This is a genomic window from Snodgrassella sp. M0110 (genome assembly GCF_016101465.1).
In the GTDB taxonomy this organism is placed as follows: domain Bacteria; phylum Pseudomonadota; class Gammaproteobacteria; order Burkholderiales; family Neisseriaceae; genus Snodgrassella; species Snodgrassella alvi.
The window spans coordinates 1-41,044 of record NZ_JACFQM010000013.1; the positions used below are offsets into that span (position 1 = coordinate 1).

At 42.9% G+C, this 41,044-nt stretch carries 41 protein-coding genes and 1 pseudogene; 24 read left to right on the plus strand and 18 right to left on the minus strand.

The features are described from left to right. Positions 1-139: 139 nt before the first annotated feature. Entirely contained in the window at positions 140-1,033 is an 894-nt protein-coding gene (locus tag H3T84_RS11250) for a Rossmann-like and DUF2520 domain-containing protein (protein ID WP_084552557.1), read from the minus strand. Positions 1,034-1,168: 135 nt separating this feature from the next. Here H3T84_RS11250 and minC point away from each other — a divergent pair, with 135 nt between their 5' ends. The 5 genes from minC to dtd all read left to right on the plus strand — a co-directional run bounded on the left by minC (position 1,169) and on the right by dtd (position 4,508). Continuing rightward, complete coding sequence (minC, locus tag H3T84_RS11255) at positions 1,169-1,900, plus strand: septum site-determining protein MinC (RefSeq protein WP_084552558.1); 732 nt, start codon at positions 1,169-1,171, stop codon at positions 1,898-1,900. 62 nt (positions 1,901-1,962) lie between these two features. Next, positions 1,963-2,778: a septum site-determining protein MinD gene (minD, locus tag H3T84_RS11260; RefSeq protein WP_100116785.1), complete on the plus strand. Its 816-nt coding sequence runs from the start codon at positions 1,963-1,965 to the stop codon at positions 2,776-2,778. Positions 2,779-2,781: 3 nt separating this feature from the next. Then, positions 2,782-3,048 (plus strand): cell division topological specificity factor MinE, encoded by a 267-nt coding sequence (gene minE / locus H3T84_RS11265; RefSeq protein WP_025329959.1) that lies wholly within the window; start codon positions 2,782-2,784, stop codon positions 3,046-3,048. Next, positions 3,048-3,974, plus strand: coding sequence for a hydrogen peroxide-inducible genes activator (locus tag H3T84_RS11270; protein WP_198219162.1), 927 nt, complete (start codon positions 3,048-3,050; stop codon positions 3,972-3,974). Before minE ends, H3T84_RS11270 begins: the two co-directional genes overlap by 1 nt. A 99-nt stretch (positions 3,975-4,073) precedes the next feature. Further along, complete coding sequence (gene dtd / locus H3T84_RS11275) at positions 4,074-4,508, plus strand: D-aminoacyl-tRNA deacylase (protein WP_198219164.1); 435 nt, start codon at positions 4,074-4,076, stop codon at positions 4,506-4,508. A 37-nt stretch (positions 4,509-4,545) separates the two neighbouring features. Here the strand turns inward: dtd and H3T84_RS11280 are convergent, their stop codons facing one another. Next, positions 4,546-5,130, minus strand: coding sequence for a hypothetical protein (locus H3T84_RS11280; RefSeq protein ID WP_143555257.1), 585 nt, complete (start codon positions 5,128-5,130; stop codon positions 4,546-4,548). Between the two features lie 574 nt (positions 5,131-5,704). Between H3T84_RS11280 and H3T84_RS11285 the strand changes: the two genes are divergently transcribed. Further along, on the plus strand, positions 5,705-6,109 hold the full coding sequence (locus H3T84_RS11285; protein ID WP_370524145.1) for a CHAP domain-containing protein: 405 nt from the start codon (positions 5,705-5,707) through the stop codon (positions 6,107-6,109). Between the two features lie 39 nt (positions 6,110-6,148). Here the strand turns inward: H3T84_RS11285 and H3T84_RS11290 are convergent, their stop codons facing one another. The 3 genes from H3T84_RS11290 to H3T84_RS11300 form a co-directional block, all read right to left on the minus strand. Further along, on the minus strand, positions 6,149-6,712 hold the full coding sequence (locus H3T84_RS11290; RefSeq protein WP_198219166.1) for a DNA-3-methyladenine glycosylase I: 564 nt from the start codon (positions 6,710-6,712) through the stop codon (positions 6,149-6,151). A gap of 52 nt (positions 6,713-6,764) precedes the next feature. After that, complete coding sequence (locus H3T84_RS11295; protein ID WP_198219200.1) at positions 6,765-7,331, minus strand: TMEM165/GDT1 family protein; 567 nt, start codon at positions 7,329-7,331, stop codon at positions 6,765-6,767. A 320-nt stretch (positions 7,332-7,651) separates the two neighbouring features. Continuing rightward, entirely contained in the window at positions 7,652-9,106 is a 1,455-nt protein-coding gene (locus H3T84_RS11300) for an anion permease (protein WP_025329952.1), read from the minus strand. A 398-nt stretch (positions 9,107-9,504) separates the two neighbouring features. On the opposite strand from H3T84_RS11300, the gene dnaK reads away from it, so the two are divergent. The 4 genes from dnaK (at position 9,505) to H3T84_RS11320 (ending at position 15,686) form a co-directional block, all read left to right on the plus strand. Further along, positions 9,505-11,439, plus strand: a complete 1,935-nt coding sequence (dnaK, locus tag H3T84_RS11305) for a molecular chaperone DnaK (RefSeq protein ID WP_025329951.1) — start codon at positions 9,505-9,507, stop codon at positions 11,437-11,439. 280 nt (positions 11,440-11,719) lie between these two features. Then, positions 11,720-11,887 (plus strand): hypothetical protein, encoded by a 168-nt coding sequence (locus H3T84_RS11310; protein ID WP_172349970.1) that lies wholly within the window; start codon positions 11,720-11,722, stop codon positions 11,885-11,887. Positions 11,888-12,058: 171 nt separating this feature from the next. Further along, on the plus strand, positions 12,059-13,228 hold the full coding sequence (locus tag H3T84_RS11315) for an alpha-hydroxy acid oxidase (RefSeq protein WP_037393198.1): 1,170 nt from the start codon (positions 12,059-12,061) through the stop codon (positions 13,226-13,228). Between the two features lie 178 nt (positions 13,229-13,406). Next, complete coding sequence (locus H3T84_RS11320; RefSeq protein ID WP_198219168.1) at positions 13,407-15,686, plus strand: Tex family protein; 2,280 nt, start codon at positions 13,407-13,409, stop codon at positions 15,684-15,686. 63 nt (positions 15,687-15,749) lie between these two features. Here H3T84_RS11320 and H3T84_RS11325 read toward each other — a convergent pair whose 3' ends face one another. The 3 genes from H3T84_RS11325 to H3T84_RS11335 all read right to left on the minus strand — a co-directional run bounded on the left by H3T84_RS11325 (position 15,750) and on the right by H3T84_RS11335 (position 17,360). Then, complete coding sequence (locus H3T84_RS11325) at positions 15,750-16,187, minus strand: hypothetical protein (protein ID WP_198219170.1); 438 nt, start codon at positions 16,185-16,187, stop codon at positions 15,750-15,752. 112 nt (positions 16,188-16,299) lie between these two features. Further along, a complete protein-coding gene (budA, locus tag H3T84_RS11330; RefSeq protein WP_100125453.1) occupies positions 16,300-17,001 on the minus strand; it encodes an acetolactate decarboxylase in 702 nt (233 codons plus the stop codon). A 167-nt stretch (positions 17,002-17,168) separates the two neighbouring features. Further along, positions 17,169-17,360 carry a hypothetical protein gene (locus H3T84_RS11335; protein WP_084552565.1) on the minus strand — a complete coding sequence of 64 codons (192 nt, stop codon included), beginning with the start codon at positions 17,358-17,360 and terminating at the stop codon, positions 17,169-17,171. Here H3T84_RS11335 and H3T84_RS11340 point away from each other — a divergent pair. The 5 genes from H3T84_RS11340 (at position 17,359) to H3T84_RS11360 (ending at position 20,456) form a co-directional block, all read left to right on the plus strand. Next, a complete protein-coding gene (locus tag H3T84_RS11340; RefSeq protein WP_025329946.1) occupies positions 17,359-17,682 on the plus strand; it encodes a YnfA family protein in 324 nt (107 codons plus the stop codon). The two genes, H3T84_RS11335 and H3T84_RS11340, sit on opposite strands and share 2 nt — an antisense overlap. Before the next feature lie 111 nt (positions 17,683-17,793). Further along, on the plus strand, positions 17,794-18,954 hold the full coding sequence (locus H3T84_RS11345; RefSeq protein WP_198208068.1) for an MFS transporter: 1,161 nt from the start codon (positions 17,794-17,796) through the stop codon (positions 18,952-18,954). A 17-nt stretch (positions 18,955-18,971) separates the two neighbouring features. Continuing rightward, entirely contained in the window at positions 18,972-19,178 is a 207-nt protein-coding gene (locus H3T84_RS11350) for a hypothetical protein (RefSeq protein ID WP_025329944.1), read from the plus strand. A 27-nt stretch (positions 19,179-19,205) separates the two neighbouring features. Continuing rightward, complete coding sequence (locus H3T84_RS11355; protein ID WP_198219172.1) at positions 19,206-19,799, plus strand: uracil-DNA glycosylase family protein; 594 nt, start codon at positions 19,206-19,208, stop codon at positions 19,797-19,799. A 27-nt stretch (positions 19,800-19,826) separates the two neighbouring features. After that, entirely contained in the window at positions 19,827-20,456 is a 630-nt protein-coding gene (locus H3T84_RS11360) for an NAD(P)-dependent oxidoreductase (RefSeq protein ID WP_084550346.1), read from the plus strand. A 60-nt stretch (positions 20,457-20,516) separates the two neighbouring features. Here H3T84_RS11360 and H3T84_RS11365 read toward each other — a convergent pair whose 3' ends face one another. The 6 genes from H3T84_RS11365 to metK all read right to left on the minus strand — a co-directional run bounded on the left by H3T84_RS11365 (position 20,517) and on the right by metK (position 28,493). Further along, positions 20,517-21,401, minus strand: a complete 885-nt coding sequence (locus H3T84_RS11365; protein ID WP_037393236.1) for a lipid A biosynthesis lauroyl acyltransferase — start codon at positions 21,399-21,401, stop codon at positions 20,517-20,519. A gap of 206 nt (positions 21,402-21,607) precedes the next feature. After that, the gene (locus tag H3T84_RS11370) at positions 21,608-23,137 is read right to left on the minus strand and encodes a DHA2 family efflux MFS transporter permease subunit (protein WP_025329940.1); all 1,530 of its coding nucleotides are present in this window, start codon (positions 23,135-23,137) and stop codon (positions 21,608-21,610) included. Between the two features lie 208 nt (positions 23,138-23,345). Further along, the gene (locus H3T84_RS11375) at positions 23,346-24,542 is read right to left on the minus strand and encodes an efflux RND transporter periplasmic adaptor subunit (RefSeq protein ID WP_025329939.1); all 1,197 of its coding nucleotides are present in this window, start codon (positions 24,540-24,542) and stop codon (positions 23,346-23,348) included. A gap of 38 nt (positions 24,543-24,580) precedes the next feature. After that, the gene (locus H3T84_RS11380; protein ID WP_198219174.1) at positions 24,581-26,026 is read right to left on the minus strand and encodes an efflux transporter outer membrane subunit; all 1,446 of its coding nucleotides are present in this window, start codon (positions 26,024-26,026) and stop codon (positions 24,581-24,583) included. 18 nt (positions 26,027-26,044) lie between these two features. After that, positions 26,045-26,539 carry a MarR family transcriptional regulator gene (locus H3T84_RS11385; RefSeq protein ID WP_037393212.1) on the minus strand — a complete coding sequence of 165 codons (495 nt, stop codon included), beginning with the start codon at positions 26,537-26,539 and terminating at the stop codon, positions 26,045-26,047. Between the two features lie 784 nt (positions 26,540-27,323). Then, positions 27,324-28,493 (minus strand): methionine adenosyltransferase, encoded by a 1,170-nt coding sequence (metK, locus tag H3T84_RS11390; RefSeq protein WP_198219176.1) that lies wholly within the window; start codon positions 28,491-28,493, stop codon positions 27,324-27,326. A gap of 103 nt (positions 28,494-28,596) precedes the next feature. Here metK and H3T84_RS11395 point away from each other — a divergent pair, with 103 nt between their 5' ends. Beyond that, a complete protein-coding gene (locus tag H3T84_RS11395; protein WP_198219178.1) occupies positions 28,597-29,469 on the plus strand; it encodes a lysophospholipid acyltransferase family protein in 873 nt (290 codons plus the stop codon). 381 nt (positions 29,470-29,850) lie between these two features. Here the strand turns inward: H3T84_RS11395 and H3T84_RS11400 are convergent. From H3T84_RS11400 to dinG, 4 genes and pseudogenes are all read right to left on the minus strand, one after another. After that, positions 29,851-30,083: pseudogene (locus H3T84_RS11400) on the minus strand (tRNA-dihydrouridine synthase); the annotation flags it as partial. Between the two features lie 145 nt (positions 30,084-30,228). Continuing rightward, positions 30,229-30,621 carry a 30S ribosomal protein S9 gene (gene rpsI / locus H3T84_RS11405; RefSeq protein ID WP_025329932.1) on the minus strand — a complete coding sequence of 131 codons (393 nt, stop codon included), beginning with the start codon at positions 30,619-30,621 and terminating at the stop codon, positions 30,229-30,231. Between the two features lie 9 nt (positions 30,622-30,630). Continuing rightward, complete coding sequence (gene rplM, locus H3T84_RS11410; RefSeq protein WP_025329931.1) at positions 30,631-31,059, minus strand: 50S ribosomal protein L13; 429 nt, start codon at positions 31,057-31,059, stop codon at positions 30,631-30,633. A gap of 144 nt (positions 31,060-31,203) precedes the next feature. Further along, positions 31,204-33,336 carry an ATP-dependent DNA helicase DinG gene (gene dinG / locus H3T84_RS11415; protein ID WP_198219180.1) on the minus strand — a complete coding sequence of 711 codons (2,133 nt, stop codon included), beginning with the start codon at positions 33,334-33,336 and terminating at the stop codon, positions 31,204-31,206. Between the two features lie 133 nt (positions 33,337-33,469). On the opposite strand from dinG, the gene H3T84_RS11420 reads away from it, so the two are divergent. The 8 genes from H3T84_RS11420 (at position 33,470) to trmL (ending at position 40,850) form a co-directional block, all read left to right on the plus strand. Beyond that, complete coding sequence (locus H3T84_RS11420) at positions 33,470-34,300, plus strand: MetQ/NlpA family ABC transporter substrate-binding protein (RefSeq protein WP_198219182.1); 831 nt, start codon at positions 33,470-33,472, stop codon at positions 34,298-34,300. Positions 34,301-34,584: 284 nt separating this feature from the next. Beyond that, on the plus strand, positions 34,585-35,184 hold the full coding sequence (locus H3T84_RS11425) for a CDP-alcohol phosphatidyltransferase family protein (protein ID WP_198219184.1): 600 nt from the start codon (positions 34,585-34,587) through the stop codon (positions 35,182-35,184). Position 35,185: 1 nt separating this feature from the next. After that, positions 35,186-36,100 (plus strand): phosphatidate cytidylyltransferase, encoded by a 915-nt coding sequence (locus H3T84_RS11430; RefSeq protein ID WP_198219186.1) that lies wholly within the window; start codon positions 35,186-35,188, stop codon positions 36,098-36,100. A 57-nt stretch (positions 36,101-36,157) separates the two neighbouring features. Next, the gene (locus H3T84_RS11435; protein WP_198219188.1) at positions 36,158-36,748 is read left to right on the plus strand and encodes a 1-acyl-sn-glycerol-3-phosphate acyltransferase; all 591 of its coding nucleotides are present in this window, start codon (positions 36,158-36,160) and stop codon (positions 36,746-36,748) included. Then, positions 36,741-38,501, plus strand: coding sequence for a bifunctional alpha/beta hydrolase/class I SAM-dependent methyltransferase (locus H3T84_RS11440; RefSeq protein WP_198219190.1), 1,761 nt, complete (start codon positions 36,741-36,743; stop codon positions 38,499-38,501). Before H3T84_RS11435 ends, H3T84_RS11440 begins: the two co-directional genes overlap by 8 nt. Further along, on the plus strand, positions 38,498-39,820 hold the full coding sequence (locus H3T84_RS11445) for a phosphatase PAP2/dual specificity phosphatase family protein (protein WP_198219192.1): 1,323 nt from the start codon (positions 38,498-38,500) through the stop codon (positions 39,818-39,820). The genes H3T84_RS11440 and H3T84_RS11445 overlap by 4 nt, the downstream gene beginning before the upstream one ends. Continuing rightward, positions 39,766-40,173 (plus strand): hypothetical protein, encoded by a 408-nt coding sequence (locus H3T84_RS11450; protein ID WP_198219194.1) that lies wholly within the window; start codon positions 39,766-39,768, stop codon positions 40,171-40,173. The genes H3T84_RS11445 and H3T84_RS11450 overlap by 55 nt, the downstream gene beginning before the upstream one ends. A gap of 194 nt (positions 40,174-40,367) precedes the next feature. Then, the gene (gene trmL / locus H3T84_RS11455; protein ID WP_198219196.1) at positions 40,368-40,850 is read left to right on the plus strand and encodes a tRNA (uridine(34)/cytosine(34)/5-carboxymethylaminomethyluridine(34)-2'-O)-methyltransferase TrmL; all 483 of its coding nucleotides are present in this window, start codon (positions 40,368-40,370) and stop codon (positions 40,848-40,850) included. Positions 40,851-41,044: the final 194 nt, after the last annotated feature.

Here is a 41,044-nt window from a genome sequence, read left to right on the forward strand (position 1 = left end):
GCCTCCACTAATCCCCTGTCAACTCCTGCTTGCATTTATTTTTGACTTCCTCCTCATTCAACTGTTTTTACTAAGTTTATTTTTGATCCATTATTTTTGATTACATCAAATTTGTATTCTTTAGCTGTGTATGTACTTTCTAATTTTCTTGCGAATTGATTATTTGCAAAATCTGTTGCTGTTTTTCTGCACTCAATGTGGTTAAGTGTAAGGTTTGCTCTGCCAATGCTTTATATAGTGTTTGTTCTGATTGTTTTAATGATTGCCAGTGGCGGGCAATGGTATTGCTGTCACCACGTTTAATGGGGCCGGTTAAGGCTTTGTCTGGAGACATCATCTGTAATTGATTGAGATTTTGCTGCATTAGTTGATTTACTAGAGTTTCTGCCAATTCTTGCGACAAAGACAGTGAAGCTAATATATTTCTTGCGAAAGCATTTAATGTTACTAAAAAATTTGCACTGATGGAGAGAGCGGCGTGATAACGGCTTTTCTGAGCAGAATCAATATTAAAGTAGGATAAGTTTGCTGCCTGTGCCAACTTATATAATAAAGATAATGCTTCTTCATCACCTTCTATTGCACATGGATGCCCCGGTAAAGTATTGATGGCCGTTTCTATCGAAGCAAAGGCAAATACCGGATGTAATGAACCTACTAATAATTTCTGTTGCTTATGTGGTACTAATATATTGCTATTTAATGCACCACTGAAATGAAGTATCAATGTGTCAGCCTTTAGCCAGTCAATTTGATGTATTTTCCAACCAATTTCTTCGATGAACTGATCGCTAACACCTATGACTATAATATCCGCTGGTGGTAAAGTTTCCAGTTGTTTGTGTACTTGGATGTGCGGTATGTGATTTTTGAGATACTCTGCAGCTGAAAAATTGCGATTCCAGACAGCCTGAATATTAATCAGTTTACTTTGATGCCAGATTATGGCTAATGTTGAGGCAACCTTACCTGCACCAACAATATTTACGCTTGGTCTGCGTGCTTTTTTCAGGCAAATGGAGCTAGTTGTCATTATTAATTTTTCTAAATTAAAAGACGATTATTTTACCTGAGACTATGTGTTGCAATTGAAGCCTCTTAACCAAAACGGTACACTTCAATACTTACTCTATTATTCTAACCATAATTTACTTGGGCAAACACGTTAATGAATGCTGCTTTTAATGTGAAATCTGCGCGTCTGGATACGCTGTCAGTACAATTACTGACAGATGATCTGACTTTGATTAACCAGGAACTAAAGCAACGGGCAGAACGTTTTGGTAATTTACGCAATATGCCTTTTACTCTGGATCTGCAAAATCTTTCCAATCAGGCAAATGTGAATTTAGCGAAGCTGATTGCGCTGTTTGCACGATATAATTTGCGCATTATTGCTATCCGCCATACCGATTTATCTTGGTCCAATCTGGCTAAACAGCATAATATTGCTTTTAGCATTCTTCCAGAGGAACAGGCCAGTGCACGCGTCAAAGCTGTGACTGAGGCGCAAATACCACAAATTACTGAAAAAGAAAAAATCACTTCATCTGCTTCTGCCTTACCGACGCTGGTGATAGATCGCACTATTCGTACCGGTCAGCAGGTTTATGCGGAAAAATCTGATTTAATTGTTCTGGGACTGGTAAGTGAAGGAGCGGAAATTATTGCAGATGGCAATATTCATATTTATGGTCCTTTACGCGGCCGGGCATTGGCTGGTGCTGCCGGAAACAAGGATACGCGTATTTTTGCACAGTCTATGCAGGCTGAACTGGTATCTGTAGCAGGAATTTATCGCATTTTTGATCAACAATTACCAGCACATCTGTATCGTCACCCTGTACAGATTTTTCTGCAGAATGACCGGCTGGTGCTTAGTGCGATTCAGGCGCATTAATTTTATGACTGATTTTTGAATGTATTGACAGATTCATTTATATAACAAAAAGGATTTTGATTGTGGCAAAGATTATTGTGGTGACGTCAGGTAAAGGTGGTGTTGGTAAGACCACAACCAGTGCCAGTATTTCAACAGGTCTGGCTTTAGCCGGTCATAAAACTGCGGTAATTGATTTTGATGTGGGCTTACGTAATCTGGATTTGATTATGGGTTGCGAACGCCGTGTAGTTTATGATCTGATTAATGTTATTCAGGATGAAGCTACTCTGAATCAGGCATTAATTAAAGATAAACACTGCGAAAATCTTTATGTGTTACCGGCTTCTCAGACTCGGGATAAAGATGCGCTTACCCGCGACGGTGTAGAAAAGGTTTTAAAAGATCTGACCGTGAAAATGGGCTTTGAATATGTAGTTTGCGATTCACCGGCTGGTATTGAGCAAGGCGCATTGATGGCTTTGTATTTTGCCGATGAAGCCATTGTCACTACCAACCCGGAAATATCCAGTGTACGTGACTCTGACCGTATTCTGGGTATTTTATCCAGCAAATCACGTCGTGCTGAAACCAACAGTGCACCAGTGAAAGAACACTTACTGATTACCCGCTATTCACCTGAACGTGTTGAAAAAGGCGAAATGCTGTCCGTGCAGGATATTCAGGATATTTTGCGTATTCCATTAATTGGTGTTATTCCGGAATCACAAAATGTATTACAGGCATCTAATTCAGGCACACCGGTTATTTTGCAGGAAAATTCTATTGTTGCGGATGCTTATAAAGATGTTGTCGCTCGCCTGCTGGGTGAGGATCGTCCAATCCGTTTTCTAGATACTGAGAAAAAAGGTTTTCTCAAGCGACTGTTTGGAGGATAAGACATGTCTATAATAGATTTTCTTTTTGGCAAAAAGCAACAATCCGCAAAAACGGCTCGCGATCGTTTACAAATTATTATTGCGCAGGAGCGAGCTACTCATACACCGGACTATTTACCTACACTACAAAAAGAGTTACTGGAAGTGTTATCAAAATATGTTCATGTTTCTTTAAATGATATTCACATTTCTCAGGAAAAGAAAAACGGTATGGATGTATTGGCACTGAATATTACTTTACCTGAAACAGGAAAGAAAAAGGCCAGTTAATGACGCTGACTGAATTGCGCTATATTGTGGCTGTAGCTCAGGAAAAACATTTTGGACGTGCTGCCCAGCGATGTTTTGTAAGCCAGCCTACTTTATCCATTGCAATCAAGAAGCTGGAAGAGGAGCTCGGACTGGCATTATTTGATCGCAGCAGTAATGAGGTAATGACAACTGAGGCTGGTCAGCGAATTGTGGTACAGGCTCGCCGTGTTCTTGAAGAAGCTGATCGCATTAAGCTGATGGCGAATCAGGAACAGAGTGAACTGGAAGGAATATTTAAACTCGGTCTGATTTTTACCATTGCACCATATCTGCTGCCAAAGCTGATTTTATCTTTGCGAGAGATGGCCCCAGGAATGCCATTACAGCTGGATGAAAATTATACAGATGTATTAAAAGAATCACTTAAGCGCGGTGATCTGGATGCCATTGTGGTAGCAGAGCCATTTCATGAAACCGGACTGGAAACCATTCCGCTTTATGATGAGCCTTTTTTTGTTATTGTTCCGAAAGGTCATGCTTTCGAGCAATTGGACGAGGTTACACCAAAGCAACTGGGTGAAGAACGGGTATTATTGCTCACCGAGGGCAACTGTATGCGTGATAATGTACTGGCTAGCTGCCAGGAACTGGCTTCACGTCAGAAAATTCAGGGGTTGTCTAATAGCATCCAAGGAAGTTCTATCAATACAATCAGACATATGGTGGCCAGTGGTCTGGGTATTAGTGTCATGCCAGCTACAGCTTTAACAGAGAATGATCATCTGTTATTCAGTATTATTCCATTTACCAGTCCGACACCGGAGCGGCGCATTGTTCTGGCTTCCAGACGCAATTTTGTCCGTCCTAAAGCTTTGCGCATGATTAAATCTGCTATTCTGGCTTCGCAGTTAACTGGGGTAAAATTTATTCATGATGCTGATTAAGTATTAGAGTAATCAAAAAACGCCTGTACTCTAACAGGCGTTTTTTGATGTATAAAATTTTCTAATTTAAATTCAGACCGATTCGAAACAGGATTTTCTATGATTGCATTAATACAACGTGTGAAAGAAGCTAGTGTCTGTGTAAACTCTGAAATAGTTGGACAAATAGGTCAGGGATTGTTGGTGTTATTAGGTGTGGAAGAAGGAGATGATTTACAAAAAGCTGAACGTCTCTGCGACAAAGTACTTGGTTATCGGATTTTTAGTGATCAAGATAATAAAATGAATTTGAACGTTAAGCAGGCTAATGGTCAGTTACTGGTTGTTTCACAATTTACGCTTGCTGCTGATACTAAAAAAGGAATGCGCCCTAGTTTTACCAAAGGTGCAGCACCAGAAAAAGCCAATGATTTATATAATCATTTTGTTGAATTATGCCAGAAACAAATTGTGACTAAAACCGGCATCTTTGCCGCAAATATGCAGGTTTCCCTGATTAATGACGGACCAGTAACATTTTGGCTACAAGTTTGAGTACTTGTATTTTATTCAATAGCAAACAAATTAATTTTTAGTATCGGCTTAGTTCTTGCTTTAATACGCGGATATTGGCTTGCCGGTCTGTTATATTTTGTTGCCAGCGCTGAATTTGTGCTGTTGCTCCCTGCTTTTGTGCCTGACGCAACTTTTGCTGCGCTATTGTCAATGCATTCTGTTCACTTGCAATATCACGTTGAACCAGTTGTTTTGGTGTCAGTTTGGGTATAGTGATTATTTTAGCCGGTACTGTAACCATATTATTTTTGTTTCTAATCATAGTCACAGTTTCAGGTTTTGGGGGCTGTTGTCGCAGTGAAATACCTATTTTGGGTGAAGCCGGTGTTTTCATTAAGTCACTGTCTCGTCCAAATTCAGCGCTGTACCAAAGACGCTGCAATTGCTCCAAACCCGGAGCATTCTGATTTTCCAGAGAATATTTTTTTAGATTATCATCATCTGCGGGTGGATACTTTGCAATCTGACACTGAACATCTAAAGGTTTGGTTGTATAGCTGACATGATTATTTGCCAGCGGACAAGCATACCAGACCACAGATTTAGGCTCACTGGCTGTGGATACAGCTGCTGTTGTGTCTTCAGCCCAAACTACATCCATATCACTGAAAAACAATAAACAGATAATGAAATAAAAGCTAAATCTGAACTTGTTTTGCATAACAATTACTCGTTACGTCCACATTTAAATACATACACAATATAGTTTTATAGCACAATTTGCTGATTTGGATAATTAACCAGTGACTGAAATCTTTACAAAATATAATTGTAAGCCAAATTATCTGGTGTACGGGTATTTTTTATATTATTGTAATATCAGTACAGAGTTTACGTTATTTAATTTATTCTCCTGATGTTTCTGATAATTTCAAAGATTGACTTAACCACATAAATAAAAATCATAAAATTACTTCATGCTTCTTAAATTTACTTTTAACTATTAATTAACATAATGATAATATACTAAATAATTAGTAAAACAAAATGTTACTTAAATCTAAAAAAGTTTTCTTCCCAATAATTATTGTATTAATATTATTAGGATTCAGTTTTTATTATGTATATGAAGATCTCTTTGTCGATGAAAGCAAAATAGGTACGGTTGTCGATGAATTCAATGGTGTTAAGGTTTATACTACAATGGAAAAATCAGCCATGTAAGTGAAAGAAATATAGCACCAGATGGCTATAATTTAGGATTAAAGTATCAATGTGTCGAATTTATTAAGCGCTACTATTATGAACGCTTTAATCATAAAATGCCTGACAGTTACGGGCATGCCAAACAATTTTTTGATGATTCGATACCAGATGGAAATCTTAATCCTAAACCTAATTTACTTCAGTTCCATAACGGCTCTCCCACAAAACCTCAAGTTGACGATATTATTGTCTTAGGCTGGTCTAAATATGGCCACGTAGCCATTATCAGCAAAGTTACTGACAATGATATTGAGATTGTTCAGCAAAATCCTGGTCCTACTGCCAGTAGTCGTGCCACTTTTCCGTTAATTTATAAAGATGGATTATGGAAAATAGATTCTTTTCGTGTTTTAGGTTATTTACGTAAACGTTAAAAGCAAATTACATGATGAATCACAGAAATAATAGTTATTTTAATGCTGGGCACAAAAACAGTTTGTTAAATGATCATTTACTAATCCCATTGATTGCATAAACGCATAGCACGTAGTCGGACCTACAAAGCTAAAACCACGCTTTTTTAAAGCTCTGGACATAGCGCGACTAATTTCTGTCTGTGTTGGCACCTCTGATAAATGCTTATAGTGATTGATAATCGGTTGATCATTAACAAATGACCAGATAAAACTGGCAAAATCTTCCCCTTTTTGCTGCATAGATAGATATGCATGGGCATTATTAATAATTGCTTTGAGTTTGGCCGGATGGCGAATAAGCCCGGAATTCTGTAATAGTGGTTCAATATCGGTAATTGTAATAATTTGATGCGGATTAAAATCATAGAAACAACGCCGGTATTCATCGCGTTTTTTTAATATAGTAATCCATGATAAGCCCGCCTGCTGGCCTTCCAGACAAATCTTTTCAAACAGTTTTTGCCCGTCTCTCTGTATTTTTCCCCATTCAAAATCATGATAGTGTTCATACAATGGGTCGGCGTTGACCCATTCACACCGTTGTTTCAACTGTTTTTGCATAATATTTGAATCCGCTCAATGTTATAAATTTTGCATAGTTATCTGATAATTTTTAATATAACCATGTCTGAATCAGGGTGATAATACCTAAAAGACAGAACAGAATGCAGGCTCCTATACGGATACGGTTTAAGGGTAAACGCTGCATCAGCCAGTTTCCGAAAAATATTACCGGAACATTAGCTAATAACAAACCTACTGTACTACCCAGAACTACTGAAAACAAATCACGGTATTGAGCTGCCAGCAAAATAGTAGCAATTTGGGTTTTATCACCCACTTCTGCCAGAAAAAATAATACTGCAGTGGCCACGAACGGACCGCAACGCATAAAACGAGTATCTACGCCATCATCTTTATCCGGCTTTAACAGCCATAAACCCACTATCAGAAAACTGAAACCTACAACCCAGCCCATTAACTGCGGTGTAAAAAAACGTGCTACTTCTACGCCAAACCATGCAGAAACAATATGATTAAGTAAGGTGGCACAAAGCATACCGGCAATGATGGAATATTTGCGCGAAAATCGGGTTGCCAGAAATAAAGTCAGTAATTGAGTTTTGTCACCAATTTCAGCAAGCGCAACTGGAATGACAGAAGAAAGAAAAGCATGAATCATTTTCAGAATACCGTTGGCGGGCAAAAGACAAAAGACACAATAAAACCCCCGCCGTAACGGTTTTATGTATCTCAAGTCTCGTTAGTCCACCAACAGGCAAGGACGTTACGACCATACAGCAAAAACTGTAAATATGTTGACCGTAACCACAGGCTTGAAGAAACCACCTGTGCAACTACTCCCTTAAGGCAGGGCATCATAACCCATTCTATACAAACGCAACAAGTGAAATTCTTTAAAAATTCATTGAATTTGATTTCAAACAATAAAACAGGCTGCCATGCTTTATGGCAGCCTGCAATAATAGATTATTCAGATTAATAATAACCCAGAACTTTCCACCAAACACCACCGATAGCCACAAATATAATCAGTTCGACTACACTCATGATGAAACCGACTTTCCACCATTCGCCTAAAGTAACATAGCCTGAACCGAATATCACAGGTGAAGTACCAGTAGCATAATGCGTTAGTGTCATCATGATGCTGGAAGCTGCAGCCATCATCAGTGCAAACAGCATCGGAGGTGCGCCAAGTGCCAGACCGGCAGAATAGAAGGCAGCAAACATGGCTGTAATGTGAGCAGTAGTACTTGCAAACATATAGTGCGCATACATATAAGCCAGTAATAATAAGGCACAGGCACCCATCCAGCCCATACCCAGTCCGCCTATACTGCTTTCCAGCACACCAGAGAACCATTTAATCAATCCGAGTTTATTCAGGAAAGTAGCCATCATGACTAATGCAGCAAACCAGGTAATGGTATCCCATGCACTTTTTTCTTTCAGAATATCATCCCAGCTTAATACACCGGTTAACAATAACAATGACAAACCAATGAATGCAGTAGTGGTCGCGTCTATAATGTATGCATCACCAAACAGCATGGCCGGCACACCTGCCCATAAAATCAGCAATACTGCAAAAATACCCAGCATGATTTTTTCATCACGGGTCATCGGCCCCTGCTCTTTCAGACGCTCTTGAGCAAAAGCAACGGCATTGGGTGTTTGCTTGATTTCAGGCGGATACAACCAGTAAATAATCAGTGGCATCAGGAACATCGCTATCAGACCCGGTATTAACATTGCCAAAGCCCATGTACCCCATGTCAGATTAATATTTTTATTGGTTACATCGGCAATTAGCCTCACAATTAACGGGTTAGGAGCGGTAGCAGTAATAAACATGATTGAGCTGATGGGATTGGCATGATAATTTACCAGAGCCAAAAATTTACCCATACGTTTTTCTGTGCCCTTTTCAGGATCAGAATCATAGCTGGATGCAATAGACTTCATGATTGGGTGAATAATGCCACCGCCACGAGCAGTATTACTCGGTGTAACCGGAGCCAGTATTAATTCCACTACGGCCAGACTATAGGCAACACCCAGCGTACGTTTACCCCATAACCTAATGAACAGATAGCCCACACGTGCACCAAGACCGGTTTTTAATAAACCGCGCGAAATCATAATTGCCACACCAATCAGCCAGATCAGCGGATTACCAAAACTGCTTAAGGCATCACCCATAGCCTTACTGGGATCATTATTGGTTACACCGGTTAAGGCAACCAGCATAATGGCAATAATAGATAGTGCACCAATTGGCATTGCTTTGCCGATAATGGCAGCAATAACTCCGACAAACATGGCCAGTAAATGCCATGCCTGAGGTGAAACCCCCTCTGGAACCGGTATGAACCAGATAATCAGAGCGATTATCAGCGCAATAGCCGCGGGAATGGGTTTAAACCCAATTTTTACAGGCATACAACATACTCCTAAATCATAAAGATACAGACTACAGCCAGACAGAAATCACTAACCTGAATGTGATTGTATACTTTTATAGCAAAATACCGTCTGATATAAAGCAAAAAAGTATCAGACGGTATTAACGAAAGTCAGATGATTATACTGTTTAAGCCTGAATGAATATAACATACAGCTGTGTAAGTAAACGCTATTGATGTTAAAGCAGATTTTCCGGATGCGATTAAATAGATAAATTTTGCAAAACTATGCTTGAAATCGTGCCGGGCATACCCATTTACGCTTCATTAGCAATAGTATGGCAGTGGTAATTAACCCCCCTGCTTGCAGCCGTAATATAGCGGCGCAAAGTACGAAATTAAATAATTAGGAGATTATTAATTATGGCAAAAGTAATCGGTATTGACTTAGGTACCACCAACTCCTGTGTTGCCATTTCCGAAGGTGGCCAGACTAAAGTAATTGAAAATGCGGAAGGTGCACGTACTACGCCTTCAATTGTTGCTTATCTGGACGATAACGAAATTCTGGTAGGTGCACCAGCCAAACGTCAGGCTGTTACTAATCCGAAAAATACTATTTATGCTGTAAAACGTCTGATCGGCCGCAAATTTGATGATGCTGAAGTACAGCGCGATATTAAATCTATGCCTTTTCAGATTGTTAAAGCAAATAATAACGACGCATGGGTAGAAGCACATGGTGAAAAATTATCACCTCCGCAAGTATCTGCCGAAGTATTGCGTAAAATGAAAAAAGCAGCTGAAGATTATCTGGGTGAAAAAGTAACTGAAGCTGTTATTACCGTGCCGGCTTATTTTAATGACAGTCAGCGTCAGGCTACTAAAGACGCCGGTCGTATTGCCGGTCTGGATGTAAAACGTATTATCAATGAACCAACTGCCGCGGCTTTGGCTTTCGGTATGGATAAAGGTGAAAAAGGCGACCGCAAGATTGCCGTATATGACCTTGGCGGTGGTACATTTGATATTTCTATTATTGAAATCGCTGAAGTTGATGGCGACAAACAATTCGAAGTACTGGCCACCAATGGTGATACATTCCTGGGCGGTGAAGACTTCGACCAGCGTTTGATTAACTACATCATTGATGAATTCAAAAAAGATCAGGGTATCGATCTGAAAAATGATGTAATGGCTCTGCAACGTCTGAAAGAAGCTGCTGAAAAGGCGAAAATCGAACTTTCCAGTGGTCAGCAGACAGAAATCAATCTGCCTTACATCACCATGGACGCTTCCGGCCCGAAACATCTGGCGATGAAAATTACCCGTGCCAAGTTTGAAAGTCTGGTAGAAGATCTGATTACCCGCTCTATCGAACCTTGCCGCACTGCAATTAAAGATGCCGGTCTGAGCGTAAATGATATTAATGATGTTATTTTGGTAGGCGGTCAAAGCCGTATGCCAAAAGTACAGGAAGCTGTTAAAGATTTCTTCGGTAAAGAACCGCGCCGTGATGTTAATCCTGACGAAGCTGTTGCTGTAGGTGCTGCTATTCAGGGTGCCGTACTGGCTGGTGACCGTAACGACGTGCTGTTACTTGATGTAACACCTTTGTCTCTGGGTATTGAAACCATGGGCGGTGTGATGACTAAACTCATCAACAAAAACACCACCATTCCGACTAAAGCAACTCAGACATTCTCTACAGCTGAAGATAATCAAAGTGCGGTAACCATCCATGTATTACAGGGTGAACGTGAACGTGCTTCTGCTAATAAGAGTCTGGGACAATTTAATCTAGGTGATATTCCTCCTGCACCCCGTGGTGTGCCTCAGGTAGAAGTTACTTTTGATATCGACGCCAACGGTATTTTGCATGTATCTGCAAAAGACAAAGGTACCGGCAAAGAAGCCAACATCACCATTCAGGCTTCTTCCGGTCTGAGCGAAGAAGAAATCGAGCGCATGGTAAAAGATGCAGAAGCTAATGCTGAGGAAGATCGCAAATTATCCGAACTGGTAAGCAGTCGCAATCAGGCTGAAGCTTTGATTCATTCAGTACAAAAATCTTTGACTGAATATGGCGACAAACTGGATGCTGCTGAAAAAGAAAAAATTGAAGCAGCCATCAAGGAAGCTGAAGAAGCTGTTAAAGGCGAAGATAAAGCTGCCATTGATGCTAAAGCCGAGGCTTTAGGTACAGCCAGCCAGAAACTGGGCGAAATGATGTATGCTCAGGCACAGGCCGAAGGTCAGCAAGCTGGTGCCCAGACTGAACAGTCACAAAGCAAAGGCAGCGATGACGTTGTAGACGCTGAATTTGAAGAAGTAAAAGATAAAGAGAAAAAAGACTAATTTTTTCCTGATACTATTTAACCCCGCTTCCAAGCGGGGTTTTATTTTATCTGGCCATTGCCCTACAGACTAAAAAAGCCATTTATATCTGTTATTTCTGCTGCAAAATTTCTGATTTTATTATTATTGCCAGTTTATAATCATTCAGACAGATGAAAATATCAATAAGCAGAAATTGTGAATATTTAATCTCCTGTAAAAAAACAGACATATTTGCAAACTGACCGTTACAATAATCGTAGCGATTATTTACAATAAAGAAATACAACTGGAGCAAAAGATGGATTTTTATATTTTACTGATTTTACTTGGTGTTTGTTGTGCCATACTAACTGCCGGATTTTGCGGACGCTCACAACGCTGGGGACCATGGACAATGCTGATTGGCATTAGCTGCCTGCTGATTCTGATTATGGTGATGATATATAAACTATCACGCGTTGTCTGAATTCTGATTCCTGTCTGTCAGCTTCATTCTGATTCTGGCAGATGAATAACTATTTAAGAATCGGTTGGAAATCAATGATGATGATTACAACCGAATAAAATTGATGTATAACATTATCTTCTTTAGCTAAGACTGTTTTCTTCAAAGAAAATTTGAAAAATAGGTATCCACATGCAAAACAAATTAAGCAAAATAACCTGTATCGAAGATTTGCGTAAAGTTGCCAAACGCAAAGTACCTAAGATGTTTTATGATTATGCTGATACTGGTTCGTGGACTGAATCTACCTATCATGCCAATAGTAATGATTTTCAGGAAATTAAATTACGCCAGCGTGTATTGACGGATATGACCGGCCGTACACTGGAAACAACAATGGTTGGTCAGACAGTAAAAATGCCGGTAGCACTGGCACCTACCGGATTAACCGGTATGCAGCATGCCGACGGAGAAATTCTGGCTGCACGTGCGGCCGAAAAATTCGGTGTGCCGTTTACGCTGTCTACTATGTCTATATGTTCTATTGAAGACGTGGCAGAAAATACCAGTGCTCCGTTCTGGTTTCAATTATATGTTATGCGTGACCGCGAATTCATGCGCGATTTGATTCGCCGCGCTCAGGAAGCCAAATGCTCAGCATTGGTGGTTACTGCTGATTTACAGGTTCTGGGACAAAGGCATAAAGATATTAAAAACGGGCTGTCTACGCCGCCTAAACCCACACTGCGCAACTGGATGAATCTGGCTACTAAGCCGGAATGGTGTCTGGCTATGCTGAATACACAGCGTCGCACTTTCCGTAATATTGTCGGACATACCAAAGGCGTTGCCGACATGACATCACTATCTTCATGGACATCTGAACAGTTTGATCCGCGCCTTAGCTGGAAAGACATTGAAGAAATCAAGAATCTATGGGGCGGAAAATTGATTATTAAAGGCATTCTTGATGCCGAAGACGCAGAAATGGCTGTGAAATCCGGCGCAGATGCAATTATAGTGTCTAATCATGGTGGTCGCCAGCTGGACGGCGCTCCTTCGACCATCCATGCATTACCCAATATTATTTCTGCTGTAGGCAATAATATTGAAGTCTGGCTGGATAGTGGTATCCGCAGCGGACAGGATGTTCTCAAAGCTATTGCTATGGGAGCCAAGGGTACACTAATTGGCCGCGCATTCCTGTATGGCCTGGGTGCATATGGTGAGGATGGTGTAACACGTGCGCTGGAAATTATTTATAACGAAATGGATATCAGCATGGCCTTTACCGGTCACACTGATATCAAAACCGTCAATAAAGATATTCTGATACCGGGCACTTATCCGGTAGCCGGTTAAATCTGCCTGATTCTAAGGATGTTTAAAAGCTATTTGTCTCAGACAAATAGCTTTTTTATCGATACCGCTCATCTTATTCAGCATTTGGTATAACTAACTGGCTTTTTAACTGACATGAACAGGTGACAAAGCCACTTCAGCCGGCTATGCTTGCCTTTTTATCGCTTATTAGACTGTTATGAACATCACTGAGAAAATTGCTTCAGAGCTGAATGTTGCTTCCGCACGAATTCAGGCAGCGATTGACCTGCTGGATGATGGCGCTACGGTACCGTTTGTGGCACGCTACCGTAAAGAAGCCACAGGCGGACTGGATGATACTCAGCTGCGGACGCTAGCTGAACGATTACAATATCTGCGTGAATTACAGGAACGCAAACAAACTGTATTATCCAGCATCGAAGAACAGGGCAAACTGACTGATGAGCTGCGCCAGAGCATAGAAGACGCTGATAATAAAACTGCTCTTGAAGATATCTATCTTCCTTATAAACCCAAACGCCGTACCAAGGCACAAATTGCACGCGAGTACGGGCTGGCACCATTAGCTGAATCACTGCTTACTCAGCCAGATCTGGATCCGGAAACTGCCGCACTAAATTATTTAAATGACAATGTCGCTGACAGCAAAGCCGCTCTGGACGGAGCGCGCGCAATTCTGATGGAACAATTTGCCGAAGAAGCCGCTCTGATAGGACGTTTGCGCGAGAAATTGTGGCGTGAAGGCGAAATCCATGCCACAGTTATCGAAGGTCAGGAAAGTGCCGGTGAGAAATTCAAAGATTACTTTAATCACCGTGAACCGATTCACAGCATGCCCAGCCATCGTGCTCTGGCCATACTGCGCGGTCGTAATGAAGGTATATTGTCGCTCAGTCTGAAATACCAGCCTGATGATACACCTGCCGGCGAACAGAGTATTTATGAGCAACTGACTGCACAACAGTTTGGTATCGCAGATATCGGACGTGCTGCTGACCGCTGGTTACGTGACACAGTGCGCTTAAGCTGGCGTGCCAAAATTTTTCTTTCATTGGAACTTGAAGCCCTCAACCGGCTTAAAGAAAATGCTGATCAGGCTGCCATCAGTGTATTTGCCCAAAATCTGAAAGATTTGCTGCTTGCAGCTCCGGCCGGCCGTCTTACCACTATCGGTCTGGATCCCGGTATCCGTACCGGAGTAAAAGTAGCGGTAGTTGATGATACCGGTAAGCTACTGGAAACAGCTACTATCTATCCGCACCAGCCGCGTAACGACTGGAAAGGTGCTCTGACTGCACTGATGCATCTGGTAAAACAATATAAAGTCCGGCTGATTGCCATTGGTAACGGTACGGCCAGTCGTGAAACCGACAAGCTGGCCGGTGAACTGATTCGTGCCCTGTCTGATTATCATTTGCAAAAAATCGTTGTTTCTGAAGCCGGTGCCTCTGTTTACTCCGCTTCTGCTTTAGCAGCCAAAGAATTTCCTGAGCTTGATGTCAGTCTGCGCGGTGCTGTGTCTATCGCCCGCCGCCTGCAAGACCCGCTGGCAGAACTGGTGAAAATCGACCCTAAATCAATTGGTGTTGGTCAATATCAGCATGATGTTAACCAGAGCCAGCTGGCCAAAAGTCTGGATGCAGTCGTAGAAGATTGTGTAAACGCTGTCGGAGTGGATGTGAATACCGCATCAGTTGCCCTGCTGGCGCGTATTTCCGGTCTTAATAGTACACTGGCACAGAATATTGTCAGTTATCGTGACCAGAATGGTGCTTTTGCCAATCGCAAAACTCTGCTTAAAGTACCGCGTCTGGGCAGTAAAACTTTTGAACAGGCAGCCGGCTTTCTGCGTATTCAGGGCGGTGATGAACCTCTGGATGCCAGTGCAGTCCATCCAGAAAGCTATCCTATCGTTGCCAGAATGCTCAAAACGGCTCAGCTGCGTGCTGACCAGCTGATTGGCAACCGCAGTGTGCTCAAAACACTTAAACCCGCAGATTACATCGATGCTAATGTCGGTTTACCTACGATTAACGACATTCTGGCTGAATTGGAAAAGCCCGGTCGTGACCCGCGCGGTGAATTCCAGACCGCAACATTTGCTGATGGTATCGAAGACATCAGCGACCTTAAACCTGGCATGGTTCTTGAAGGCGTAGTCAGTAATGTGGCCGCATTTGGTGCTTTTGTCGATATTGGCGTGCATCAGGACGGACTGGTACATGTTTCTGCCTTAGCTGACCGCTATATTGCTGATCCTCGTGATATTGTTAAAACCGGCGACGTAGTTAAAGTGAAGGTTATCGATGTTGATATAGCGCGTAAACGTATTGCTCTGTCCATGCGTCTGAACGACGATGCTCAGCCTGCATCCCGCCAACACGAACGACCACGCCGGCAAAATGGTAAAATACAAAATGTATCCGCCACAGATAATGCTATGGCGGCAGCATTTGCCCGATTAAAACAGCAATAGACAAAAGACCGCTATAAAGGGGCATCTCTGCCCCTTTTTTCATTAAACAGCCTGTATAATATCTTAGCGACAATCTTTGCCAGACAACGGCACACTTACCTGTGAATGATCCTGAAAAGTATAAACATACACAAAATTAAATCCCCCCAGTAACATACGCCGCGTCAGAGGCTGACGGCACGCCTGCTCTAAATCTTTTTTCACTGATGCCGGATTGAAATTAGCCTGATTTTGCTTACTGTCCAGCATGGTATACGAATAATAAATAGTCTGATTGTGCCGTACAGCTGCTGTAAACAGATTCTGTTTGTGTTGCTGTGGCAGTTTCTTCTGTAATGCCAGCAATTGCTGATCTACAGACGTAGTCAATACCGGATCAATAGCCAGAGGCATATGCCGAGGTTTACTGGCAGCTTCTGCAGAAGCTGCACCAGATTCTTCCGGCTGCCGGTTACAGGCTACCAGTAAGCACAAACAGAATAGCGCAATTATTTTTTTCATGGCTGACACTTTCAGAGCAGATACAGACAGGATTTATCCAGTCATACCGGAAAATTTTGTCCTCTCCCCTTAATTTACTCCAGATAATCAATAATAGTGTAACACGCGCTGATTAATTTTCTACTTGATTAATAACTTTATTTAAATCATCCATTTTCAGATTCTTGCGTAAATATTCTTCACTTTCAGGTAAAGCAATTTGAACCGATTGTTTGCACTCATACGCCAGCTCAGCATTACTTGCAGAAAAATCTATAACATGACCACCAAGTTTACGTGTAGTATCAATAAAATGCAGATGAAAACCGGCTACAGATAATTCTTTGAAAAACTCTGGCGTCCAGAAACCGATTAATGTGCCAGTGACCTTCTCTACCGTATCCACGACTTGCTGTTCAAAAACTTTAACTACAGACGGATAAGGTTTATGCTGAGCAAACGGACGGCGAATCTTCAGCTCATCAAACTGTCCGCTGATTCTTACTGCCACGAATACATTATCCAGAGGCAGATAGTGCGCCAGATGCGCATACAGATTGCTTTTACAGACATCAGTTATATCCACAACTTTATCAGGCTGAAATGTTGTAACCTGTACGAACGGCAACAGCTCATTATCTCCCATTACCTTAACCGCCTTATCACCGTCGGCCTCCAGAAAATCATGGTCAACAATTACCTCACCGGCCAGCGCATGAGAACAGCCTAAACCAAAATCACCATATTTTTTTGCTTCTCCCACACTAAATACTCCATCAAACAACCCTGCCATCAATGCATTAATGGTTGAAAACTGGACAATTGCTTTTTTCATTTTCTGCTCCGAGAATAGATAATAAATTTTATTTACATATTAATATACTCTAAAATAAAAATTTATTGAATAAACAATGTTTATATGGTTATTGCTGGTCAATTTAATACCAATAAATAACCGGACATCAGCAGAATCAATTAATTATTTTGATAATGTATTTAAATTCAGAACAGCAAGGTTTGAATCAGGTTTTGTGTTGCAGTTACACTGGTAACAGCACCCACCTTTGGCAGATATCTTGCTGAAATCAGATTGTCCGGTGCAGGTAAGACTGCTATGGTATAAGCGGTCTCTTTATTTCTGCATCTGCAAGGCAGGTGGTCACAATCAATCAGACTGATTCGAAAACTCACCATGAAATCTTTTGTTTATTATTTTCTGGCTGCTGTTGCTGAAATCAGCGGCTGTTTTTCTTTCTGGGTCTGGCAACGCATGGGCAAATCAGTACTCTGGCTACTACCCGGCACACTGTCACTGTTGTTGTTTGCATGGTTGCTGACGCTGGTGGAAAGCAATATTGCCGGACGGGCATATGCCGTTTACGGCGGTATTTATATCTGCTGTTCGTTGCTGTGGTCTTGGCTGGTAGAAGGATCTGTACCGGATAAATGGGATATCAGTGGTGCACTGGTATGCCTGCTTGGTGCAGCAATCATTTTGCTTGCTCCGCGTGGCTAAACAAAATTTGTTTATATGATTATGGTATTTACCAGTGCGAAAAGTGACAAGCCGGCAGGCTGCGTCTAAACTGACTGTTTATTGCTGAACAAACTATAGCTGTAAATTATTATGCTACTGAAAAGTTTACTTTCATTATCGTTAGGCACATTTGCACTGGGTATGGCAGAATTCAGCATGATGGGTATTCTGCCGGATGTGGCGGTTTCACTGAATATCAGTATCGCTCAGACCGGACATTTTATTGCTGCTTATGCAATCGGTGTCTGCTGCGGAGCATGGCTGCTGGTATTAAGTTACCGTCTGCCACCCAAAACTATTTTATTGTCATTATCGGCATTGATTGCCATTGGTAATATACTGGCTGCATTATCTCCGGGCTATATGACTTTACTGGTAGCACGTTTTATTTCCGGTCTGCCGCATGGCGCATACTTCGGTATCGGCTCCATTGTTGCTACCAAACTTGCACCACCGGGACGCTCTGCGCAGGCTGTAGCACTAATGATTGCCGGAATGACAATAGCCAATCTGATTGGTGTACCAGTAGGTACATGGCTGAGTTTGCATTTAAGCTGGCGTCTGGTATTTACTCTGGTGGCTGTAGTGGCCATCATACTGGTATTCACCTTACGGCGTTTTATCCCGCAAATGGATCGTTTACCCGATACCGGTATTCTGGGACAATTCCGTTTTCTGAAATCTGCTGCACCATGGCTGATACTGGCTGCCACCATGTTTGGTAACGGCGGGATTTTCTGCTGGTTCAGCTATATTAGCCCCTTACTCACACAGGTATCCGGTTTCAGTGGTAATCAAGTCAGCTTACTGATGGTACTGGCCGGCGCCGGTATGGTCGCCGGTAACTGGTGCGGTGGCCGTCTGGCCGACCGTTATACACCGGGTCAGGTCGCAGCCGGCTTACAGGGACTGGCAGCCGCAGCACTATTACTGATTTTTCTGTTTGCTTCGAATAGCTGGTTATCAGCCATACTGATGTGTGTATGTACATTCTGTCTGTTTGCCGTATCCGCACCACAGCAATTGTTATTACTGCGTCACTCTCCGGGTGGTGCATTGCTTGGAGCCGCCAGTGTACAGATGGCATTTAATCTGGGTAATGCCATTGGTTCTTATAATGGCGGGCTGGCCATCAGCCATCACTGGGGGTATCAATATCCGGCATTACTCGGGGTGCCACTGACATTAATTGGTTGTGCCTGCCTGTTGTGGTTTCACCGTCGCTATGAAAATCAGGGACAGGATATCTGAACTATAAGGAAATAATAATGGATGAATCTATACCACCGGAAATCAGGCAACGTCTGCAACTTGCCAAAAAAAACGGTAATAAAACCGAACAACTGCGTTTATGGCAGGAATACAGTAGTCAGCAAGGCTTTTCCAGTGAATGGGTAATGGCCGCACGGCTGGGAGAAGCGGGTTATACAGATGAACAGGCTCATATGGTAGCCTGTCTGTTTGGTCGCTGCTAGTAAGTACGGGTTATATTATAGATACTTATGGCTGAAATTATTGTTGAAACACACCCGCTGAAACCTTTTTTACCCACAAATGCGCGGCTGCTGATGCTCGGGTCATTCCCTCCGCCTGCCGGGCGATGGAAAATGAATTTTTATTACCCGAATCTGCAAAATGATATGTGGCGTATTTTCGGGCTGGTATTTTTTCAGGACAAACATTACTTTTTTACTGATAACAATAAAGCATTCAACGAGAAACTCATCCGTACTTTTTTATCAGAACGCGGTATAGCCATTAATGACGCTGCTTATCAGATCAGACGTTTACAAAATAATGCAGCCGACAAATTCCTCGAAGTTGTTACACCGGTAAACTTATCGGCAGTACTGACTCAGATTCCGCACTGTCAGCATATTATGACTACCGGAGACAAAGCTACCAGCACATTATTACAACTATTACCAGCAGATACGCCAGTACCGACTATCGGCCATCCCAGTCATACTATACTGGACGGCCGGCATTTAACTTTATCCAGACTGCCTTCTTCATCGCGCGCTTATCCGCTTGCACTGGAACGCAAGGCAGCAATTTATCGTGATTATTTTGCTAACATTGGGTTATTGAATTAATTTTAACTATTCAGCGGGGAAATTTTTATGCATATTCTGATTTTTGGTGCCAGCGGCGGCGTTGGCAGAGCATTGGTTGAGCAGGCATTAGACAGCGGAGATGAAGTAACTGCTGCACTACGTTCACCAGAAAATTTTGATTTACAGCATCCTAAATTACATATTCGCCACTGTGATGCATTTAACGCTGCTGATGTAGCAGCACTATTTACCGATAACAGCCAGTATGATGCTGTCGCTTCTGCTCTGAATACCAATCAGGGAGTTAAACCGGGTGATGATTTGCAGCGCATGCTTGACAACATCGTTACACAATTACAGAAACATGGCATTAAACGTATTGTGTATTGCGCCTCTGCCGGCGTGGATAATGAACTTGAAGGAGAGCGCGGTCAGGCTGCAATGGAATTTTTACGTTATCCGCTGGCAGACCATCGGGCGGCAATCGGAATCATTCAGGCAGCCGGTCTGTCTGCAACCATTGTGCGCCCGCTTGGCTTAACTAATGATGCGCTTTCGGCTCATTATCTTGAAGCAGCACAGGGTGTACCAGCAGGAAGTGGTCGTATTGCCCGCGCAGATGTGGCACATTTTATGCTGAAAGCACTGCACAATGATGCTTATATCGGACAATCTGTCGCATTATCCGGCGTCTGAATAAATAATTGCTATAAGATATATCTGACCGTCTGTCTGCTTTAGCAGGCAGACGATTTATTATTTGCGGATTTTTCGATAAAACGACGCTTCACCCTCCGGACGGGTTTTAAAGCGTTTATGCAGCCAGTAATATTGTGCCGGCTGTTCACGTATTCTTGCTTCAATAAAATCGTTCATGCGCTGAGTATCAGCAACCACATCTTCACTGGGGAAATGTTCCCACTGCGGATAAAAGCGCAGAGTTACTGTACCATCAGCCTCGCGGGTTGGAATAGCAGGAATCACTTTTGCCTTAGTCAGAGCAGCAATCCGGCTCAGACCGGCAATTGTAGCAGTTGGAATACCGAAAAAATTCACAAAAATTGATTCACGCCGGCCAAAATCCTGATCGGGCAGATAAAGAAACGGAGCAGTACTGGTTTTGATTTTCTTAATAATTGCACGCAGCCCTTCCGTACGCCCAATCAGAAAAACATTATGATAACGATGACGTCCCTTAAGTATCTGCTCATCCATCTGTTTATTTTTCTGATGTGAGTAAACACTAATCAGTGGTACATCCTGATTAAGAGCATATACAGCTGCTTCAAAAGCAGTAAAATGCGGATAAAGTAAAATTACCTTTTCACCCGCGGCGAGAGCTTCATCAAGATAATGTTTATCCTGATAACGCACCAGCTTTTTCAGCCGGCCTGCATCTCCATACCAGTACAAACCATATTCCAGTAATAACATGGCCATATGGTAGAAATGTTCACGTAGTATTTTGCGCCGCTGCTGTTCTGTCCATTCAGGAAAACAGTGACGCAAATTAATCAGACCAATACGTCGTCTTGGTGCTACCGCATAATAACTTATCCAGCCTACACAGCGTGCCAGCGCATGAATCATACATAATGGCAGTAATTGCAGCACATACAAAAAAGCAAACGCCAATTTCATCATCATTACTATTGTTACCTAACTGATTATCGCCAGCTCTATCATTAACTGCACTCTATTGTACACAAGCTGCGGTCACTTTACATTCACTGTTGTATATAACTTATTGCAATAACACCAGAGCAAGTAGTGACAGGCAAAATACTCCGGATAAAAATAAAACGGCCTGCAAAGACACAGACCGTATGAACCGGATTACAGACAAACTAATGTGCCCCGCCGCCACCGCCACTGCCAAACGGCGGTCTGGCAAACCACACCAGTACAATCAGAATCAGAAATGTCATCCCATACAGCCAGAACAGATCATTGGCACCCATAATATGAGCCTGCTGCCCTATGGTCTGCTCAATCGAGCCCAGCGGCTGAGTACCACTTAAACCGAGCTGATTCATCCCTTGAATTGATTCATTCATCGTACTGTTATAAGGATGAATGTTTTCTACCAGTTGTGTATGATGCAAAGCCTCACGTTTATCCCATAACACATTGACCATTGAAGTACCAATACCGCCGGCCAGAATGCGCACAAAATTGGAAATACTTGAAGCACTGGCAATCTGTGAACCGGACATATTAGACAGAGTAATCTGGGTTAGCGGCATAAAAAACATTGCCATACCAATCCCCTGCACAAACTGCGGCCAGAATACATCCATAAAACTCATACCGGCATTAAAATTGGTACGCCAGAAGAAACAGATGGCATATACAGTAAAGCTGATGGTTACCAGCACCCGCATATCCAGCCTGTTACCAAACTTACCAATCAATGGCGACAACAATACCGGGAAAATACCGATAGGCGCCGTTGCCAGCCCTGCCCAGGTAGCGGTATAGCCCAACTGCATCTGTAACAGCATCGGCAATAATACAATTGCGCCCATATAGGTCATATAGGCGGTACTGAGCGTAATCACACCTACCGTAAAATTACGGTCTTTAAACAGGCGTAAATCCACAATCGGATATTTTGCATACCATTCCCAGATAACAAAATAGCTCAGACATACCGTGGCAATAACCGCTAAAATAATGATTTCATTGGATGAGAACCAATCCAGCTCATGACCACGGTCGAGCATCATCTGTAAGGCACCCACACCTACAACCATCAGGGACAGCCCCATCCGGTCGATTGGCTGGTTTTCGGTTTCAGTTTCGCGTTTTTTCAGCATCTGCCATGAGATACCCGCGGCCAGCAACCCGATTGGCACATTAATAAAGAAAATCCAGCCCCAATGCCAGTTGTCACTGATAATCCCACCAAGAATCGGGCCGAAAATCGGTGCCACAATAATCACCATTGACCACATAGCCAGCGCCATCGGGCGCTTTTCCGGCGGATAAGCTGCCATCAGCAGACTTTGTGACAGCGGAATCATCGGACCGGCTACAGCCCCCTGCAATACACGGAAAAACACCAGCAATGCCAGACTGGGGGCAATACCACATAAAAACGAGGCCAGCACAAAGGACAGCGTAGCCACGACAAATACTTTTACTTCACCAAAACGGCGTGCCAGCCAGCCAGTTAGCGGTACAGAAATAGCATTTGCCACAGCAAACGCCGTAATTACCCACGTACCCTGACTGTTGGCTGCACCCAGATTACCGGTAATAGTCGGTAATGCCACATTGGCAATAGTTGAATCCAGCACCTGCATAAAAACGGCCAGTGACAGAGCCACCGTAACCAGAGCAAGTGCCGGACCTTTTAAAGGAGAATGCGTCATTCAAGCAGCCTTATCGCAGAAATATTTTTTATCTGCAGCATATCCGGATAGCTGTACTCACAAGTACAGTCAATACTATTCACAAAGACGATACTTCCGGAATAACAAAAAAATCAGGCAAAATCATTACCATGAATAATGGCTGCTGGCGGCAGAATATGCCCTTCTGCTTTAGCAGCCGTCGGATTATGGTTCAGCATTAACTCAATCAAGGTGCATATTGAGCAAAAATTTCCTCAATCATATTATTGATTGGAGTCCAGTCAATTGCAGCCATATTTCCATTAGTGGGAATCGCATTAGCCGCAGTTAAATCCTGACCATTCTGGTTGCGCGTATTCACTTCAACATCCATTGACAAACCTACCCGCAGCGGATGTGCAGCCAGCTCTTTCGGATCCAGAGCAATCCGCACCGGCACACGCTGTACCACCTTAATCCAGTTACCGGTTGCATTTTGTGCCGGCAACAGTGAGAACGCAGCTCCTGTACCTGCTGACAGACCGGCTACCTTACCGTGATAAGTCACCTTACTGCCATATACATCAGCACTGATTTCCACCGGCTGACCAATACGGATTTTAGCTAGCTGACTTTCCTTAAAGTTTGCATCCACCCACACATTATTCAATGGTACAACCGCCATCAGTGCAGCACCGGTTGCTACCTTCTGCCCTACCTGTACATTACGCTTGGCAACCTGTCCGTCAACCGGAGCCTTAATCTGAGTACGTTGCAAATCCAGCCATGCACTCTTCAGATGACTGACAGCAGTCATCACTGCCGGCTGCTGACGCAGCGGAACATTGTGACCCAATACAGCTTTGGCCGCGCTTTCCTGTCCCTGCATAGCTTTCAGATTAGCCTGTGCTTCCTGTACTGCATCACGCGCATGACTCAGCTCCTCAGCAGAGATGGCATCTGTACCGGCCAGACTCTGGCGGCGCTGTAAGTCAGCTTGCAAACGTTTTAACTGTGCCTGTTGCGCTGCAACCTGTGCACTGGCCTGACGTGATTGAGCAGTCTGCTGCTGATTCTGGCGAATTGCATTAATCAGCTCATCATGTGCCCGTTCAAACGCCAGCTGCATATCACTGTTATCCAGCTCTACCAGTACCTGACCGGCTTTCACAGTTTGCGTATCATCCACATTTACCTTTTGTACCGTACCGGTAATTTGCGGGGTTATCTGTACCAGATGACCATTTACATACGCATCATCGGTAGATTCTTTATGCTGCCAAACCAGCAGATACATCAGCAGACAACCCAGTGCAATCAGCAGAAAAATCACGGTCAGCAACACGAGTTTACGTTTGCGGCCGGCCGGTACACGTTCTGACTGCGGCTGAACCGCCGGTTGTGAGGTGGTTACCGCCTCGTTAGTTTGCTTTTGTTCACTCATACGAAAATAGCTCAATAAAATTTAAAAATAACAGTAAATTAACGAGTAGCCTCAGCATCTGACATCTGGAAACCGCCGCCCAGAGAAGCATGCAGACTATTCCAGCTTTGCTGCTGCCAGGCAATGGTTTTAACCAAATCAGCCCGTGCACTCAGAGCAGCGTCTTCACGCTGTAGTCTGGTAATAGCATTGTCCAGACCGGCTGCCTGACGCTTGCTGCTGGCAGCCGCATTTTTCTGTGCCACCTGCCATGCCTGCTGCTGTAATGGCAGTGCCACAGTACTGTGCTGATAATCACTAATTGCATCAGCTGCCTGCTGCAAGGCAGTCAATACGGTTTTATCATATTGAGCTACCTGTTCATTATAAGCAGAGCGTTTACCGGATAATGCCGCCTGTAAACTGCCTGAAGTAAATAACGGCAGAGTAATGGCCGGTACAACGCCCAGCATCCGTGAAGAAGAGTGCACCAGATCAAACGCATCAACATGCGCAAGACCTGCCAGACCCTTAATTTCAATATTAGGATAAAAAGCAGCCTCAGCCGCCTTTACACCAAAATAATTTGACTGTAACAACGCCCGCTGTGCAGCAATATCAGGCCGCTGCCCTAAAATATCCGCCCGCAAACCATCAGTCGCAACTGCCGGCACCTTACCCAATGGCTGTGGTACTGCTTCCGGCAACTGGGTCGGTGATAATCCGACCAGTGCCGCAATACCATGACGGGTACGTTCAATATCCGCCTGAGTCTGACGTAGAGCGCTTTGCAAATTCAGTACAGTCTGCGTAACAGCATACTCATCACTTGCCGGCTGCAAACCTGCGCGAATCCGGTTTGCAACCAGCTTCTGCAACTGCTGATTCACTGCAATACGCTGTTTCAGAATATCCGACTGTTCCTGTAACTGCTGCCATTGCGTATATTGCGACACAATACTCTGGCTCAGTACCAGCCGGGCCTGTTCCTGCTGATAAGAAGCTGCAAGACGAGAACCCAGCGCAGCCTTAATCAGATTACGCTGTCTGCCCCAGAAATCAAAAGTATAATTAACCGCTACCGCAGCCATTTCATTACTGAAAACATGATTCGGGTTATCCCCGTCCCGGTTTGAGTCAGGCTTCGGATTCAGATAGGCGGCCACGCCATTAGCCTGTACCCCGACCTGAACACCAGCCTCGCCTCTGGCACCACGCCATTGAGCCTCAGCTTCTGCAATACGCGCAGCCGCAATACGTAAATCCGGCGCATTGGACAAGCCGGTTTCCACTAATCTGTTTAACAATGGCTGATTCAGCCCAAGCCACCAGTTTTGTTTTACTGCTACAGTCTGCCCTGCCGGCAATTGCAGCTGACCGGCATCCTGTGGATTTTCTAACTCAGGCTGTTTGCCAAAATTGGCACAAGCAGATAACAGCAGCAAAGCAACAGGGCTAACAAGAGCCAGCTGACGTAATCGGGGCGCAGATACAGTTAATTTCATGCAAATCTCAGCAAAAAGTTAAGCAGCGGTTAATAACTTAGTTAACAGCTGCTGTAATTGTTCATATTCCGGTTCACTCAGGGCTGACCATACCCGCCGGTGTACCTCATTGGTTTCCGGACTAACCGTTTGAATCAGATCTTCACCGGCTTTAGTTAGCTTCAGCGTAATTTTGCGCCGGTCATAAGGATGAGTAGAGCGCGTAGCCCAGCCATTAAGCACCAGTTCATCCGACAAACGCGTTGCACTGGTACGAGTCAGATTCAGAATACTGCTCAGTTCTGATGGTAAAATCTCATGATTCGGTCGTGAATACACTGCCAGCAATGCATGCCACAGACTTTCTGATAAATGGTGCTTGTGTAAACGCTCATTCAGCTCACCGTGAATCGACGTATGTACCAGACGGATTAACCGGCTGAGCATCACCAACTGAACATTCATGCTTGGCATTTTCACTGCCAGCACCTCTAAAGTAGCTTCCAGTTCGGTAGCAGGAAGAGAAAAACCCATCTTAGAACACCTCAAAATCCAAAAAATAAACCATTTTAATAACCATACCACTTATTATAAATGAAGCTTATTATTTAGCTGAAAATATTCCATCCCTAAAATAGTCACTACCTTAGCAAATTTTTTGAAAAGCCCTCTTATCTATCTGTATATCTGCATATTGCCGGTAACAGTAAATACCCTATACCGTTATCGTTTTTTCCAGCCCTCATCTATCACCTGTCAAATACAATTACCGGAAACAGACTCTACAGACCAGAACAGCAAATTGCTTTAGTGCATCATCCGTCGTTGCAGAAATGAAACAACCCGGACAGCATTCAGCAATACCGGTTAACCGGTTTTCAACTCAAAAAAACCATCACTTAAACTTGTTAATAATTGGCTGCAAAGACCATAAACATAATTATTTTTCTATACAAACCATAAAGTAACAACTCAAAACCATACTTATGTGTTAAGAGCATAATTATATTTAATAACAGATTAAATATAGAGACATTTTGAATTTTTTTACGCCTTATTAACCAGATACCTGTTTTACCGGCTTTTCCACAACAACCTTTGACACCAGCCTTAAACAAAATTGCATCTTCCACTCTGTACAAAACTGCAATTTTCTTAGCAAATACATTACCAATAACGACATAAGCAGCATATTCAGCTTATTCCGCAGACAACCTACCGATACAACATCATCACAATATATACATATCCTGACTAACTACTGCATCAGCAAAAAAACAGGCTGTTTCAAAAGCAGCCTGTTTCTACATAACAAGAATTAAATACCTGAGGCTTCACGCAGCAGTTGCGCTTTATCCGTACGTTCCCAGGTAAATTCAGGCTCTTCACGCCCGAAATGACCATACGCCGCTGTTTTCGCATAAATCGGTCGCTGCAAATCCAGCATTTTAATAATACCCTTCGGACGCAAATCAAAATGTTCCTGCACAATTTCAATCAGCCTGTTTTCATCGATTTTGCCGGTACCGAAAGTATCAATCGCAATTGATGTAGGCTGTGCAATACCGATAGCATAGGAAATCTGAATCTGACACTGACTAGCCAGACCCGCGGCAACAATATTCTTCGCCACATAACGGCAGGCATAAGCAGCAGAGCGGTCTACCTTGGTAGGATCTTTACCGGAAAAAGCACCGCCGCCATGTGGAGCTGCCCCGCCATAAGTATCCACAATAATTTTGCGTCCGGTAAGGCCACAGTCGCCTTGCGGACCGCCAATAACAAAACGCCCGGTCGGATTAATCAGATATTGCGTCTCTTCAGTCAGCATATCAGCAGGTAATACCGGCTTAATAATATATTCTTTGACCGCTGCAACCAGCTCATCACGCTCGATATCCGGCTCATGTTGCGTAGACAGCACCACAGTATCAATGCGTTTTACCTTTCCGGTTTCACTGTCATACACACAGGTAAGCTGTGCCTTGGCATCAGGACGCAGCCACGGCAGCTCACCACTTTTACGCACTTCACTCTGACGCTGCATCAGCCGGTGTGCATAATAAATTGCAAACGGCATCAGCGTAGGCGTTTCATCACAGGCATAACCGAACATCAGTCCCTGATCGCCTGCACCCATGTCCAGGTCAAGCCCTTCCCCTTCATTAACCCCCTGAGCAATATCAGGAGACTGCTCGTCATAACACACCATTACCGCACAGCCACTGGCATCAAACCCCAGTTCTGATGAGTTATAACCGATACGTTTAATTGTATCGCGTGCAACTTGTATATAATTAATATGCGCACGTGTAGAAACTTCACCGGCCAGAACACATAAACCGGTATTTACCAGAGTTTCAGCTGCAACACGTGCAGTAGGATCCTGAGTCAGGATAGCGTCTAAAATAGAATCGGAAATCTGGTCGGCAACTTTATCCGGATGACCTTCGGATACCGACTCGGAAGTAAACAGAAATTCACTCATAATTGGCGGATACTTTCTGATGCTAATCAAGCATTATGATGGGCAGTTATAAATGCTTTTGTTACAATGTCGCCCAAATTTTCGAGTTTGAGATACAGAACGGATGCAAAAGCTGGTTTATTTCATATTTTTCCTGTTGGCATTAATCCCCTTACCTGTTTTACAGGGTTTAGGTTCCGTACTGGGGCGCCTTGGCTTTTACTTCGCCACCAGTGAACGTAAACGCACAACTAAAAATCTGCATTTTAGCAAACTTGCCGCCAACGACCAAGAATCAGAAAAACTGGTTAAATCCATTTTTGCAGAAACAGCCAAAAGCGGGCTTGAGTTATCCATAGCCTGGACCCGCTCAAGCAAGCATATCGTCTCATTATTTAAAGAAGTACACGGCTGGGAACACATAGAAGCCGCTATTGAACGCAACGAAGGTTTGCTTTTAATTACACCACATCTGGGCAATTATGATCTTGCCGGCCGTTTTCTGAGCGAAAAACTGCCTTTCCCGCTTACCGCCATGTACCGCCCGCCTAAAATAAGCTGGCTGGAAAGTGTTATGAATAGCGGACGTGTGCGTGATAACGGCTATACCGCTCCTGCCAATATGCTGGGGGTAAAACAAATTGTACGGGCGTTAAAAAATAAGCAGGCTACCATTGTACTGCCCGATCAGGTACCCGGCGAAGGTGAAGGTGTATGGGCAACTTTTTTTGGTCAGCCTGCCTACACCATGACCCTAGCCTCCCGTCTGGCCATCATGCCTGAAGTAACTCCCCTGTTCTTTTGCGGCGAACGCCTGCCGCACGGTCGCGGCTTTGCCCTTCATATCGCACCACTTGAAGGCACACTCAACGGCAACCGCGAGCATGATGCACAGATTATTAATAATAATGTTGAAAAATGGGTAACACGTTTCCCAAGCCAGTACCTGTTTGGCTATAACCGGTATAAATGGCGTAAAAACAGACCTACTACCTAAAAAACCATCAAAAAATTAGCAAACTATATCTTATATAAACAATATAGAAACCACAGAAGAATTATCTTTAAATTATAATTATTCAGAAATTATTTAATACATTATTTAATTAAAAATCGTCATATCAATTTAATAAATATTTATCAAGTATGATCTGAAATTAGATTGAATAAAATTATATAGATTAATTTCTACTAGATACAAATCATTAATTATTATTAATAAAACAAATATATTAATCTTAAAATTAATACTAAAAATATAAATAATTTGTTTAGCAAAAAATATTAAACAATTATCTAATTATGATTTGTTTTATTTTTATTAAACTATATAACTTGTAATTTTTTGCTTTAATATTTGTCCGTAAAACTCGACTTAATCCAGACCGATGCGATGCTTAATCGTAACCGGAATATTAACCGTTTCCTGCATAGCATTAAGCATTGTGCTACCAGTTCAACTTTACACATCAGACAGATACCAAAAGCACCTTGCTGTACCCGCGAGCTGGTGCTGAGGCAGCCGCAGTTCAGATTAATTTCATCATACTCATAACCAGCAGTAATTATAGCAGCCTGTACTAGAACTGCCCGCTTACTGCCGCCCTGCTGCTAAGCAATAGGTTGCTCCTGCGGATAATATGCCAGTAATCTGTTTCAAAATTTACAATATATCTTTATTGACCTATTCACAAAAAAAGAGCCAATAAAGGCTCTTTTTTGAATATATAAACTGTTTTGGTAGTGGCAATACAGATTAACGTTTTGAGAACTGTTTTGCACGGCGTGCTTTGCGCAGACCGAATTTTTTACGTTCAACTTCACGTGCATCACGAGTAACCAGACCAGCAGCAGACAGAGTTGGTTTCAGAGCTGCATCGTAGTCAATCAGTGCACGGGTAATGCCATGACGAATCGCACCAGACTGACCGGTTTCACCGCCACCTACAACATTTACTTTAATATCGAAAGCTTCCAGATTTTCAGTCAGTACCAGAGGCTGACGAACAATCATGCGACCGGTTTCGCGACCAAAAAATTCATCCAGCGGACGACCATTTACAATAATCTGACCGCTACCCTTTTGCAGGAAAACACGAGCCACTGAACTTTTGCGGCGACCCGTGCCGTAGTAATATTTACCGTTCATTGCGTGTCCTTAGATATCCAAAACTTTAGGTTGTTGAGCAGCATGGCCATGTTCTGCAGTAGCATATACTTTCAGTTTTTTAATCATGGCATAGCCCAACGGGCCTTTAGGTAACATACCTTTAACGGCTTTTTCCAGCGCACGGCCAGGAAACTGGTTTTGCATTTCAGCAAAAGTGCGCTCATAAATACCACCAGGAAAACCTGAGTGGCGATAGTATTTTTTGTCAGTCTGTTTCTGACCAGTCACACGCAGTTTGTCAGCGTTAATTACAATAATGTAATCACCAGTATCAACATGTGGCGTGTATTCTGGCTTATGTTTGCCACGCAGACGGCGGGCGATTTCAGCAGCCAGACGACCCAGAACTTTGTCTTGAGCATCAACCACATACCAATCGCGCTTCACCTCATGGGGCTTAGCTGAAAAGGTTTTCATAAAAGCTAATCCAGATAAATATACGAAAGCTTCTAATATTAAAGATTAATCAATTGATTGTCAATTGCTGTACAGGGTTTGTATGACAATTTCCCTGTACTGAGCAGGATACAGTTGCATTGATGATTACATCTGTAGTCATATTCAGCCGATACGTTTGAAAGGTGGTAAACACGCCAGTAACTGTTTACCATATCGCGCAGTCAGAATACGATTATCCAGAATAGTAACCCGGCCGTAATCTGTTTCAGTCCGAATCAGCCGCCCTACGGCCTGAATCAGCTTGATACTGGCTTCCGGCACAGTAATTTCCATAAACGGGTTACCGCCGCGTGCCTCTATCCATTGATTGCGGGTTTTCTCAATCGGATTATCCGGCATAGCAAACGGCAACTTGGCAATAATGACCTGCACACACATCTCACCGGGTAAATCCAGACCTTCAGCGAAACTGTCCAGACCGAAAATAATACTTGGACGACCGGCAGCAATTGCCTCATGATGGCGCTCTAATAATATCTGTTTAGGTATTTCTCCCTGCACCAGCAATAAGGGCAAATGACTGTCCGGCAATTTCAGCGCGACCTCCTGCATTTGCCGCCGTGAAGAAAATAATACCAGCGTCCCAATAGGTTCGCTTTCATTAATTAGCTTCGGCAGCCAATTAACAATTTCGCTGCTATGCGCTGCCGCATCTTTCGGGCTGGCTGCCAGTGCCGGTATATACAGCTCACCCTGTTCTGCAAAATGAAACGGGCTGTCCAGTGCCAGCATAGTAGTATCAGGCAGCCAGCTCAGGCCTGTTTGCTTTAACAGTAAATCAAATGTACCCAGTGAGCGTAATGTGGCCGAGGTCAGCAATGCCCCCGCCGCCCGCCGCCACAAACCACTGGCCAGCTTACTGGCACTGGTAATTGGAGAGGCATGAAAGTTGTAGTCAACCTTATCTTTAGCTATCCGAGTAATCCATTTAGCCAGTGGTGCTTCGCCTTCAACTTTTTCCGTGGACATTAAATCCCATACATCCACGACCTGTTCAGTTCGCGCCAGCAGCATGCCCAAATCAGTACTGAGTTGATCAAGCAGGCTGCTATCCTTATTCTTATCTCGTCTAGAGGCAGATAATGCCTCATTCATACCATTTAAATGTTTCAGCAGCATTCGTGCGGCGATAGCGGTATTATTTACCAGCATATTCAAACTCAATGGTATTTCACCATCCGGCCACAGCCAGCTGCTTTCTTCGATACCGTCCTGTACTGCCAGACTGGGTTCATCAGCCAGACAAATCAGCCATTCCTGCAAACTTTCCTGCAAACCTGATGCAGCTTCAACAGCCAGCACTGCAAGTTCACTTTTATCCAGCACACCAGCTACTTTATCTACAATATTACCAATCCGGTCTAAAAACCATAATGTCTGATTCAAACTATGTTCAGCCGCAAATTGCTGTAAAGCTTTATGCGGTAAATGGTGCGCTTCATCGATACAATAAAAACTGTTGGCCGGTGCCGGCAAAATTACACCACCGCCCATGCCGATATCAGCCAGCAGTAAATCATGATTGGCTACCACAACATTCACCGTTTCCAGCGTCTCCCGCGCCAGAAAAAAAGGACACTCGGCGCGGTTCGGGCACCCGGATTTCAAACAACCATGGCGATCATTAGTTACTTTCTGCCATAAACCGTCGTCAATTTGTTCCGGCCATGTATCCCGGTCTCCATTAAAAGTACGGGCAGCAAACTGATCTGCCATATTACGCAATACTGCCAATTCTTCTTTTTTAGGCTTCCGCTCCCAGAGTACCATTTGTGGTTCAAAACCCTGCAAACTGTCCTGTGCGTTTAATTGGGTTAATTGATACAGTTTATAGGGACATAAATAACGTCCGCGTCCTTTAGCCAGAGCAAAACTAAGACTCAGTCCGCTGTGTCTGACTACAAACGGTAAATCACGCCCGACCAGTTGTTCCTGCAAGGCAACAGTCGCACTGCTTACTACCAGTATTTTGCCGCGCGTCTGCGCCATAATTCCGCCGGCAAGTAAATATGCCAGACTTTTACCCACTCCTGTCGGCCCCTCTACTACAACGATAGACTCACCATTGCGCTCCGGTGCATCCTCACCATCCTGCTGTTGCTGAGTGCGTGAAAATGCATTGGCAACAGCTGCAATCATTTCCCGCTGTGCCTGCCGGGGCCGGAAATTAGGCAAACTTCTGGCAATACTTTGGTAATGATCACGTATGGCGTTTTTTTCTAAATCAGTAAGCATAACAATTCAAACAATAGGTAAATAGCATAAACCCATATTCTTTTTAGTAGTAAAGTTATTTAAAATCAGTATATTTACAAACTAATTCCAATTATATACTTAAATTCCATATTAAATTTTTAGCAGGCACATTATGAACAAAATTATCTATTTCGTTTTATTCTGTCTCGTGACAACAGGTCTTATTGCCTGCTCTAAAACTCAGCAAGATTCCACAGCAGACAGTACGACCAAAAAAGAGCTGGTTTTTGGTGCCTCTGCTATGCCTTACAGCACAGTATTTGAACAAGGCATTAAACCTATTCTGGAAAAACAGGGCTACACCATTAAAACCATGAATTTTTCCACGCTGGAAGTGAATAATCAATCTGTTAATAACGGTCAGGTTGATTTTAATCTGGATCAGCATACCGCCTATCTTAATGTCTTTAACCGTGAAAAAGGTACACATCTGTATCCTCTGGTGCATATCCCTACCATACCGGCTGCTATTTACTCAGACAAATACGCATCCTTTCAGCAGGCACCCAATGGTGCTACTGTGCTGATTCCCAGTGATCCGGCCAATACTTCGCGTGCATTGCGCATTCTGACCGATAATCATTTCATTCAGCTCAAATCCGGTACTAACCCGATTCTGGCAACATCCAGAGACATTGTCAGTAATCCAAAACAATTGAAAATTAAAGAAATGGATTCAGTCATGATTCCGCGCACACTGGGTGAAGTAGATTTCGGTTTCGCCTCCGGTGGAATAGCTTACCAGTCTAAACTTGATCCGAAAAAAGCCGTACTTCGTGAAAAAGTAATTCCGGAAATGGAAATGGTGGTTACCATTAATGAAAAAAATAAAGATACTCAGTGGGCAAAAGACTTAAAAGCAGCCTATCAATCACCAGAATTTAAACAATTTATGCAGAAATACAATCAAAATCAGATGTGGGCACTGCCACAAGGTGAATAAACCTATTACATCCTGAAAATTGCCGGTAATACTACCACGCATTACCGGTAATCCATCTATAAACTCATCACCTAACAGTAAAAATTTAAAAACGTATTAGCAGTTCACTAATTATTAATCAAAACACTGAAAATAAACCCCGCACTGTAATATTTATTAACGGGTGTTTTGCAGTATGGCGTAACAAATCGGCACAACAGCCTAACATCTTTAATAAAAATAACAAAACAACAATTTTGAATACATTTTATAATAGAGAAATTACATAACTTATTTATATAAGCATGACTCTCTACAGTATCAAACCTGCTTTTCAAAAATTATTACGCCCGCTCATGTTCTGGCTGTATCGAAAAGGCGTTACAGCAAACCACATTACCCTTTCTGCAATTGGTCTTTCTGTATTAATCGGTGTCATACTGGGCATTTTTCCGCATCCGGGATTATTCTGGCTGCTACCGATTACATTGTTTATCAGAATGGCGCTCAATGCACTGGATGGCATGCTCGCTCGTGAATGTAATCAGCAAAGCCGGCTTGGTGCTGTCTTAAATGAATTGGGCGATGTCTTATCCGATATTGCCTTGTATGTGCCGTTCATTCTGTTACCGGGCAGTAATACAACTGTGGTAATGCTAATGCTCTTCTGTGCAGTCCTTACGGAATTCTGCGGCATTCTTGCACAAACAATCAATGGCATCCGCAGCTATGCGGGTCCCATGGGTAAAAGTGATCGCGCCCTGATTTTCGGTACATGGTCTTTATTACTGGCTATCTGGCCAGAATTAACATCATGGAACAATCTGCTGTGGTGTGTATCAATTGTCTTACTGGTCTGGACTTGTGTTAACCGTTGTCGCAGTGCGCTGACCGGAGAACACTGATATGCTGTTGCAAAAATCCTTACTGGTTATTTTCAGCCTTTTATTACTGGCTACAGTTATCAATGGCTTATTAGTGTGCCTGAAACCAGATAAAGACTGGCATGAACTCACACTGCGTATTCGAACGTGGTGGATTATTATTATACTGTTTTCTCTGGCATTAATCAGTCCATCCTGGTTAGGGATATGTTTTTTTGCTCTGGTCAGCTTCATGGCGTTAAAAGAATATTTAACGCTGGTACCGGCACGCCATGCAGACCGTATGCCTATCCTGTGGATGTTTATCACTATTCCGATTAATTACTGGTTAATAGGCAGTAACTGGTACGGTTTTTTTATTATATTTATTCCGGTATATATGTTCCTGTTTTTACCGGCACGAATGGTCATTGCTGGTGATACCAAACATTTTCTGCGTACAGTGTCTCAATTGCAGTGGGGTTTGATGACCACTGTATTTGCTTTCAGCCATGTTGCCAGTTTGCTGGTACTGCCGAATGATCATCAGCAAACTGGTGCACTATTGGTACTGTTCCTTGTGGGTTTAACAGAATTCAATGATATTACTCAATATTTGTGGGGTAAATCTCTGGGTAAAATCAAAATAACACCTAAAGTCAGCCCGAACAAAACTCTGGCCGGACTACTTGGCGGCATAGCCAGCACGACAATTGCAGCCGTGCTGCTGGGTCCTATACTGACACCACTGAGCTGGGAAATGTCCTTACTTGCCGGTCTGATCATCAGTGTAAGCGGATTCTGTGGTGATATTGTCATGTCTGCAATCAAGAGAGATATTGGTATTAAAGACAGCGGCACGATATTACCCGGTCACGGAGGTATTCTCGATCGTCTGGACTCATTGATTTTTACTGCACCGGTATTTTTTCATTTCGTTCGTTATTTTTACTACTAAATCATGCTTAAATCATTACTCAAACCCTTATTTGCATTATGTATAGAATGGCCGTTTATGCGTTTTTGGCTGGGTTTGCGTATTCATCAGCATCACAATCTGCCTAAACAGGGTCCAGCAATCATTGTTGCTAATCATAATAGCCACATGGATGTATTTGCACTGATGGGTCTATACTCACCTTTACAGCAAAATCAGATTCATCCGGTAGCTGCAGCAGATTACTTTCTGAGTAATAAATGGCTGGCCTGGTTTGCAATTAATATTCTCAACATTATTCCGGTTAACCGTCAGAATGGCGGTCAGAACAATCCGCTTCAGGGCTGTGAAGAAGCCTTACGTCAAAACAAAATCCTTATCCTATTTCCAGAAGGCTCTCGTGGCGAACCCGGAAAAATGCAACCGCTCAAATCAGGTATCTGGTATTTAAGTGCTGCTATGCCAACTGTACCCATCATTCCGGTATGGCTACAGGGAACTGAACAGATTATGGCTAAAGGTAATCGTATTCCGCTGCCTCTATTCATAGACATTAATATTGGCAGTGCCATGTATTACCAGCCGGATAAGGACCAGTTTAAAGCAGATTTATTAAATAATTTACTCGCATTGCGTCCGCAATATACGAAAAGAGATTCTGATGACTGAACAACGCCAAGCAAAAGAAAGTACATTTTATACCAGCGATAAACAAGAATTATTTTATCGACACTGGCCTGCAATTACCTCCGGCACAATATGTAAAGTTATTGTATTGTTTCACCGCGGACATGAACATTCTGGTCGTTTGCAGCACATTGTCGATGAGCTGAACATGCCGGATACGGATTTTTATGCATGGGATGCCCGCGGGCATGGCCACTCTCCCGGCCCTCGCGGTTACAGCCCGTCTCTGGCTCGTTCTGTACAGGATGTGGATGAATTTATGCATTTTGTTGGCGCAGACAGCCAAACTCCCCTTTCGAATATCATAGTGATTGCCCAGAGTGTGGGAGCAGTACTGGCAGCAACATGGGCACATGATTACGCCCCGAAAATTCGCGGACTTGTATTAGCCTCTCCTGCATTTAAAGTAAAACTGTACGTGCCGTTTGCCCGGCCATTGCTTAGTTTCGGACAATATGTGAAAGGTCTGTTCTTTGTTAATTCCTATGTCAAAGGCAAGTATCTGACCCATGATCCTGAACGTGTTAACAGTTTTAATAATGATCCACTGATTACCCGTGCAATTGCAGTAAATATTTTACTGGATTTATACCGTACAGCCGACCGCGTCATTGAAGATGCTGCTGCTATTACTTTACCTACGCAACTGCTGATATCCGGTCAGGATTATGTAGTGCACAGGCAACCACAACTGGATTTCTATCAGCGTATTCGCAATCCGCTCAAAGAAATGCACATTCTGCCCGGTTTTTATCACGACACATTGGGCGAACTTAACCGAGAAAAAGCTTTTACAAAAATTCGTAGCTTTATCGATACCTTATATCAGCAGCCAGTAGCCGCTTTTAATTATCAGCATGAAGATCGCTGGAGCCCGAGTGCAGATAACTGGCGTGAATTAAGCGGCGGACCGGTTCCGCTTTCTTTCAGTGCCTTTAGTTATCGTGCCTTACATAAAGGTATGACAACCCTTGGTAAACTTTCTAATGGCATTAAACTGGGTTGTGAAACTGGCTTTGATTCCGGCAGTACACTGGATTATGTTTATCAGAATCAGCCTCAGGGTCAAAACTGGCTAGGAAAACAATTTGACAAAGCCTATCTCAATAGCATTGGCTGGCGAGGTATCCGGCAACGCAAAATTAATCTGGAATATATGATTAAACAAGCTGTATCAAAACTACAGGAAGAAAATCTTCCGGTTCGGGTTGTTGATATTGCTGCCGGTCATGGTAGGTATGTCATTGAAGCATTATCCAATATCAATGTAGTTGAAGAAATTTTATTACGCGACTACAGTGAACTTAATGTCAGCAAAGGTCAGCAGATGATTGCTGATTATGGTTTAAGCAATAAAGCGCGATTTGAAATTGGTGATGCCTTCAATCTGGAACAACTCGCAGCACTTACACCTCAGCCTACACTTGGTATTGTTTCCGGACTGTATGAACTTTTTCCGGATAACTCTCTGTTACGCAATTCACTAAATGGTTTAGCAGCAGCTATCCCTGCCGGTGGTATCCTGATTTACACAAATCAACCCTGGCACCCACAATTGAAAACCATTGCATGGTCTTTAACCAGCCATCGTCAGGGTCAGCCGTGGATTATGCGTAATCGTTCGCAAGGTGAAATGGATGCTCTGGTAAGTGCAGCCGGTTTTGATAAATGTGCACAAATTATTGATGAATGGGGGATTTTCAGCGTATCCATGGCAATTCGCCGTGCATCATGAAGTTGCGCAGTCAATTAAACTGTTTGGCAGTAGGCTGGTTAATCATTCTGGCGCCGTTTTTCTTGGTAACGTATGAACTGGTTAATCAGTTTACTGCCACACGAGCTGATATTAATAGTGTGGTATATAGCTGGGAACAATACATCCCATTTATTCCGCTCACTATTATTCCTTACTGTAGTCTAGCTTTGCTCTATAGTATATCTTTATTTTTGTGTCGCTCTGTATCTGAACAGACTCGTCAGGCCTGCCGGTTAGTATTAGCTTCTACAATAGCCTGTATCAGTTTTTTACTATTTCCTCTTCGTTTTAGCTTTATCCGTCCCAAAGTTGAAGGTTTTACCGGCTGGTGGTTTAATCAGCTGGAGCAGTTTAATTTATCTTATAATCAATCTTCAATACTCTATATCATCCTAAGCTGGCTGCTGTGGCAACACTTTTTACAACATACTCCTAAACGTCTGCGCTGGCTGATTCATTGCTGGTTTCTGTTAATTGGTATTTCTGTATTGACGACATGGCAGCATCATTTTATTAATGTAATCATCGGCGTAGCTATTAGTATGTTTATTGACTGGCTAATACCGGTTAAAAAAATACCAAAAACCCATATTCATATACCGTGTACACAGTCAAAAAAGCTGACTAAGTATTATGCAACAGCAGCGCTTGTGTGCTTATGTTTTGGAATTTATTCTACTCCGTGGTTATTATGGCTGGCATTATCTTTATTTATTGTCAGTTGTTCATATCATTTTGGTGTTAATACAATATATAAATCACAGCATGGTAAATATTCAGCGGCTACTTATATTCTGTTATTTCCCTGGCGATGTCTGATGACTATTTCCAGATGGCTGTATACCCGTAAAATTCCTGCTATCAGCCCAATCAATGAGCACATTTTTATGGGTAGTTATCCTTGCAGCAGTGTTAAACAAAAAGCCATTCTGGATTTAACATTCGAATTTCCACGCGCCCAATCTTCATATAATCGCGTGTATACATGTATACCTATGCTGGATCTGGTTTGTCCCAGTATGATGCAATTGCAACAAGCTGTCAGTGAATTAGAAAAATTACGTATACAGCACAATAGTGTTTTAATCCATTGCTCATTGGGACTATCACGTAGTGCCATTGTAGTAGTAGCATGGCTGCTGGCTTTTGATGATTTTAAAACCGTAGAACAGGCCTGTACATTTGTGCAGCAACAACGCCCGCAAATTGTACTAGGCTCCAAACATATGGAACTTCTTGAGCAATGGCATATCAACATAACCCAGAATCCAATGAACATGAACTTAGTAAGGTGTTAGTCAACCACACATTAGCAAGCTGGCGCTTTTTGTTATTGATGGCATTAATACCTTTATTATGGGCAATATTTTGCGCATCTGCCTGCTTAATACGTTCACTGATCACAGCTGGTGCCGGTATAGTTATTTATCAATGCTGGCGGCTATGGCTGGATAATTATTATATTTCTGAACTCACTCAGGAAAATAACCGGCAGGCTGGTATTATTCTTACTTCTATTTGGCAAAAACAAAAACTGCAAGATTTTACTTTGGAACAAAGATATCAGGGAGCACTGAAGCAACTCAAATATTCCTTAATAAGCTGTGCTCTGCTCTGGCTAATCTGGATTATTACTTTAGTGTTTAAATGAAATATCTATAGATTTAATGATAAAAATAAGATTAATTTATGTTAAATTAAAATGGTATAGAAATTTTTTATACATAAACAGTTAAGCGAATAAGCGATACATCTGTCACTTTCTTTATTCAAAGCAGTAGTCACTTAAATTTTCAATATAGATTATACTAATCGTCTTTTTTGTATCAATAAAAAACTAATCAGATGAGTCTGCACATAGCTCTGTATCAACCCCAAATTCCTGCTAATACCGGCAATATCGCCCGCACTTGTGCGGGCACACATACCAGCCTGCATTTAATCCATCCATTAGGTTTTTCTACAGATGACAAGATGCTTAAGCGTGCTGGTCTGGATTACTGGCCTCATGTAGATATTCATTATCATGATAGTCTGGAAGCATTCATCAGTATGACTGAAACCCAAACTAATGCACAGGTCTACCTGATAGAAACCTACGGCACACGCAACTACACTCAGTTCGACTACAGCGACCGCAATCAGCAAATCTACTTTCTCTTCGGTCGCGAAACCACCGGACTGCCCCAGGCATTCGCACAAGCACGCGCCGAGCAATGTCTGCGTATTCCGCAATCAGAGCACATCCGCTCACTAAACCTATCCAATGCCGCCGCCATCGTCCTCTACGAAGCGCTGCGTCAGCAGTCCTTCCCCTCTCTAACCTAGATACAGCAACAGCAGCCATATGGCTGCTGCGTTATTGTTTTTTCTTCTGTGGTACTTCTCAGTATTAAAGTAAGAAACCCGGCTGACTGATCAACCGGGTTCTTCTATGGGGAGTCTGGCGGTGTCCTACTTTCACATGGGCGATCCATACTATCATCGGCGCTAGGTCGTTTCACGGTCCTGTTCGGGATGGG

Excerpts from the sequence above, each read along its gene's own strand:
- H3T84_RS11250 (WP_084552557.1), bottom strand. The coding sequence starts at position 1,033 with ATGACAACTAGCTCCATTTGCCTGAAAAAAGCACGCAGACCAAGCGTA.
- minC (WP_084552558.1), top strand. The coding sequence starts at position 1,169 with ATGAATGCTGCTTTTAATGTGAAATCTGCGCGTCTGGATACGCTGTCA.
- minE (WP_025329959.1), top strand. The coding sequence starts at position 2,782 with ATGTCTATAATAGATTTTCTTTTTGGCAAAAAGCAACAATCCGCAAAA.
- H3T84_RS11270 (WP_198219162.1), top strand. The coding sequence starts at position 3,048 with ATGACGCTGACTGAATTGCGCTATATTGTGGCTGTAGCTCAGGAAAAA.
- dtd (WP_198219164.1), top strand. The coding sequence starts at position 4,074 with ATGATTGCATTAATACAACGTGTGAAAGAAGCTAGTGTCTGTGTAAAC.
- H3T84_RS11280 (WP_143555257.1), bottom strand. The coding sequence starts at position 5,130 with ATGGATGTAGTTTGGGCTGAAGACACAACAGCAGCTGTATCCACAGCC.
- H3T84_RS11290 (WP_198219166.1), bottom strand. The coding sequence starts at position 6,712 with ATGCAAAAACAGTTGAAACAACGGTGTGAATGGGTCAACGCCGACCCA.
- dnaK (WP_025329951.1), top strand. The coding sequence starts at position 9,505 with ATGGCAAAAGTAATCGGTATTGACTTAGGTACCACCAACTCCTGTGTT.
- H3T84_RS11310 (WP_172349970.1), top strand. The coding sequence starts at position 11,720 with ATGGATTTTTATATTTTACTGATTTTACTTGGTGTTTGTTGTGCCATA.
- H3T84_RS11315 (WP_037393198.1), top strand. The coding sequence starts at position 12,059 with ATGCAAAACAAATTAAGCAAAATAACCTGTATCGAAGATTTGCGTAAA.
- H3T84_RS11320 (WP_198219168.1), top strand. The coding sequence starts at position 13,407 with ATGAACATCACTGAGAAAATTGCTTCAGAGCTGAATGTTGCTTCCGCA.
- H3T84_RS11325 (WP_198219170.1), bottom strand. The coding sequence starts at position 16,187 with ATGAAAAAAATAATTGCGCTATTCTGTTTGTGCTTACTGGTAGCCTGT.
- budA (WP_100125453.1), bottom strand. The coding sequence starts at position 17,001 with ATGAAAAAAGCAATTGTCCAGTTTTCAACCATTAATGCATTGATGGCA.
- H3T84_RS11340 (WP_025329946.1), top strand. The coding sequence starts at position 17,359 with ATGAAATCTTTTGTTTATTATTTTCTGGCTGCTGTTGCTGAAATCAGC.
- H3T84_RS11335 (WP_084552565.1), bottom strand. The coding sequence starts at position 17,360 with ATGGTGAGTTTTCGAATCAGTCTGATTGATTGTGACCACCTGCCTTGC.
- H3T84_RS11345 (WP_198208068.1), top strand. The coding sequence starts at position 17,794 with ATGCTACTGAAAAGTTTACTTTCATTATCGTTAGGCACATTTGCACTG.
- H3T84_RS11350 (WP_025329944.1), top strand. The coding sequence starts at position 18,972 with ATGGATGAATCTATACCACCGGAAATCAGGCAACGTCTGCAACTTGCC.
- H3T84_RS11355 (WP_198219172.1), top strand. The coding sequence starts at position 19,206 with ATGGCTGAAATTATTGTTGAAACACACCCGCTGAAACCTTTTTTACCC.
- H3T84_RS11360 (WP_084550346.1), top strand. The coding sequence starts at position 19,827 with ATGCATATTCTGATTTTTGGTGCCAGCGGCGGCGTTGGCAGAGCATTG.
- H3T84_RS11365 (WP_037393236.1), bottom strand. The coding sequence starts at position 21,401 with ATGAAATTGGCGTTTGCTTTTTTGTATGTGCTGCAATTACTGCCATTA.
- H3T84_RS11370 (WP_025329940.1), bottom strand. The coding sequence starts at position 23,137 with ATGACGCATTCTCCTTTAAAAGGTCCGGCACTTGCTCTGGTTACGGTG.
- H3T84_RS11375 (WP_025329939.1), bottom strand. The coding sequence starts at position 24,542 with ATGAGTGAACAAAAGCAAACTAACGAGGCGGTAACCACCTCACAACCG.
- H3T84_RS11380 (WP_198219174.1), bottom strand. The coding sequence starts at position 26,026 with ATGAAATTAACTGTATCTGCGCCCCGATTACGTCAGCTGGCTCTTGTT.
- H3T84_RS11385 (WP_037393212.1), bottom strand. The coding sequence starts at position 26,539 with ATGGGTTTTTCTCTTCCTGCTACCGAACTGGAAGCTACTTTAGAGGTG.
- metK (WP_198219176.1), bottom strand. The coding sequence starts at position 28,493 with ATGAGTGAATTTCTGTTTACTTCCGAGTCGGTATCCGAAGGTCATCCG.
- H3T84_RS11395 (WP_198219178.1), top strand. The coding sequence starts at position 28,597 with ATGCAAAAGCTGGTTTATTTCATATTTTTCCTGTTGGCATTAATCCCC.
- rpsI (WP_025329932.1), bottom strand. The coding sequence starts at position 30,621 with ATGAACGGTAAATATTACTACGGCACGGGTCGCCGCAAAAGTTCAGTG.
- rplM (WP_025329931.1), bottom strand. The coding sequence starts at position 31,059 with ATGAAAACCTTTTCAGCTAAGCCCCATGAGGTGAAGCGCGATTGGTAT.
- dinG (WP_198219180.1), bottom strand. The coding sequence starts at position 33,336 with ATGCTTACTGATTTAGAAAAAAACGCCATACGTGATCATTACCAAAGT.
- H3T84_RS11420 (WP_198219182.1), top strand. The coding sequence starts at position 33,470 with ATGAACAAAATTATCTATTTCGTTTTATTCTGTCTCGTGACAACAGGT.
- H3T84_RS11425 (WP_198219184.1), top strand. The coding sequence starts at position 34,585 with ATGACTCTCTACAGTATCAAACCTGCTTTTCAAAAATTATTACGCCCG.
- H3T84_RS11430 (WP_198219186.1), top strand. The coding sequence starts at position 35,186 with ATGCTGTTGCAAAAATCCTTACTGGTTATTTTCAGCCTTTTATTACTG.
- H3T84_RS11435 (WP_198219188.1), top strand. The coding sequence starts at position 36,158 with ATGCGTTTTTGGCTGGGTTTGCGTATTCATCAGCATCACAATCTGCCT.
- H3T84_RS11440 (WP_198219190.1), top strand. The coding sequence starts at position 36,741 with ATGACTGAACAACGCCAAGCAAAAGAAAGTACATTTTATACCAGCGAT.
- H3T84_RS11445 (WP_198219192.1), top strand. The coding sequence starts at position 38,498 with ATGAAGTTGCGCAGTCAATTAAACTGTTTGGCAGTAGGCTGGTTAATC.
- H3T84_RS11450 (WP_198219194.1), top strand. The coding sequence starts at position 39,766 with ATGGCATATCAACATAACCCAGAATCCAATGAACATGAACTTAGTAAG.
- trmL (WP_198219196.1), top strand. The coding sequence starts at position 40,368 with ATGAGTCTGCACATAGCTCTGTATCAACCCCAAATTCCTGCTAATACC.